The organism is Citrobacter sp. Ce129 (assembly GCF_030334545.1).
Lineage (GTDB): Bacteria > Pseudomonadota > Gammaproteobacteria > Enterobacterales > Enterobacteriaceae > Citrobacter > Citrobacter europaeus.
In genome coordinates this window covers 115,343-170,030 of the sequence record NZ_JAOWDS010000075.1, presented here as the reverse complement: position 1 = coordinate 170,030, position 54,688 = coordinate 115,343, and the positions used below count along the sequence as shown (strand labels likewise).

Below are 54,688 nucleotides of genomic sequence, written 5' to 3'. Positions count from 1 at the left end.
GGTGGAGCGGTAGTTCAGTTGGTTAGAATACCTGCCTGTCACGCAGGGGGTCGCGGGTTCGAGTCCCGTCCGTTCCGCCATTTATTAAGAGCCCTGAGCATTAGCTCAGGGCTTTTTCTTTGCCTGCATTTAATTATTGCTGAATCCGCAAAAATCCTCTGCATTTATCACTCTTTTTCTATAAAGAACTGATGGTCATAATCCTCTTAGTTAACGAACATAGTGATTAAAAAGAGGAATTCTATGACTATCCCTGCATTCGGTTTAGGTACTTTCCGCCTGAAAGACGACGTAGTTATCGCTTCCGTTAAAACGGCGCTAGAGCTGGGCTACCGTGCTGTCGACACTGCGCAAATCTATGATAATGAAGCGGCTGTTGGTCAGGCGATTGCTGAAAGCGGCGTACCGCGTAACGAGCTGTATATCACCACCAAGATCTGGATTGAAAATCTTAGCCAAGACAAATTGATCCCAAGCCTGAAAGAAAGCCTGAAGAAACTGCGTACAGATTATGTCGATCTGACGCTGATCCACTGGCCATCTCCGGGCGATGCGGTATCTGTTGAGGAGTTCATGCAGGCGCTGCTTGAAGCCAAACACCAGGGGTTGACTCGTGAAATTGGTATCTCAAACTTCACCATTCCGTTGATGGAAAAAGCCATTGCCGCAGTAGGCGCAGACAATATCGCGACCAACCAGATTGAGCTGTCTCCGTATCTGCAGAGCCGTAATGTGGTCGACTGGGCGAAGGCGCACGGTATCCACATCACCTCTTACATGACGCTGGCTTACGGTAAGGCACTGAAAGATGAAGTGATTGCGCGCATTGCCGCTAAACATAACGCAACCCCGGCGCAGGTTATTCTGGCATGGGCAATGGATGAAGGTTACTCCGTTATCCCTTCTTCTACCAGGCGTGAAAATCTGGCAAGCAACCTGCTGGCGCAGGACCTGCATCTGGATGCCGAAGATAAAAAAGCGATCGCGGTACTGGATTGCAACGATCGCCTGGTTAGCCCGGAAGGCCTCGCTCCTGCCTGGGATTAATTGCCCAATCCTTTGTACTCTTTAACCCTCTTTCACAGCTCCTTCGGGAGCTGTTCTTATATATTCACTTAAAAAATCTATAAATGCCCTAATACGTGTACTGACCGCACGATCGCTGTAGTAAACGGCGCTGAAAGGCATTTCTACTGGCAGACGCTTATCCGCCAGCAGTTCCACCAGTTCTCCCTGCGCGATCTCTTTATCAATCATATAATCTGAAAGACATGCGATACCGTTACCACTCAGACAAAGCTGTTTTAACGTTTCCCCACTGTTGGAAGAAATCCCACACTCGACCTCATGGAGCTGTCCGTCACTACAGGCAATCGGCCAGGTATTGAGTGAAACGGGTTCAGAAAATCCCAGACACAGATGCTGTTTTAACTGTTCGACGGTCTCTGGCTTGCCAAAACGGGCAATATAGTCCGGTGAAGCGATAATCTTACGATAGCTGGTAAATAACGGACGTGCACGCAGACTCGAGTCAGTCAGCGTACCTGCTCGTATCGCGACATCCACTTTTCGTTCAATAAGATTGATGAACGTTTCTGAGGAGACAAGAGACAATGTCATCTCGGGATACCGCTCACGGAACGGTTTGATCAACGGCATCAGGAAATGCAGCATTACCGGCGTTGCCGCATCAATACGCAGCAGACCGCGCGGGGTATTGCGTGACTCCATGATTTCTGTTTCTGCTGCTGCCATCTCTTGCAGTATCTGCTGCACACGCCTGAAGTAACGCTCTCCTTCTTCAGTGAGGCTCAGTTGTCGGGTCGTGCGATTAAGCAGACTTACGCCCAGCTTCATCTCCAGCTTTTTTACCGCCCGACTGACCGCGGAATTAGCCTGACCGAGCTGTTCTGCCGCCCGACTGAAGCTGCCGCTTTCCACAACGGCCACAAAAATCGCAAGTTCTTCTGAGGTTGCCTTCATTTTTGCACCTGACGCAAAATTATATTGAGATTTTGAATATTTTTGTTATTAAAGCATCCCGGCATACTGCGTGTCATCTGATTACTGATGTTACGGAGTTATTTATGCCTCTCGCTTTATTTGCACTAACAATAAGTGCCTTCGCTATAGGCACGACTGAGTTTGTGATTGTTGGCCTGGTGCCGACCATCGCTCAACAACTGGCGATCTCGTTACCTTCCGCCGGGATGCTGGTTTCAATCTATGCGCTGGGTGTGGCGATTGGTGCACCGGTACTGACCGCTCTGACTGGCAGCCTGCCACGTAAACAGTTGCTGGTTGCGCTGATGGTTCTGTTTACGGCGGGGAATTTGCTGGCATGGCAGGCACCCGGGTATATGACACTCATTGTCGCTCGTCTGCTGACTGGGCTGGCACACGGCGTATTCTTCTCGATTGGCTCTACTATCGCGACAAGTCTGGTGCCAAAAGAGAAAGCGGCTTCCGCCATCGCCATTATGTTCGGCGGCTTAACGGTGGCGCTGGTAACCGGCGTACCGCTTGGTACGTTTATCGGTCAGCACTTTGGCTGGCGTGAGACTTTCCTGGCAGTATCAATGTTAGGCGTGATTGCGCTGATTAGTAGCCAGCTACTGATCCCGGCTAACATTCCCGGTCGGGCTGCCGCCAGCATTCGCGACCAGGTGAAGGTGCTGACTCATCCTCGTCTGTTGCTGATTTACGCCGTTACGGCGCTGGGCTACGGCGGCGTGTTTACTGCATTTACCTTTCTGGCACCGATGATGCAGGATCTGGCCGGATTCTCCCCGGCAGCAGTAAGCTGGATCTTACTGGGTTACGGTGTATCAGTCGCTATCGGCAATATCTGGGGCGGTAAGTTGGCGGATAAGCATGGTGCGGTTCCGGCGTTGAAATTCATTTTCGCCGCGCTGTTTGTTCTATTGATGGTCTTTCAGGTGACAGCCTCCACGCAGTACGCCGCGCTGGCTACCATTCTGGTTATGGGGATCTTTGCCTTTGGTAACGTACCAGGGCTACAGGTCTACGTGGTACAGAAAGCGGAACAATTTACGCCTAATGCTGTTGATGTGGCCTCAGGGCTGAACATTGCGGCGTTTAACATCGGTATTGCACTGGGGTCAGTGATTGGCGGACAAACGGTCGAGCATTATGGTTTGGCGCAGACACCGTGGATTGGTGCACTCATTGTTCTGGTGGCTTTCCTGCTGATGGGGCTCAGTGGTCGTCTTGATAAGCCCACGCGCGTTGCTCTGGGGTAAATCACTGATGTAAGCGCCCACTTACAAAACAAACTGCAATTGTTCGTTGAAAGTGAGTGCTAAAATCCCTATAACAGAAGAACCAGTCCGGCTGCGGACTGGTTGACGTTACAGAGGTTTGAAAGTCTAAAGTGCGAAAAAACACCTATGCCATGCGTTATGTTGCCGGACAACCCGCCGAGCGGATTTTACCGCCGGGGTCGTTTGCGCATATTGGCCAGGCATTACCTGCAGGCGTACCGTTAAGCAGTGAAGATCGCATTCGCGTGCTGGTATGGAATATTTTTAAACAGCAGCGCGCAGAATGGCAGTCGGTGCTGAAGAATTTTGGCAAAGACGCGCATCTGGTGTTATTGCAGGAAGCACAAACCACGCCTGAACTGGTGCAGTTTGCGACCGCTAACTATCTTGCTGCCGACCAGGTTCCCGCCTTTGTGTTGCCTCAGCATCCCTCTGGCGTCATGACGCTCTCTGCTGCCCATCCTGTTTACTGTTGTCCATTGCGCGAGCGTGAACCTATTTTGCGGCTGGCGAAATCGGCTCTGGTAACGGTGTATCCGCTGCCTGACTCTCGGTTATTAATGGTGGTGAATATTCACGCGGTTAACTTTAGCCTTGGCGTTGATGTTTATAGTAAGCAGTTACTTCCCATTGGCGATCAGATTGCTCATCACAGCGGTCCGGTGATCATGGCCGGTGATTTTAATGCCTGGAGCCGCCGACGGATGAATGCGCTGTACCGCTTTGCGCGTGAAATGTCGCTGCGCCAGGTGCGCTTTACCGACGATCAGCGCCGCCGCGCGTTTGGTCGTCCTCTCGATTTTGTGTTCTATCGCGGTCTGAACGTGAGTGAAGCCTCTGTGCTGGTCACCCGCGCCTCCGACCACAACCCGCTACTCGTTGAATTCAGTCCCGGCAAACCTGAACAATAACGGTGTGTCAGGTCTGCCGTAGGGCAGGCCTGTGATGGTTGCCCTTCCTATTTCACAACAACCGAAGGACAACACAATGACAACACGCTCTCACCATGACAATGTCGAAAAACAGTTTGGCTCTCAGGCGAATGCCTACTTAACCAGTGCGGTGCACGCCTCTGGCCGTGACTTGCAACGTCTGGGGGAAAGGTTGTCGGCATTTCCGCGAGCCCACGTTTTGGATATGGGATGCGGAGCGGGGCATGCCAGCTTTGTGGCCGCGCAACACGTAAAGCAGGTGGTGGCGTATGATTTATCCTCGCAAATGCTTGAGGTGGTCGCTGAGGCGGCAAAAGGCAGAGGTCTGGATAATATCGCCACGCGGCAGGGATATGCTGAAAGTCTGCCATTTGAAGATAACGAATTTGACGTGGTGATTAGCCGTTATTCTGCGCATCACTGGCATGATGTCGGTCGCGCCCTGCGGGAAGTGAACCGCATTCTGAAGCCCGGCGGTGTGCTGATTGTGATGGATGTGATGTCGCCGGGCCATCCTGTGCTCGATATCTGGTTGCAAACTGTAGAAGCGTTACGCGATACCTCACACGTACGCAACTATTCCAGCGGAGAGTGGCTGTCGTTAATCAACGACGCTAACCTGATTGCCGATACTGTGTTAACCGATCGTCTGGCGCTGGAGTACAGTTCGTGGGTGGCGCGGATGCGCACGCCTGCAGCGTTGAGCGACGCGATTCGCGTATATCAACAAAGTGCTTCTGCACAAGTGAAAGCCTACTTTGCGTTACAGGAGGATGGCTCATTTACCAGCGACACGATAATGGTTGAGGCACATAAAGCGGGATAAATAAAAAAGGCACTGGGGGGAAACCAGTGCCTTCATTTCTACAATGCGATCAGGAGTCCGGCATGTCGTTGTTTTTCACAAACAACGTTAGCTGATCGCCAGGCTGTAGATTATTCGTATCGCTGTTCCAGCGCATCACATCCTTGATGTTAACCCCGTGGCGTTTGGCAATGCTCGAGAGCGAGTCGCCTTTACGCACACGATAGGTGATGCTATCGCTGTTGTTCGCCAGACGCTGTGCGCTGGTACCTGCGCCCACGGTCAGATTCTGGCCCACTTTCAGCGACGACCCGCGCAGATTATTCCACTGCTTAAGGTCATTGGTGCTCACGCCAAGACGTGAAGCGACGCCAGAAAGCGTATCGCCAGAGCGAACTTTGTAGCTACGGCTGTTCAGCGGCGTGCTATCCGCAACCAGCGTTGACTGCACGGCTGCAATTTCGCCTGAAGCCAGAGACTCACGCAGCTTCTCTGCATGTTTCTTTGGCACCATCACATATTGCGGGCCGCTGGCACCCAACGTGGAGCCTTTCACGCCGGCATTGAAGGTCTTCAGCTTGCTGACGGAAATCCCCGCCATATCCGCAACCTGAGCCATTTCAACCGGGCTACTCAGGCGAACACGCGCCAACGCGCGGCTTTCGTCTGTTGTTGGCAGACGCACGCCATAGCGTTTGCTGTTTTTGAGTATATCGCTCAATGCCAGCATTTTGGGCACGTATAGCTTCGTTTCCTGAGGCAATGGCAACGACCAGAAGTCAGTGGGTTTTCCACGGGCTTTGTTCGTTTTAATTGCCTTCATGACACGACCTTCACCGCTATTATAAGCAGCAACGGTCAGCAGCCAGTCGCCATCAAACATCTTGTTCAGACGCTGCATCATGTCCAGTGCGGCGGTGGTGGAAGCCACAACGTCGCGACGTGCATCATAATTGCGGGTCTGTTTTAAACCATAATTGCGCCCCGTGCTCGGAATGATCTGCCAAATACCTGCGGCATTGGCGCCAGACGTTGCGTGAGGATCAAAAGCGCTCTCCACTATGGGTAGTAGTACCAGTTCCATTGGCATGTTACGTTTCTTAACCTGCCCGGCTATCCAGTACATATACGGCTCTGCCCGTAAAGTTACATCGTGGAGATAGCTCTTATTGCGTAAATACTTCTGTTTCTGTTCGCGAATCCGGTTGTTTTCCGGAATTCCCATCTTTAGCTCGTCACCAATGAAAGCCCACAAATCTTGATCAGCAGCGATAGATGTTCCGTCGTCCATCCATCGCGCCTGACTTGTAAACTTTCCTGCTTCCCCTTGACCAGCTGCAGAAAGGCTCTGTGCGTGTTGTTGGACGTTACCAGTATTCTGGCACCCAACAAGCAGGACAGAGGCGAGTAATATCGCTTTTGCCTTCATGTGTGTGTCAATAGTTGCTTAAAAGACGACCGATCATAACGGCGAAGTTTTCAAAAGGCAACCCGGAATTGTCAGAACGTATCTTTCTTTGACCTTAACCAGGCAAAACGCTCTTCAGGTTGTTGCAATATTGTTTCTTTGTTGATTTCATCAATTAAATCAACATCTTCTGTTCTCAAAAAAAGATTAATTCGTCGCTCATTTTTCAGAATTACGGGTAGTGTCATTTGTTTTTTTACGCGTAACTCATTAACTTTACGATAATATTCATTTATGAACGAATCGTGCGGCAGAATGCTTAAAGCAAACTTCATATTTGCTAATGTGTATTCATGTGCGCAACAAATCAATGTGTCGTCAGGAAGTGAGTTTAGTTTTTTAAGTGATTGATACATTTGGGATGGTGTGCCTTCAAAAAGCCGGCCGCAGCCTCCAGAAAAGAGCGTGTCGCCACAAAACAGATAAGGCTGACTAAAGTAACAGATATGTCCTAAAGTGTGACCCGGAGTGGCAATTACCGTAAATTCATGCCCCAAAACGAGTGCAATATCGCCATCTTCGACTATATGCGTCGTTCCCTTATCTTGCGTTTCAGCCGGTCCGTATACCACTATGTGTGGGAAATGTTGCAGTAGCTCTTTTACGCCGCCCACGTGATCCTGATGATGGTGGGTCAGCAGAATGGCTTCGGGAACCCAGTTATGTTCTGCAATGGCTTTCAGCACGGGAGCTGCTTCACCCGGGTCCACAATCAGACAATGTTTGTCATTATTCGACAGGACCCAGATGTAATTGTCCTGAAATGCAGGAATACTGTTAAGATTCATAGATTACCTCTCAATGCGTAACGGAAGGTTGTGATGAAACCGGCAAGGATCCCTCAAACTGTCGTAGCGCCCGTTAGCTGGGGTGATTTACCCTGGGGCGAACACTATCGTCAGGCGCTGGAGCATCAGCTTAACCCGTGGTTTGCAAAAATGTACGGATTTCATCTGCTTAAGATTGGTAATTTAAGCGCAGAAATCGATTCTGAAGCGTGCGCGGTTTCTCATCAGGTAAATGTTTCTTTGCAAGGCTCTCCCATACAGGTAACGGCCGATCCTTTACATCTTCCCTTTGCCGATAAGTCCGTAGATGTCTGTTTGTTAGCGCATACGCTACCGTGGTGTTCCGATCCGCATCGCCTACTGCGTGAAGCCGATCGCGTGCTGATTGATGATGGTTGGTTGATTTTGAGCGGCTTTAACCCGTTAAGCCTGATGGGACTGCGTAAGCTGGTACCCATATTGCGCAAGACATCACCCTATAACAGCCGGATGTTTACCCTCATGCGCCAGTTGGACTGGCTCTCATTGCTGAACTTTGAAGTGCTGCATTACAGCCGTTTTCATGTCCTGCCCTGGAACAAGAAGGGTGGGAAAATGTTAAGCGCCCATATTCCTGCACTGGGCTGTTTGCAACTGGTGGTTGCGCGTAAGCGAACCATTCCGCTTACGCTCAATCCGATGAAACAAAATAAAAGCAAAGCGCCTATCCGCCAGGCCGTTGGCGCTACCCGGCAATACCGTAAACCGGACGCTTAAGCCTCAGCCTGATATCCAATATCATCCTGAGAGGGACGCATGGCTGCGGCGCGCGCAAGCTCATCGCAGCGTTCGTTTTCCGGATGGCCCGCATGGCCTTTAACCCATTCCCATTTGATTTGATGCGGCCCCAATGCGGCATCAAGACGTTTCCACAGATCGACGTTCTTCACCGGTTTTTTATCTGCTGTTTTCCAGCCGCGCTTCTTCCAGTTGTGGATCCACTGCGTTATGCCCTGGCGCACATACTGGCTGTCCGTGCTGAGTATCACTTCACACTGTTCTTTCAGCGCTTCCAGCGCAACGATTGCCGCCATCAGCTCCATGCGATTATTGGTGGTGAGGTTGTAGCCTTCGCTAAAGGTTTTTTCGCGCCCGCGATAACGTAAAATCGCCCCATAACCACCTGGCCCTGGATTTCCCAGGCAAGAACCATCGGTGAAAATTTCTACCTGTTTAAGCATCTCTGGTAGACTTCCTGTTTTAGCAAATCGAAATCAAACGATAAGTCTGACATAAATGACCGTTATGAGCACTGGAATTACACGACAGATCGTCCTCGATACCGAAACCACCGGTATGAACCAGATTGGCGCCCACTACGAAGGCCACAAGATCATTGAGATCGGTGCGGTTGAAGTGGTCAATCGCCGCCTGACCGGAAATAACTTCCACGTTTATCTGAAGCCGGATCGGCTGGTGGATCCGGAAGCGTTTGGCGTACACGGAATCGCAGACGAATTCCTGCTTGATAAACCTACGTTTGCCGATGTAGCCGATGAGTTTCTCGACTACATTCGCGGCGCGGAACTGGTCATCCATAACGCATCGTTCGATATCGGCTTTATGGATTACGAATTCGCTAAGCTCAGGCGGGATATTCCGAAGACGAACGAATTCTGCAAAATAACCGATAGCCTGGCGCTGGCGAGGAAAATGTTTCCTGGCAAGCGAAACAGCCTTGATGCGTTGTGCTCGCGCTATGAGATAGACAACAGTAAACGAACCCTGCACGGCGCATTGCTCGATGCCCAGATTCTGGCCGACGTTTATCTGATGATGACCGGTGGGCAGACCACGATGGCGTTTTCAATGGAAGGTGATAGCCAGCAGCAGAATGACACGGGGATCCAGCGCATTGTCAGACCGTCCAGCAAACTACGCGTTGTTTTTGCCACTGATGAAGAGTTAGCGGCTCATGAGTCACGTCTTGACCTGGTGCAGAAGAAAGGCGGAAGTTGCCTCTGGCGGGCATAGTTTGTACGTTTACCGTAGGAAAATGGCCATTCGGGCGATTTTTGCAGCAAACGATTAAAAACGTGAGAAAAAGCGTTGACGAGGTGCGAGGCAATCCGTAATATTCGCTTCGTTCCCAAGCGGAACACAACGCGGAGTGGTAGTTCAGTTGGTTAGAATACCTGCCTGTCACGCAGGGGGTCGCGGGTTCGAGTCCCGTCCATTCCGCCACTATTCAGAAAGCCTGAATCAGAAATGATTCAGGCTTTCGTCGTTTCAGTCCGCAAAAAAATTCCATTATCATGCCTTATATCGACCGCGCCTGTGCTTTCGGGCGGGCAACACATCAGGTCATCCTTAACCCGACGCATATCCAGAAGGCGATCAACCCGCGAAGTGATTCATCACGCAGGCGAAGCGGGGTGAAAAGTTATCGCCGATAAGAACCGTTTCCTCATTCAGGTGTTTTAGCATATACAGCTTGTCAGCACGTTCGTAAGCGTCGAAGAAAAGATAATCGATGGCATCCGTTGCTTCATCATCCGGGGATTTTTCGCGTCCGTCGGGGGTGAGCATAAAAACGCCGGCGGTATGGCCGAGCGGACGGGCATAGCGAAAGAATAGTTTACGGTTAACAGCAAACTCGCCGTCATCACTTTTGAGTTTCCCTTGTACTGACAATGAGAGGTGCCCGGAGTTGTAGCTGGTAATCAGCATTATTCCGTGGAGTTCCTTTTTGGTATTTTGGATGTCGAGTATCGACGTGAATTCCGAAGAACAGGAAAAACTGATTTCTTGTTTTTTCGCATTCCCGATAATAATAAAAAAAGCGATAGCCGCCAGCCCAAGAATGGCAATTACGACTGACCATAGTAAAGGAGAGTGATCGCTTTCCTGCTTCATATCATTCCTCATGGTGGCGATACTGGCTGATGCAATGGTAATAGCCGAGGTTTAGCCCGCATTCAGCGGCAAACGACCACTCAACCAGATTATGGTTGCTCGCCCAGGTATTAAGGTACAGATCTTTTGGGTGCGAACAGTCGGGGTTGATACCTACGGACTTGAAAATATCCAGCGCTTTTTTTTCGGTTATGGTGTCAGTGAGAGCGTTTCCTAATATATGTACACGGCATTGCTCGTAGTCAATTGTTCGCAGGATCGCCGCGTCCGTCATGGCAATTTCATTGGGTATCCATGTTAACCACGCTGTCGCTACTACGGCGATGCCGGTAATTAACGCTGTTATCGCGACAGGCCACCGGTTTCGTTTCTTTTTGCTGGGCGTCGATGCAACATGGGCAATTCTGGTAGGCGCTTGTGCTTCTTCCAGTAGCTGAATATTGATATTGGCGTCGCCCATCCGAAATCCCATACGCGGAATGGTGACGATGAGTTCTGCAGGATGGCCCGTAGACGTTATTGCTTTGCGCAGAAATGAAATGTGCTGGTTGAGATTCGCATCCGTCGCTCTGGCGCCATTATGCTGGAAAACATTCAGCAGAATTTCATCGCGTGAGGATATCTCTTTACCATTTTGCAACAGATAGAGCAGTAATTGTGTTGCCGCATTGTTCAATGTGGCCATTTCACCAGATGCCAGGTCTTTTAGGGTATTTTTATGTGGTCTGAAAACTAAGCCATCACCAATAATTACGGATTTAATTTTGTTTATTGGTATATGAGAAATCACTGATGTCTCCTTTAAAGCAGGATATCTCGCATTCGAGTGGGGGAAGCAATAGCATAACATAATTCATTTATAAAAAATGGTTGTACCATAGATCGCTTTATTAATATTTATATAACAATCCTTTAATATCTCTTATAGACACCGCCAATCTCCTTCCCCTCATTCACTATCTTATTGTCATTACTCGCTTTTGATATCCAATTTCATTTTTACAAAACTTTCATAAATACATTTTGCCCATTATTTGGCATAAATAAAAAAATATTTGATAGATAAAAACTCTATAAAAACTATTAATAATAGATATTAACACTGACTTTTGCGTATTTTATGGCGATTTTTTAGGTAAACGATCGGTCCTCAGACAGTGTTACAACACGATTCCCTGAGTTTGATTAATACCGGATTTTTGCATTGTGTCATTTTTTCGTCGACTTAATATAAGCCCCGAAACAGCGTAAACACCTGTGGACGGTATTTCGGATGGAATACCAATGAAGTTCAAAATACGGGGTGGCTTGAGATGGATTGTTTGCAAGGATATGCACTACCGCCGCCTGCAGATCAGGGTTTCCCTTGCATAAATTGTTTGCGGAAATAGATCGTCGGAATAACCAAAAAACAGATATAAGGTTAAGTAGTAATATGAAAATGAAAAACGTGGCTGTGGCCTGTGCGCTGATGGCGGGAATGACTTTTACTGCATCTTCTGCTTTCGCTGCAAAAAATGTTGAACCGACTAACGGTAAAATTCACTTCACTGGTTCTCTGGTTAATTCCGCGTGCGGTCTGGCCCCAGAATCCAGCCCGGTGCAGGTAAATTTTGGCGAAATCCCAACTTCTCAGTTAAAAGACAACCAACGTGCTGGCGTTAAGCATGCCAAAATCGTTCTGCAGGGCTGTGATACGACCGTTGCAAAAACGGCTACCGTGACCTATACCCCGGCAACAATTGATTCCGATAACAACGCGCTGGCTGCGTTCACCTCGGGTACTGCAAAGGGCGCGGGCATTGGTATGGTTGACAGTGGCAACCAGGACGTGGAATGGGGCAAAGCGGCCTCTCAGGTCAACATTACCGATGGCGAAACCGACATTGATTTCGTCGCTTACCTGCAGGCAAACAACGCATCTGCAGCGGTAACGCCGGGTGATTTCGAATCCACCGTTAATTTCCAGATCGACTACCAGTAACGATCTGCTGCGGGCGCAATTATGCGCCTGCTTAACCCTTCCTGCGAATAACTGAAAGGAAATGCGGTGATGCCTGGATGGCGTATTTTACTGCTTTTTATCTTCATATCGCCTGCATGGGTTTTGGCTGACACCCATCGTCTTGTCAGTACGCCCGGCAAAATGCGCATGCGGGGAAATATTATTGAGGCTGCCTGTTATGTCGATCCACGCGACCGGTCGCTACTGGTTGAATTTGATGACCTCTCTGCCAGAGATATTTCCGGAAAACCTGAAAAAGTATCTGCGCATGATTTCAGCATTCATTTGCTGGGATGTTCATTAGGGGATTCTCAACACCCCGGGAATCTGTTCCAGCGCGCCAATATTACCTTTTCCGGCGCAGCGGATAATGACAATCCTGATTATCTGAGCGTGCAATCGGAAACTGAAAATTTAGCAATAGAAATATATGACGGCAAAGGACAGCAAATTCATCTGGGCAAGCCATCACCGGACTATCTGCTTAACCCAGGAAAAAACACGCTCAACTTTACGGCTTATTTGATCTCGCGCGACGGAAGAATGACATCCGGCGAATTTACTGCGGTCACGCATTTTGTTGTGAATTATCTCTGAGCTGCACTGCAATTCGGGTATCTGAAGGTTTGCGAACGAAAATGATCACGCTGAAAACAGATAAAAAACGTCTGGCGCTTTTTATTGCTCTGGTCTGTGCCTCTTCATTGGTTGAAGCGGATGAGGCCATTGAATTTAATACCGACGTGCTGGATGCCAGCGACAGGCACAATGTCGATTTGCAGCGTTTTTCCGAAGGCAACTTTGTGACTCCCGGAGAATATCTGCTGGATGTTCGTATTAACAGCCAGGAGATTCCTCAGCAGTCGATCCGTTATATCGTTGATCCTGCCAACCCGCATAAATCCATGGCGTGTCTGACGCCGCAACAACTCGAATTACTGGCGCTCAAGGAAGAGGCGCTAACCTATATTCATCCGATTAGCGCGACCTGCTATGACATTTCCCGTCTGCCGGGTGTGGTGCTGAATAATAGCGCAGGCGTGCTGGATATTACCGTGCCTCAGGCATGGATGAAATATACCGATCCTGACTGGACGCCGCCAGAACGCTGGGATAACGGCGTCGCGGGGCTGATTTTTGACTACAGCGTCTCGGGCCAGGCCACACATTACGAGCAGGGCGGGGATCGCTATCGCTCTCTGTCCGGCTATGGGCAGACAGGCTTTAACCTCGGCGCGTGGCGTTTTCGCGGCCAGTATCAGGCCAATTACGCTTCGGATGATAATCGTGGCCGTATCGACTGGGATCAGATTTATGCCTATCGCCCGTTACCGATGCAGGCTGCAAAACTAACGGTCGGCGAAATCTATCTGAATTCTCAGGTTTTTGATTCGGTGCGTTTCACCGGGGCGAACCTCGCCAGCGACGAGCGTATGCTGCCACCGAATTTGCAGGGCTACGCGCCCGAAGTGCACGGCATCGCCCGCAGTAATGCGAAGGTCACCGTCAGCCAGCAGGACCGTGTTATCTATCAAACTACCGTTCCTGCGGGGCCATTCAACATTCAGGATCTGCACGGTTCGGTACGCGGCACACTGGATGTTCGCGTCGAAGAGCAGGATGGCAGCGTACAAACCTTTCAGGTTAATACGGCTGATATACCTTACCTGACGCGCCCGGGCTATGTTCGCTACAACGCCGCGGTCGGTAAGCCATCGCGCTATAACCATGATGTTCAGGGGCCTGCGTTTTATAGCGGTGATTTCTCCTGGGGGGTCAGCAATGCGTGGTCGCTGTACGGCGGTGCGTTGCTCACTGGCGATCGTTATAACGCCTGGTCGATGGGAATTGGTCGGGATTTGAGCTGGCTGGGTGCGCTGTCGGCTGATGCGACGCAATCCGTGAGTCGTGTGAAGCATCAGGATGAACAAAAAGGGATGTCCTTTAAGCTCAGCTATGCCAAAACCTTTGATGAGTACAACAGCGCCATCACCTTTGCCGGTTACCGCTTCTCACAGCGTAACTTCCGGACTTTTTCGCAGTTCCTCGACGAGCAGTATGAAAATAACAATAGCGCTGGCAGCGAAAAAGAGATGTACACCATCACCGGCAACAAAACCTTCTTTGCCGACGATACGCATTTAGCGACCACGCTGTACCTGACCTATACCCACCAGAACTATTGGGATCGCGGTTCGCAGGATCGTTATGGGTTATCGATGGGACACAGTTTTTCGTTCGCTGGCATTCAGGGCGTCAGCGCCAACCTTGCGGCTTACCGCTCTGAGTATCAGGGCAAACGGGACGACAGCCTCTCGCTTTCAATTTCGGTGCCATGGAGCGATGGCCGCTCTATGGATTATGAATTGCAGAACAGCGGCAACCAGACCAGCCAGATGGTTTCGTATTCAGATAACCGCGACCGTAACAATCCATGGCGTTTGCGCACAGGGGTTTCCGGTGAAGGACACACGGCGTTTGATGGTTATTACAAGCACCGCAGCATGATGGCGGAACTGGAATCTAACGTCAGCTGGCAGCAATCACGCTATTTCTCCGTTGGCGGCACGATGCGCGGCGGCTTTACCGCGACGCGTCATGGCGCGGCGCTGCACAACAGCCAGGCGTCAATGAACACTGCCAGGGTGATGGTTGATACCGATGGTGTGGCGAATGTGCCGCTGAACGGCGAACAGGCGCACTCAAACCGCTTCGGTATTGCCGTGGTACCGGACGTTGTCAGTTATCACAGCTTTGATACCCGTATCGATGTGGACGCAATGGACGAGGACATTTCCGCGACCAAAGCCATCATCACCAACACCCTGACGGAGGGGGCGATTGGCTACCAGCGTTTTGCCGTGGCGCAGGGGCAAAAAATGATGGCGCTGCTGCGCCTGAAGGATGGTTCGGTACCGCCGTTTGGCGCCGAAGTGTTTAACGCCAACGGCGTCAGCGTCGCCATGGTGATGGAAAACGGCATGGCCTGGATTGCGGGTGTGAATCCGGCCGAGCGTCTTTCTGTTGCCTGGGCTGGCCGTGCGCAGTGTCACTTACAGGTGCCGCAACAAATCAACCCGGAAGGTAACGTGCTGTTGCCTTGTGAATAATTTCAATAACCTGAATGAATTTTGTCATGAATAATCAAGCTTTTTACTCCGTGCAGCGTTGGCTGAAACCCGTGGCCTGCGGCCTGCTTTTTATTGCAGAGATCAACGCCTCATGGGCAGGTATCGCGCTCGACCGTACCCGCATGATCATCACCGGTGATGCGCGATCTGTCAGTGCGAACTTAACCAATACCAGTCCGAGCATTCCATTCCTGGCCCAGTCGTGGGTGGAAGACGCCACCGGAACAAAAATTACCTCGCCGCTGATGGTCTTACCGCCGCTGCAACGAATTAACGGCGGGCAAAAGGGGATTGCCCGGGTGACGAAAACCAGCGGGATTAACGCTCTGCCCCAGGATCGCGAGAGCCTGTTCTACCTGAACGTTCGTGAAATTCCGCCAAAGCCGGATAAGCCGAATGTGCTGCAACTGGCGATGCAGTCGCGCATCAAATTGTTCTACCGTCCGACTGCTATCGTGCCGGAAACACCTGGCGCCGTGTGGCAAAACCAACTGGTCTTTCACAAACAGGGCCAGCGCTGGAGTGTGGACAACCCAACGCCTTATTTTGTCACCTTAATCGGCTTAAGCCGCAAGCCAGAAACGCAGGGCGGCGGCAGATTGACCGACTTCCCAGGCGTTATGGTTTCACCAAAATCCTCTCTCGATTTCAGCGTGAACGACGGCAGCGTCAGTCAGTTCAGCATGATGTACGTGAACGATTTTGGCGGCCATCCCGAACTGAAATTCAGCTGCACAGGCAATGTGTGTAAAGCATTGCCGATGGAGCAGCAGCCCCGGTAACAGGAATCGTAAATGAAAAAGATGCTTTGCGCCCTGCTGATGGCGGGTATGGCCTGCCAGGCTCAGGCTACCAGTGGTCGCCAGGATATGAGCAACGTGTCCGGCGAGTATGGCAACGTCCGCTTTCATGGCCGGGTCTACGTTTCGCCGTGCGTGCTGGATATGGCTTCACGCGATCAGACCATCAATCTTGGTGATATTTCCGCCAGTCGGTTTCGCCAGGGCGGCGATCGCAGCGAGCCGGTGCTGGTTACGCTGTATCTGAACGGCTGCTTAAAAGGTTCCGGCCACACCTTAAGGGATTTCCCCGGACAGACCAGCGAAATGCCTGAGCTGGCGCACAGCACGGTGGAACGCGGCGTTTCGATGACGCTGATGGCTGAAGGCGCACCGGAAAACAGCGATCTGGGTCGTATTCGCGGTGATGTGCGCGGCGCGGGCATTCGGTTACTGACCGAACGCAACCAGTTGCTTCACCTGAACCAACCGCAACGCATGTGGATCCTCAAACCGGGCGATAACGCGATCCACTTTCTGGCCGCGCTGGAATCTTTTGGTCCAGAGGTGACCGCCGGAGAATTTAACGGCCTGGTCAGACTTAAGCTGGAGTATCTATGAGCATATTGCGCAACACGCTACTGTGGACGGCCCTGGCTGGTTGTCCGCTGGCCGGGCAGGCATTCACACAGGGGGAAGGTGAGCCGCAGGGAGGATCGCCGCATCAGTACGATATTGAACTGAACTCGCTGGATGTCAGCAAAAACCACGTGGGCGGCAGAACGGAGCCGTTCCCGTGGAATCTGGGCAGTTGGTATGTAGTGGATTTTCACTGCGAACAGGCTGACATCTCCCGACAACCGATTTACTACACCACCACGACCACGATGCCGCCTTCCAATCAGGGGGCGAACCGTTTTCGTTTAAACGAGTATCTGGATGTGGAAGTACAGGTGTGGGTCGCCGGGCGTTATAACAACTACGTTCAGGCGCCTTTTACCAATTTTTCAAATCGTTACAACGATCATAGCTGCAAAAAGCGCAAAGGCTACGAACGGGCTACCAACATAGAAAGTGGTTCAAAAGGGAAAGTGACGTTTATTGTCACTAAACCCATTATTAATGGCATCAATATTACCTCCCAGTCGCTGGTGGAGGTTGCCGGGCGTCTGGGGGATGCTGGCCCTACGCCGACAACGCCTATTTCCCGCGTGGTGATTAAATCCGGGCTGATTACCGTACCGGACAAATGCACCTTCAATCGGGGAGACAAAATCAGCATTGAGTTTGGCGATCTGCCTGGATCCGCTACAAAGCTCAACGGCACCAACTACAGCAAGCCAATCCCTATACATGTGGTGTGTGAAGGCGGCAGCTTCGATCAGGGCGCGCTGAATATCAATCTTGGCGTGCAAACGACCACGGCCTCAGGCACGGCGGGATTTAACGGTAATCTCCTCGGCACGTTAAGCGGCGGACAAAAACGCGACGATCTCGGCATTATGCTTAAAGACGAGAGCGGCGGCGCCGTCGTGCCCAATCAATTCTACAACGTGAAGGGGTTTTACCAGAATCAGGGCGACTGGAATCTCACCGCCGCACCGGTGGCTAAGCCGGGCGTGGGAAGCGTTAAGGAAGGTGAGTTTGAAGCCTCAGCCACCGTTGTTGCGCAGTTTCAGTAGGGGGATGCCATGAGATTTACGGCGTTAATCGCGACCGGAGTGCTACTGCTTGGCGGCACGGCGCAGGCCGATACCAAACTGGTCGGCGGCGATATGTATTTTCACGGCACCATCAGAGCGCTGGCCTGCAGCCTGGTCCCCGGTGGCGACAAAATCGAGGTCGATTTCAAGCAAATCGCGACGCAGGATCTCTATCTCTCGGGGCGCAGTAAGCCAGAAAAATTCAGTATCCAGTTACGCGACTGCAACCCTGAGGTTTTTCGCGGGATCTCGGTTACCTTCAGCGGTCGTGAGGATGCGGAGCTGGCCGATCATCTGGCGCTGGATAGCAGTGAACAAGGCGGCGCGTCAGGGATCGGTATTGGGATGAGCGAAGAGGACGGCACGGCAATCCGCCTTGATGAGAGCACGTCAGTCAAAGAGATAACGGAAGGCTCGATGACGCTGAATTTTTTGGCGTGGGTCGCGGCGGAGCCATCGGCGATAAAAAATCAGTCTCTCGAATACGGTCCGTTCAGCGCCAGCGGGACCTGGATACTGAACTACCAGTAGCATGATGAACGCACTGAATCGTATTGCGCCGCTGCCTGCGCAAAAATTATTGCTCGGTATTAGTCTGTTTTTCTGGTGCGGGGCAATGCATCTCTACTGGCCGAATAACGGCGGCAGCGGTCTGTCGTTACCGCTTAATATCACGAGCTGGATCTACGCCGTTGTGCTGGTTGCATGCGCATCAGTGCTGGTGCCTCATCAACGCTGGCGCATCACTGTACCTGCCACGGGGTTTACGATGGGGGCGCTCATTCTGACGCTGCTATGCCTGCTGACGCCTGATGTCTGGCAGTCCGAGGCCCTGCTGGTCGCGGGAGCCTTACTGGGAGGCGTTCTCGTCTATTTGGTGACGGTGCAAATTCCGCTTGCGGCACGATCTCTGACGACACTGCTGGCCTTGCTCTGGGGGGCGTGCGTCATCGAATGTCTGGCGTTTATGTATCAGTACTGGCATTGGCTGGGCGTTGATTACTGGGAGTTTGCCTGGCGGCGCAGCACGCGGCCCTACGGTATTTTTCAGCAGGTTAATCTGATGGCCAGCTTCACGGCCTGTGGCGTACTGCTGTCAGCCACGCTCTTTTTACGCCTGCGCGACGGGTATCGAATTGTCATCGGGGTTGGCCTGGTGATGATGGGATTTGTGCTGCATGAATCCCAGTCGCAAACCGGTTACCTCTCTGTGGCGGTTGGTGAAGCGCTGCTGCTGATGGTTTTCCCGACGCAGCGCCGTCCGTTGTTGCTACTCCTGTTGCCGCTGGCGTCAGGCATGGCGGCGGGGTCGCTCGCCCGCCATTTTTTGTCCGTCGCTACGGTCGATCACTTCACCACTTCCCAGGTGCGCTGGACGGTGCTCAAAACGTCGCTGGCATTATTTGCCGAACGCCCGTGGACGGGGTGGGGCGTGGGCAGCTTTGCTTCTGTGTTTCTCGAACGCGCGGGGCCATTGGGGCTGAGCAGTATCTCGCATCCGCACAACGAACTGGTGTTATGGCTGGTGGAGGGCGGTCTGGTTGGGCTGGTGGGCGCGCTGTGTTTTATTGCGAGTGGTTTCTGGCTCTGGAAGCATGGGAATCGTTGGCGTCGCGCCTGTCTGGTGGCGGCGCTGCCGGTGGTGATTCATATGCTGACGGAATACCCCGTCAGGCAGTCAACGCCACACTGGTTACTGCTGATCCTGCTGCTTCGTTGCGCAGACCTCCCGTTAAAAGGGGCTCGCCTGACGCTTACGTCAACGTCGTTGTTGCGCGGACTGGCACTGATCTCGTTTTTGGCCTTCACACCATTGTTGCTTCTCTCGCTGCGCACGCAACAGCAATTGACGCTGGCGGAGCGGCAGTCAGCGCAGTGGCGTCTGGCTGAGTCGCTCCCTGTGGGAGGCTGGCTCCTTGCCACTCGCTACCGGTTTGATGTCCAGATGGGATATCTGCAACGCTATCAGCGCTCCCGGGATGCTCACTGGCTGGAAGCGGTCCGCCGCTGGGCGCCTGACTATGTGCGTGTTCACCCCGATCCGAACGTCTCTTTCACGCAAATCTTACTGGCGTTGCAGCAACGCGACCTGGTCGAGGCGCATCGTCTGGCGAGGCGCTTTTACCTGACGTATCCGAACGATCGCCGTATCCCGTGGCTGCAGGATGCACGACGTCCTTTTAATCAAAAAATGGAATGATATGAACAGACTCAGCGAACAGGCCCGCTATGTACCAGAGCTTCCCCGCAACGCCGAACTGCTGCGGATCACCGGGATCCGTTTGCAACGCATTCATTTTTTTGATGATCCATCGCTGGATGTCTGCGAAGTGTTAAGCCAGGTACGTACGCCGCTACCACTGGATCTTTTTTTCAAGCATCTTTCCATCACGGCAAAACAGCAGCTATTCCTGTGGCAAATGCGGCGGGTGTTGGCACTCTCAGGAAGCTTTTCGCTGAATTTATCCGTCAGGATGTTGACCTGCCTGCCATGGATTGCGCAGCTCGCCCGGCAGGCGCATCAGGGGCGGATTGTTATCGAGATTCAGGATCCAGGCACCATGATGCGCCTGGAAAAGGCAGAACAGCAGACCGTATGCATGGCCGTAAAAACCCTGATACGCCATGGTTTTCGCATGTGGCTGGATGACGTTTCACCCGAGCTATTTTTTGTCTGGCGGCTGTCTGGCATCCGTTTCGATGCCATCAAAATTGAAAGCGAAATGTTTCATCAGTTCAGGACATCGGAGTGGCAGTTGAGGGTACTGGTCAATCAATTTCGCGGGCTGGGAGACCGGGTTGTTGTCGAGGGAGTGGAAACGCCGCAGGATTATGCCATTTGCCGCATGAGCGGCGCAGACGCGGTGCAGGGATTTCTGTTTGAGCAGGAAGTCTTACCGAAAAGCCTGAACCATTGCTGATTCAGGCCCTGGTCATTACTCGCTCAGCGTCTGTGCGATATCTTTTTGCACCTGCTGGCGCTGTGCTGGGGTCAGCACTTTGTTCAGATCAAAATAGTATTTCACGCGATAATAACGTGCCTGTTGTTCGATGTTGCTGAACGCAGAAAGCTGTTTCTTGACGGCAGCTTCATCCCATTTCCCGGACTTGATGACGTCAATCAACGCGCCGTCTTTAACATCTTTCACCGAAATCTGGCTAACGTTGGTTTCAAGCTGCTGGTGCAGTTTTTTAATTTGCGCAACCTGGTCGGTGCTTAACTTAAGGTGCTGAACTATCGGATCCTGGGCGGGAGTCGGAACATTAGATGTCGTTGCTGCAAGCGTGCTAAAAGAAGCGCCAGCCACGGTAACTGCCAGCAAAGTCATGCGTATGAAGTTCTTCATTATTGAAATCCTGATAAGGGAATTATCGACATTGTCTGCCACTCGCTGGTTACGAGTGATTATCCTTTGCAGAATACGATGCCCGCCGCATGTCGCCACGCGAATTTGTTTTGCGGTTGGTTACGGAGTGAAACAATCCCGCCACGGAAAATGTTGTGCAGCGGGAGTGAAGGCGAGAGTTATAGCGTGAACGGGTCGGCGTCTTGCCAGGCGGGAAACTTCTCGCGATACTCGCGCAGCGCCGAGAGTGACAGTTCTGCGTCAATACGTGTGGCCTGATGCGGCTCGGCGGTGGCAATAATCTCACCCTGCGGATTAATCACCCGGCTGTCACCGCGATAATGATGGCCGTTCCCGTCAGTGCCCACGCGGTTACATCCTGCTACATAAGCCTGGTTCTCAATCGCCCGTGCTGTGAGCAGAACCTGCCAGTGCAGCGAACGCGGCGCCGGCCAATTGGCGACATACAATGCCAGGTCGTAATCGTTGCGGTTGCGCGACCACACTGGAAAACGCAGGTCATAACAGACCAACGGTAGAATACGCCAGCCGCGCCATTCAAAAATAACCCGCGCGTCACCTGCCTGGTAATACTGATGCTCATCCGCCATGCGGAACAGATGGCGCTTATCATAGAAATGGACATGACCTTCGGGTTCGACCAGTAAAAAGCGGTTGACCGGGCCGCGTTCAGACTGGAGAGCGGCGCTGCCTGCAATGAGGGCGTTGGTCTGCTGCGCCTTAGCGCGCATCCAGCTTACAACCTCTTCCTGCGCCAGCGATTTACTTGCCGCTTCCATGGCAAATCCACTGGTAAACATCTCGGGCAACACAATGACATCACGTCCTGTGACGGTTTCCAGTTGACGGTCGAAATGGCGCAGGTTGGCCGGGCCATCCATCCAGATCAGCGGTTGTTGCAGCAGAGTAATTTTCAAACCAGGCACGATCGAGGCTCCTCGTTGAACAACATTTTGACACTGTAACATGAGCTTTAACGAAAATGTGGCAATAAAAAGCCCCGCATTAAGCGGGGCCCGGCATTGTGCGTATGTCGTTATGCGGCTTCGACTTTACGCACCTTCTCTGGCAACTTTACCGGCTGAGTTGCCAGCTCCTCGGGTTCAAAGTCATCCACGTTGATGCTGCGCAGACGGCTCGCCTCGGCTTTCACCAGAATCGCGGCTTCGTCTTTATCAATCAGTCCTTTAGCCAGCGCATTGTGCGCCAGTTCATCCAGGCGGGTAAACGGCAGGTTCTTACCCAGCTCTTTGCAGATCCGCTGGTGGATAGGGTCAGCTGCAATCACATCCAGCAGAGCCTCTTCCAGCAAACCAACCGGGTTATGCTCGCTTGGCGTCAGGTATTGACCACGACCAAGACGAGAACGGGTGGCGCTTGGAACCTGCAAAATCTTCGCGACTTTATGATCCAATTTGTCTGACGGTGCATGGTAGTGGCGACCGGTAGGGAAGATAACCACATTCAGCAAGCCAGCGACCAGACGGTTCGGGAAGTTAATCAGCAGGTCGTCCATCGCCTGTTCCGCTTTGTACAACGCATCCTGAACGCCCCAGTGAACCAACGGCAGGTCGGCTTCATTACGGCCTTCATCGTCATAACGTTTCAGTACCGCGGAGGCCAGATACAGCTGACTTAACACATCGCCCAGACGCGCGGAGATACGTTCACGGCGCTTCAGGCTACCGCCCAGTACGGCCATGGATACATCTGAAAGCAGTGCCAGGTTGGCGCTCAGACGGTTCAGGTGCTGGTAGTAACGTTTGGTCGCATCGCCGGTTGGCGTGCTGCTGGTTAAGCCACGCGTCAGGCCAAGCCAGAAGCTGCGTACTTTGTTACTGCCGACGTGACCGATGTGTTTGAACAGCAGCTTATCGAACGCATTCACATCGTTACTCTGTGCCGCAGCCATCTCTTCCAGTACATACGGATGGCAGCGAATTGCACCCTGACCGAAGATCATCATGCTACGGGTCAGGATGTTAGCGCCTTCAACGGTAATGGCGATAGGCGCGCCCTGATAAGCACGGGCGAGGAAGTTGCTTTCGCCAAGCATAATGCCTTTACCGCCAGTGATATCCATGGCATCGATGATTGACTGCTGCCCACGGTGGGTACAGTGATACTTCACGATAGCCGACAGCACCGCCGGTTTTTCACCCAGCATAATACCGTAGGTAATCAGCGACGCCGCAGCATCCATCACGTAGGCGTTACCCGCAATACGCGCCAACGGCTCTTCAATACCTTCCATCTTGCCGATAGAGATTTTGAACTGGCGACGAATATGCGCATACGCGCCGGTTGCCATCGCGACGGATTTCACGCCGCCCGTCGAGTTAGACGGCAGGGTAATACCGCGTCCCACGGACAGACATTCCACCAGCATGCGCCAGCCCTGACCGGCCATTTTCGGACCACCGATGATGTAATCAATCGGTACGAACACATCTTTACCGAGGGTCGGACCGTTCTGGAACGGTACGTTCAGCGGGAAGTGGCGACGCCCAATTTGTACGCCCGGCGTTGAGGTTGGGATCAGCGCACAGGTAATACCGAGATCTTCTTCACCACCCAGCAGTTTTTCCGGGTCGGAAAGTTTAAATGCCAGACCCAGTACGGTAGCGATAGGGGCCAGCGTAATATAACGTTTGTTCCAGGTCAGGCGCATACCCAGCACCTGCTGGCCCTGCCAGTCGCCCATACAAACTACGCCGGTATCAGGGATAGCACCTGCGTCGGAGCCTGCTTCTGGGCTGGTCAGAGCAAAGCATGGGATCTCCTGACCACGAGCCAGGCGCGGCAGGTAATGATTTTTCTGCTCTTCGGTGCCGTAATGCTGCAGCAGTTCGCCTGGGCCTAACGAGTTAGGTACGCCAACGGTGATCGCCAGGATCCCGGATACGCCGGAGAGTTTCTGCAGAACGCGTGCCTGAGCATAGGCGGAGAATTCCAGCCCGCCGTACTCTTTCTTAATGATCATCGCGAAGAAGCGGTGTTCTTTCAGATACGCCCACAGTTCCGGGGGCAGATCCGCGAGTTCATGGGTTATCTGGAAGTCGTTCGCCATGCGACACGCTTCTTCCACCGGGCCGTCAATAAACGCTTGCTCTTCAGCAGTCAGATGCGGCTGAGGGTAGTTATGCAGTTTTTTCCAGTCTGGCTTGCCCTGGAACAGGTCGCCTTCCCACCAGGTCGTACCGGCATCAATCGCTTCTTTCTCGGTGCGCGACATCGGCGGCATGACTTTACGGAAACCGCGGAACACCGGCGCAGAGATCATGGATTTGCGCATCGGCGTAAAGTTAAACGGTACGAGGATAATGGCCAGAGGAACCAGCAGCCAGACTGACCACAGGCCAGCCACGCCAAGCGCAGCCGTCCAGGCGAGCAAAATTAAGCTGCTGAGGAATAAGCTCACGCGGTGATAAAACAGAACGCTGAGCAGAACAACCGTAGCGATAATACTCAAAATCATCATAACGAAAAGCTCCCTTGCTTGTAGGAGGTCTGACCACTTGTGATGATATGGTTGTAGTGGATGTAAATTCTTTTAGCAATGTGTTTACAAAATAATTACAACAAAGCTCACATTGTTGCCGTTTTAACCGGCACAAAAAATCAAAAGCCGTAGCCATTCCTGTGGCTTGTACTTCTCGCTGGTAGCGCTATCCGGTACACTGCATCTTGTCATTTACATTCATGCTGAAGGATATCCTCATGTACCAGGATCTTATTCGTAACGAACTGAGCGAAGCGGCGGAAACGCTGGCTAATTTTCTTAAAGATGACGCCAATATTCACGCCATTCAGCGCGCGGCGGTCCTGTTGGCAGACAGCTTTAAAGCCGGTGGTAAGGTACTTTCTTGCGGTAACGGCGGTTCCCATTGCGACGCAATGCACTTCGCCGAAGAGCTGACTGGACGCTATCGTGAAAACCGCCCTGGCTATCCGGCGATCGCTATCTCTGACGTCAGCCATATCTCCTGCGTTAGCAACGATTTTGGTTACGATTATGTGTTCTCGCGCTACGTTGAAGCCGTGGGCCGCGCGGGCGATGTCCTGTTAGGCATCTCTACTTCGGGTAACTCCGGTAACGTAATTAAAGCGATTGCCGCAGCGCGCGAGAAAGGGATGAAAGTGATCACCCTGACCGGGAAAGATGGCGGCAAAATGGCGGGCAGCGCAGATATCGAAATTCGCGTGCCGCACTTTGGCTACGCTGACCGTATTCAGGAAATTCATATCAAAGTGATCCATATCCTGATTCAGCTGATCGAAAAAGAGATGGTTAAATAAGCCGATAATTTTTGCCGGTCTTATCGGGCCAGGAACTTGTAGGCCCGATAAGCGAAGCGCCATCGGGCATTGTGCCGGATGGCGACGCAAGCGTCTTATCCGGCCTACAAGCTGTGCTTTGCCGGTCTTGGCAGGCAATTAACCGTTTTAAGGTAGGTGATGTATGTGCGAACTGCTCGGGATGAGCGCCAATGTGCCAACCGATATCTGCTTTAGCTTCACCGGGCTGGTCCAGCGCGGCGGAGGCACCGGGCCGCACAAAGACGGCTGGGGTATTACGTTTTATGAAGGTAAGGGCTGCCGTACGTTTAAAGATCCGCAACCCAGCTTTAACTCGCCTATCGCCAAACTGGTACAAGACTATCCCATCAAATCCTGTTCCGTGATTGCCCATATTCGTCAGGCGAATCGCGGTGAAGTAGCACTGGAAAATACCCATCCCTTCACGCGCGAGCTGTGGGGACGTAACTGGACGTACGCCCATAACGGACAGCTCAGCGGCTATAAATCGCTGGAAACCGGTAATTTCCGCCCGGTTGGGGAAACCGACAGCGAAAAAGCCTTCTGCTGGCTGCTCCACAAGCTGACAGAGCGTTATCCGCGCACGCCTGGCAATATGACGGCAGTGTTTAAGTATATTGCGATGCTGGCAGGAGAATTGCGGGAGAAGGGCGTCTTCAACATGCTGTTGTCTGACGGGCGTTATGTGATGGCCTTCTGCTCGACCAATTTGTTTTGGATCACGCGCCGTGCGCCGTTTGGCGTAGCGACGCTGTTGGATCAGGATGTGGAAATCGATTTTAGCTCAGAGACCACACCCAACGATGTGGTCACCGTGATTGCCACTCAGCCGCTAACCGGCAATGAAACCTGGCAAAAGATTATGCCAGGCGAGTGGGCATTATTTTGTCTCGGGGAGCGTGTAGTTTGATGCCAGCTGAGGCTGAACCACTTCGTGACTCAACGGCTTGCTGATAACGTAACGGCCATCGACGACGGAAACGGTCGGTGGCTTACGCGTCTGTTCAAAGTAATCGTATCCCGGCTTTAGCTGCGACCAGAACTCTTTGTAATACGAGAACTTATGGCGCTGCATGTTGGCGTCGGTCATGCGGAACGGATAAATGCTAACCTGGACGCTGGACTGTCCAAACACCAGCGCGCCGGTGACAAACTGGAAAATCTCATCAATGCCGTTGTCGGTCATCGCGTAGCAGCCGACGGAAACACAGGCGCCGTGGATCATCAGGTATTTACCTTCATAACCGTGGGCGCGGTCGTAGGCGTTAGGAAAACCAATGTTAATCGCTTTATAGAAGCGGCTATCCGGTTTCAGCTGTCCACGCTGTACGCTGTAAAATCCTTCCGGACTTTTGAAATCACCCTGACGCTGTTTCGGCCCTAAGCCGCCGGAATAATTGCAGATCTTATAGCTGTCGAGCAATTGATACTGTTCGCCCATCTTGACGTACAGATCCAGCGTGCGCTCTTCTTTGAAGATCTGGATATAGACGGGGGAGCCCATTAATTGCTGCTTATATTCTTTGCTGACAGGCGTAGTCGGGCTGCTGCTGCTCAGCAAACCGGCAAATGAAATGCACGGCAATAAAAGCATCGCAAGAAAAAATGCGATTTTACGCATACTGCTTATTCCTTGATAAAACGATTACACACGCCAGGACGGCAAAAAGAGTCCCCAAATCGGATAAATCTGGATCTGGAGCGCTCACATTATCACCCAGAGAGTTTTTCGCAAGTCTCTCGTGCGGCGTTTACACTTTAGATTTTCTTTATACGGAAAATTGTACTTAAAGGCAGTCAGACAGCGGCGTATTTTGCGCGTGAGCGCACTTCATTTAGTCTTATGAGTGCAGAATTCCTAATGTATTGAATTTAAAAAATTAATAATTTAATAATCGAATATTAAAATGGAATACCCGGCAACAGCGGTAGACTGCGCCGAACGTGTTTAATTAGGTATTTTTGTTTTCATGTCTTTTGTCTCTGCACCCCGACGCTTTTTGCCGGGTCTGCTGTCTTTGTGTGTTGTGTTGTCCTCACCGTCTGTCGCCAAAGTTCAGCCCCTCTTATCTGACGCCCATTTAAGCTATGCGGCGCAAATGCGCATGCGTAACCGCGCCCGGCTGCTTAAGCAGTACCACGCGCAGGTAAAAAAGCAGGCAAGTTATGTGGTGGAAGGAAATGCGCAAAGTAAAAGCGCGCTGCGACAGCAGAACAGGACGCTGATTAAACAGCACCCGGAGTGGTTCCCGGGGCCGCTGAAAGCGAGCGATCATCGCTGGAAAGAGCTGGCTGAGAATGACCATTTTCTCAGTAGCGATCATCTGCATAACATGACCGAAGTGGCAATCCACCGTCTCGAGCAGCAGCTGGGTAAACCTTATTTGTGGGGCGGGACCAGCCCGGATCAGGGCTTTGACTGCAGCGGGCTGATTTTTTATGCCTACAACAAAATCCTGGCGGCAAAATTGCCGCGTACGGCGAATGAAATGTATCACTATCGGCGGGCGACCATCGTCGCCAATCGCGACCTTCGTCGTGGGGATTTATTGTTCTTTCATATTCACAGTCGGGATATTGCCGATCATATGGGCGTCTATTTGGGGCAGGGACAATTTATTGAATCGCCGCGTACGGGAGAAACCATTCGGGTGAGTAATTTATCCGATGACTTCTGGCAGGATCATTACCTCGGCGCCCGTCGTATTCTTACGGAAAATACCATTCTGTAATCAACAAGGCGGTGCAAATGACACCGCCTCGTCAGGGGTTAACTCAACGCCCCCATGATCTTTAACTCCAGCTCGTCCGGAACTTCGTTATAAGACAACACCTGCAAACCCGGAGCGAACAGGCGCGCATAGCGCGCGAGCAGAGGACGTAGCTGCGGTGCGACCAGCAGGACCGGCTCTTTACCCGCGGCTTTCATCTGTTCTTTAATCTGCGGCATATTGGTCTGGAATTGATTGAGCATATTCGGATCGACCGGTACGCTATCGAGCACCACTTTGCCGCTTTGCTGCGCCTGATTCACCACATTTGCCAGCAGATTCTCCAGCTCATTATTCAGGGTGTACACCGCCAGCTCATCTTTGCGTACAAACGGATGGGTAATGCTGCGACGAAGCGCCAGACGCACATCTGCCGTTAACAAAATATGATCTTTGGTGACGGCGCTACTGGCGACCAGAACGGTAGCAATAGTGACGATATCGCGCAGCGGCACACCTTCGACCAGCAGTGCCCGGTAAACCTTCAGGAGCTGGCTGTAATTCAGCGCCGCGCTCAGATCCTCCGCCAGACGGGGCGCCATCGAAGAGAGGCGGTTATGCAGTTGCGTAATATCGTCGTAGTTAAACAGGTCGGGAATATAGTTGCGAATGATCTTATTCACGTGCGTTGCAATAACGCTGGCGCTATCAATGACCTGATACCCCATATTTAGCGCTTTGGCTTTTTGCGCCGGGACAATCCACGTGACCGGCATACCGTAGGCCGGATCGTGACCTAAAACACCATCGATCTCACCGTAGGTTTCACTGGAAGGCAGCGCCATCAGCTTATCTGAGGGAATATCGGCCTCATCAGCCTTGATCCCGTTGATAAAAATGGCGTACTGGGTCGGTTTTAGACGGAAGTTTTCGCGAATGCGAATTTCCGGTAGCAACACGCCGTTCGTGTCTGAGATAACCTGCCGCACACCGCGAATACGTTGGGTGAGCGGATTCCCTTTAGATTTGTCCACCAGCGACACCAGCTTGTAGCCCAGGCTCAGGCTGATTGGCTCAATCAAGGGGATCGTTTCCCAACTGACCTGTTGCTCGGTGGTTTCAACGATAGTTTTGGTCAGCGTCTCAAGGTTTTTCTCTTCGGTCTCAGCCACCTTCGGGCGCTTGCTCATACGCCAGGCGGTGAACCCCAGCAGGGCGCTGAACACCAGGAATGGGAAATGCGGCATTCCCGGCACCACCGCCAGTACAAACATAATGCTGGTGGCGGTATAGAGCACGGAGGGGCTGGCCAGCAGCTGGCTTCGCACGTCAGTGGCAATATCGCCGCTGTCGCTCACGCGAGTAACGATAATCGCCGCCGCCGTTGACAGCAGCAGAGACGGGATCTGGGCGACCAGACCGTCACCGATGGTCATCAGTACGTATTGCTGGAATGCAGCTTCGGCGCTTAAATCGTATTTGAAAATACCGATACAGACGCCGCCGATCAGGTTAATGGCCAGGATCATCATCCCGGCGATGGCATCACCGCGCACGAACTTCGACGCACCGTCCATTGCGCCATAGAAATCCGCTTCGCCCGCCACGTCTTTACGTCGCGCCTGCGCCTGGGCCTGATTAATCAACCCTGCGTTCAGATCGGCGTCGATCGCCATCTGCTTACCGGGCATGGCGTCGAGGGTAAAGCGGGCCGAAACTTCGGAGATACGCTCGGCGCCCTTGGTCACCACGATAAAGTTGATGATCATCAGGATGATGAACACCACAAAACCGACGACAAAGTTACCGCCGATCACCACCTGACCGAAGGACTCGATCACTTTACCGGCAGCGCCTGCGCCCATATGACCGTGCAGTAACACCACGCGCGTTGACGCCACGTTCAGCGTCAAGCGCATCAGGGTGGTGATCAGCAAAATGGTCGGGAACAGGCTGAATTCGAGCGGGCGTTTCGCGGAAACGGCCACCAACAGCACCATCACCGCCAGCACGATGTTAAAGGTGAACAGAATATCCAGCAGGGCCGGTGGTAACGGCAGGATCACCATCGCCAGAATACACAGTATTACCAGCGGAATGCCGATGTTACCGTTGCGCAGCAGCGCGAGTAATTGTTTAGTTATTTTCGGCATCCAGTTTAAGAACCTCTTTTGGAATGGAAATATGTCTGTTCAGCGAAGGGCGTGCCTGTGAACCGTCACGCCAGTGTTTCATTTGCAGTACATAGGTCAGGACGTGTGCAATCGCCCGATAAAGTTGAAATGGGATCTGTTGATTGACCTGGGTGGTGTAATAAACCGAGCGCGCCAGCTTAGGAAATTCAACAATCTCAATGTTGCTTTCTGCCGCGACCTGACGGATATACAGCGCAATTTCATCGGTGCCTTTGGCGACAACAAAAGGCGCGGCGGCGCGCGACTGGTCATACTGCAGCGCCACGGCATAGTGGGTTGGGTTGGTGATCACCACATCGGCTTTCGGCACGACCTTGCGGATTTGCCCCATCGCCATTTGCCGTTGCAGACGACGGATCCTGGCCCGTACTTCTGGTTTACCTTCCTGATTTTTATACTCTTCTTTCACTTCCTGTTTGGTCATCTTCAACCCTTTGGTGAACATTTTCTTCGCCAGAGGAACATCGATCACCGCGAAAAAGACAAACAGGATGACAAAGTTGCGCATGATGCTGCTGTACAGCGCCAGGCCATCGCTGACGGCCTGCTTGAAATACAGCTCCTGCAGCCCCAGGAAGGCGGCAACATTGTTGCGCACGCTAATCCACAGCATCACCAGCAGCACAATCGCTTTGAGCGTCATCTTGCCGGTGTCCACCAGATGGTCGGTGGAAAACAGACGGCCAATTCCTTTGAGCGGGCTTAATTTGCTAAAGTCCGGCAAAATTTTCTTTGGCAGGAATAACCAGCCTCCGGGAATCAGCGAGGCAAACAGCGCGGCGACCGGCATGGGTAACAGCGTCAGGATGAACTTGGCTAAAATCAGCAGATGGTGCTCGAGGAACTGGCCGATGATGTCCGGGTCATTAATGTTCTGCGCATACTGATGCACGCTAATGAAGCTTTCGCGGACAAAATCCTCATACCAGGGGAAGCTGCTGGAAATCACCATAAACGCGGCAAACAGACTGGCGGCAAGCCCCATATCTTTTGAGCGCGGAATTTGCCCCTCTTGCCTGGCTTTGCGAAGTTTTTGCGCCGAGGGTTTTTCTGTTTTTTCTTCGCTGCTGCTATCCGCCATAGTGCCCCTTGAGCGCGTCAAGCTGCTGCAAGACGAAATTCGCCAGGTGCAGATAGTGGTCGGGCAGGTTGTAAAGCAGAGTCGCAAAGCAGATAAGACCTGCCAGCATGTTGATCGGAAAACCTAACGAGTACAGGTTGAGCGGAGGTGCAATGCGGTTAAGCAAACCAAAGCAGCCCTGGACAATCAGCATGATAAAGGTTGTCGGCAGCGCCAGCAGCGTGGCCGCGGCAAACACCCAGCCCAGCGCCAGGGAAATGGTGCGCAGAGATTGCGGATGCAGCGCATTGCCAATCGGCCAGTAGGTAAAGCCTTTGAATAAAATGCTTACCAGCAACAAGTGTCCATCCATCGCAAAGAACAGTATCACCGCGTAGATGTTGATCATCTCCGCCAGTACCGTCGTTGACGCGCCGCTGCTGGGGTCGTTCATCACCGCCATGCTCATCCCCATATTGAATGAGAGGATCTGGCCCGCCAGCTGCAGCGCCAAAAATAAAAACTGCAGCATCAGGCCGAAAAGCATGCCCCACAAAAACTGCTCTGCGGTCAAAATAATGCTGTTGATCGACAGCAGGCTGTCAGGAACCGGATGGGGGATAAGCGGCGTAATGATAAAGGCCAGCGCCAGAGACAAAATAATGCGTATCCGCACCGTGAGCGCCGCGTTGTCCAGCACCGGCGCGTAGTGAATAAACGCCATAATGCGCACGAATGGAAACCACATGCCCAGTATCAGGTTACTTAACTGTGTAACGTCTGTTTCGCGCATGTCAGTGCACCAGAATGGCGGCCTGAGTGAACAGATGCACGCAGAGATCGCTCAGCTGGACGATCATCCATTTTCCGCAAATTCCCAATACGGCGAGAGTGACGATAAGCCTGGGCAAAAAGCTGAGCGTTTGTTCGTTAATCTGCGTCACGGCCTGAAAAATGCTGACCAGCATCCCTACCAGCAGGCTGGGAACGACCAACACGCAGACTAAAATGATCACGACTTTTATGCCGCTGGCGACGATATCTGCGGCTACATCAATGGTTAACATATCCGATCTCCGTTAGCCCAGTCCCAGACCGCGAATGCTGGAGGTCAGCGTGCCGACGGTTAGCGCCCAACCGTCAATAAGTACAAACAGCATCAGCTTAAAAGGCAGCGAAACGATCAGCGGCGACAGCATCATCATCCCCATCGCCATTAGCACGCTGGCGACGATCAGGTCGATCACCAGGAACGGGATGTAAATCATGAAGCCTATCTGGAAGGCGGTTTTCAGTTCGCTCAGCACGTACGCCGGTACGATAATGGAGAGATCCTGATCGGCTGCATTCCCTTTCGCGCTGGCGATAGTCATTATCTGCGCAATCGCTTTTTTGTTGGTCTGCGCCAGCATAAAGCGCTTCAATGGCGAGGCAGCGGTGCTCAGGGCGTCAGGGAGCGTGATCTGATCGTTTTCAAAAGGCACAACCGCGTGGTCGTAAATGTTGATCCAGACTGGACGCATCACCAGCATGGTTAACGACAGCGCAATGCCTATCAGTATGCGGTTAGGCGGCGTTTGCTGCAGCCCTAACGCCTGGCGCAGCAGGGAAAGCACAATAATAAATCGTGTAAAGCAGGTCATCATCAACACCAGCGTAGGCAGGATGCCCACCAGGGTCATCAGGATCAGGACCTGGATTTTTACGCTGTATTCCTGGCTATTACCGTGCGAAATCACATTCAGCAACGGGATATCTCCCCCTTGCGCGCAGGCAAAGGGAGAAAGGATGAGTAACGAGATACCCAGTATGAGTGTGAGTGTTGGTGCGCGTTTCATGGTGCCAGGTCGTTGATTTCATGCGTGTTGAATTCAAGAACGCGCAGGCCATATTTTTCATTGACCACCACCACTTCAGCCTTGCCTAGCAGGATGTTATTGACCTTAATATCCAGCGGTTCACCGGCGAGTTTGTCCATCTCAATGACGGTGTCGTCATCAATGTTCAGTAGATCGGACAGCATCACTTCCACGGATGACACTTCCAGCGTTAGCGTGACCGGAATACGTTTCAGCAATGACATCGACTCGGAAAAACGGTCTTCTAAACGCGCTACCAGCGTCTCTGTTACCGACGGTGCGGCCGGCGTGGTTGTTTCGGGTGCTAACTCGAAACCTTGCTCTAAAATATCTTCTGGCTTACTCATAGGATTTCTCCGTCTTGCTCGTTAATTCGGACAAAAACAGTTTGTCTTTGTCCTCTACGATCAGGGCATTAAATAATTCGGATTTCCCGATATAAACAGGGAAAGTATCAGGCATGGCGATAGGTAAAATATCCCCTGGCTTAATTGTCGTCAGGTCGGCGACATTAAGGGGGATTTCTGCAATTTTGACGTTCATGGTCAGTGGCAGCGTATGAATAATTTCTTTGATCAGCGTTTTTTTACGCGTCTCAATGCTGGCTTTATCAACCTGCTTTTTCTTCTCGCCGTGTTCGCTGCGGCGGATTAAATTCAGAATGTAATCAGTATGGGAATCGTCCAGTAAGATGCGGAAACTGCAATTTTCCTCATCACCTAAAACGAATGTAAGCTGATATGCCCAATGTGTTTGTACGGTACTGCTGTCTGGTTTTAGCGTCAGCGGAATACCCGATATATTTTTATTAAAAATAATATTGCTAATATCCAGCGCCAGCCTGCTTCGCAGTCGGGTTTCTGTTTTGGTCGGTAAATCATCTTCTGACTTTTCGTCTGCAAGCGATGATGTCAGACCATAAAAGTTGCCCAGCAACATTAACAATAGCGCGCGATCGATATCAAAAGCCAAATGCCCAACCTGCGAGACTAATAACTCGGCGCTTTTATTGATAACATCCATCTCGCATTGTATTTTTCTGAGTGTTATATTTGTGCGATGTTTTTTCAGGAAATAGTTTCCGAGATGTGATTCAATTGTATCAAAATTACCCGTAAACATAGTCGGCAGACGATGATAAGGACGCCCAAGCCGGTTTCCTTCAAGTTTAAAGATTCCGGGCGTTTGACTATATTTCAGCATGGTACGCTTTCTCAGCTGTAATTTCTGGGGCGGATGAGTTGATATCAAATCCCGCGGTTATCAAAGAAAAAACAAATCCATTTAATTTATGGTTCATCCTTGACGCTATTCTCATATTGTTGAAGTCCATTAGATATGAAATGCAGTACCTACTCTCGTCTCTGATGTAGGGCTGGATATTAGATATTTTACCTCTCTCCTCTGCAAGTTATTAATGGCGTCAGGCTATAATTAAAAAATAATTAATTACGTATACGTGATGCTCGCCGCTAATCCGCTCACCCACTTAAGGTATGTCTTATGTGGCTGGTTTTTGTGCTGCTATCAGTGTAAGTCATTGTTTTTGAATGAATAATATTTTTATTATCTTTTAATTTAAGATTGTTAATGGCTCCGGTGTTAGTATTTTTTTAGGAAAAACCCTATTTGAAAATAGTCTTCGATAGGGCTGCCCCTTGAAGGGGCGGTAAAACATGAGCAAGGATGGGATTAAGACATGGCACGGGCGATATCTATTATTCGATGATTGTGCTTTGGAATGATTTGTATATTTCTCGTAACGGATGTTAACTTTACTTCTAAGTGTAAAATAATCATGTTTGAACTTATTGCCGAAGCAGCCTCCAGTATCAATGTGTTTTCAATGGCAAGGCGTATTGCTGCGTTTAATGTACCAGTCCTTATCCATGGTGAAACCGGTACTGGTAAAGAATGTGTCGCCAAATTTATCCATTCAATTGCGTTTGCGCAGGAGCCTCAGGCACCTTATATCGGGGTGAACTGTGCCGCTATCCCTGAAAATATGCTCGAAGCCACGTTGTTTGGCTATGATAAAGGTGCATTCACCGGGGCAGTGGCTACCGTGCCGGGGAAAATGGAATTAGCCAATAACGGCACATTACTGCTGGATGAGATTGGCGATATGCCTTTAGCGCTACAGGCTAAAATATTGCGTGTATTGCAGGAGCAACAGGTTGAGCGCTTAGGTAGTAACCGTTTAATCAAACTGAACTTCCGTTTAATTGCCTGTACCAATAAGAATCTTGAAGAAGAGGTGGCCGCAGGACGCTTCAGAGAAGATCTCTATTATCGGTTATCAGTTATTCCGTTGACCATGCCGCCGCTGCGCGAGCGCATGGAAGACATTATTCCGCTGGCGGAGTCCTTTATCAAAAAATACTCCACGGTGCTGGTTAAAAATATCAAGCTTTCTGAATCATCGCGCCGGGCATTACTGAGCTACGAATGGCCGGGTAACGTGCGTCAACTGGAGAACGCTATACAACGGGGAATGATCCTGAATCGTGATGGCGTCATTTACCCCGATACCTTAGGTCTGCCATCCATTGAGTCTGATTCCTGGAGCGAGCCGCAATGGCAGCCAAAGCCCAGTATGCCAATAACGACCAGCGATAATCTGGGTCAGCATGGTCGTAGCGCGCAGTATCAATATATCGCTGACCTGATGCGTAAATATCAGGGCAATAAAACCAAAATTGCTGATTTATTAGGCATTACCCCACGTGCGCTTCGTTATCGTCTGGCGTCAATGCGAAAACAGGGAATTGAGATCTTTTCCTGAATCAGTCTGTGGTACCGAGAACGCTTTTTTAATTTTAAGAGTAGGTCATGAGCATAAATACGATAGCCCCAGCCAGTACGATGCAGACGCAAATGATGCAGGATATGCAGCAGATGAAAGCGGTCGCGCAGGCGCCCGTCCTTTCGCCGATGCAGATTAACGCCGTGGGCACCCAACTGGCATCTTCTCCGGTTTCGTTCGACCGCGTCATGCAGGGCGCGTTGAATCATGTTGATCAATTCCAGCAGGTCGCGGAGCAAAAACAAACGGCCATTGAGATGGGAAAAAGTGACGATCTGGCGGGGGCCATGATTGCCAGTCAGCAGGCATCGTTATCGTTTTCTGCGCTGGTACAGGTCAGAAATAAAGTCGCTTCCGGATTCAATGACCTGATGAGCATGTCAGTCTAACGCTATGAATGAATTAATAAAAAAACTCACTCAGTTTTTACCCTCGTTCTCTTTCAGACTGGATGGTAATAAACGCCTGATGCTGGTGGCGGCTGCGGCGCTTGCGGCTACCGCCATAATTGTCAGCGTGCTGTGGAACGGTAACCATGGCTATGTTTCGCTGTACGGTAGCCAGGAAAACCTCCCGGTTTCACAGATTGTCACCGTGCTGGACGGCGAAAAGCTGGAATACCGTATTGACCCTCAGAGCGGGCAAATTCTGGTTCCGGAAGACGCGCTGTCGAAAACGCGGATGACGCTGGCGGCGAAAGGCGTGCAGGCCATGCTGCCCAGCGGCTACGAGCTGATGGATAAAGACGAAGTGCTGGGCGCCAGTCAGTTTGTGCAAAACGTCCGTTACAAGCGGAGTCTGGAAGGCGAACTGGCGCAGAGCATTATGACGCTGGACGCCGTCGAGAGCGCCCGCGTGCATCTGGCGCTGAATGAAGAGAGCTCATTTGTCGTCAGCGATGAGCCGCAAAACAGCGCCTCGGTCGTGGTGCGTCTGCATTACGGCAGCAAGCTGGATATGGACCAGGTCAATGCCATTGTGCATCTGGTGTCCGGCAGCGTGCCCAATCTGAATGCGTCGAAGGTTAGCGTTGTCGATCAGGCGGGGAATTTACTGTCCGACGGTATTGGCGCGGGAGAGGCCGTTTCTGCGGCGACGCGTAAGCGCGACCAGATCCTCAAGGATATTCAGGATAAGACCCGTGCCAGTCTTGCAAATGTCCTCGACTCGCTGGTCGGCACTGGCAACTACCGGGTGAGCGTGATGCCGGATCTCGATCTGAGCAATATCGACGAAACCCAGGAGCATTACGGCGATACGCCGAAGGTAAATCGTGAAGAAACGGTACTCGATAGCGATACCAACCAAATCGCCATGGGGATCCCTGGCTCGCTAAGTAACCGTCCTCCGTTGGCGGCAAACCAGGTAGGAAACGGCGCCGCCGGAACAACGCCAGAAGAATCTCGCCAGCCAGCCGCGCTGTCAAAACATAGCGAGAACAAACGCGACTACTCCTGGGACCGTAGCGTTGAGCATATCCAGCATCCAGGATTCGACATCAAACGTTTAAATGTGGCCGTCGTGCTCAATCAGAGCGCGCCTGCATTAAAGAACTGGAAACCGGAACAAACCACCCAGTTGACGGCGCTGTTGAATAACGCCGCCGGGATTGATGCTAAGCGTGGCGACAATCTGTCCTTATCGCTGCTTAATTTTGTGCCGCAGTCGATCCCCGTCGAGCCGAAACTGCCTTTATGGAAGGATGACAGCATTCTGGCCTGGGTTCGCTTAATTGGCTGCGGCCTGCTGGCTTTACTGCTGTTGCTGTTTGTCGTGCGCCCGGTGATGAAACGATTGACCGCCGAGCGCCGCAGGACCTCTTCGCCTGAACTGGCGCTGGATGCTGTACCAATCGCAATTCCAGCGGACAAACCCCATTTTGCGGCCGCAGAAGATGAACGCAAAAATATCGAACTGCCTTCTTTCCCTGGTGACGACAGCCTGCCTTCGCAGAGCTCCGGTCTGGAAGTGAAGCTGGAGTTCCTGCAAAAACTGGCGATGAGCGACACCGATCGCGTAGCTGAAGTTCTCAGACAATGGATTACCAGCAATGAGCGAATTGACAATAAATAACGGCAGTAACAACAGCTACCTCGAGCAGGCCGCAATTTTATTGCTGTGTCTGGGCGAGGAGGCGGCAGCCACGGTGATGCAAAAGCTCAGCCGCGAAGAGGTGGTTCGTCTCAGCGAAAACATGGCGCGTCTGTCTGGCGTAAAAACCAGCATGGCGAAAAAAGTGATCAATAACTTTTTTGATGAGTTCCGCGAGCAGAGCGGCATTAACGGCGCCTCGCGGTCCATGCTGCAAGGGATCCTCAATAAAGCGCTGGGAACGGAAATCGCCAGCAGCGTGATCAACGGTATTTACGGTGATGAGATCCGCTCACGGATGGCGCGTTTGCAATGGGTAGAACCGCGCCAGCTGGCGATACTGATTTCAGAAGAGCATTTGCAATTGCAGGCCGTCTTCCTTGCCTTCTTGACGCCGGAGATCTCAGCCACGGTATTGTCTTACATGAGTGAGTCGGTACAAAACGAGATCCTCTATCGGGTTGCCAAGCTCAACGATGTGAATCGCGACGTGGTGGATGAGCTGGATCGCTTGATCGAACGTGGGCTGTCGGTGCTGTCCGAACATGGTTCGAAAGTGAAAGGGATCAAGCAGGCCGCAGATATCGTGAACCGCTTCCAGGGGAACCAACAGGTGATCCTCGATCAGCTGCGCGAACGCGATGAAGATGTCCTCGAACAGTTGCAGGACGAAATGTACGACTTCTTCATTCTGAGCCGCCAAAGCGACGAAGTGCGCCGTCGCCTGCTCGACGAAGTACCGATGGAAGACTGGGCGGTCGCGTTGAAAGGTACCGAAGCGCTGTTGCGCCGCTCGATTTATGCCGTGATGCCTAAGCGTCAGGTACAACAGCTGGAGGCGATAACGTCGCGCCTGGGTCCGGTTCCGGTGAGTCGTATTGAGCAGATCCGCCGTGAGATCATGGGGATTGCCCGCGAGCTTGAGGAAGCGGGTGAAATTCAGCTTCAGCTGTTTGCTGAACAGACGGCGGAGTAACGCATGGCGATTGAAACCATTCGTGGTCGTTACCGACTGCACCGCTTTCCTCCTCGCCAGCGCCATTTGCAGGCTGAACAGCTCACGCCGGGGATCACGCCGGCGGATTATCAGCGCCAACTGATGGACGGCTTCCAGGAAGGTCTGCAAAAAGGCTTTGAGCAAGGGATGACCGAAGGCCAGGAGCAGGGCTTTCAGGAAGGCCATCAGAAAGGACACGATGAAGGCCGTCGTCAGGGATACACTGAAGGCAGCCTGGCCGGGCAGCAGGAAGGGCGTAAACAGTTTGAGCGGGCAGCGCAGCCGCTGGAAGCTATCTCGGGCAAAGTGAACGATTACCTGGCGCACATTCAGCGTAAACAGCGGGAAGACCTGCTGCAACTGGTTGAAAAGGTTACGCGTCAGGTGATTCGTTGCGAGCTGGCGCTGCAACCGACGCAGTTGCTATCGCTGGTTGAAGAGGCGATTTCGGCCTTTCCGGCGATGCCTGAGTCGTTACAGGTTCTGCTGAGTAATGAAGAATTTAACCGTATCAAAGATGCTGCGCCGGAGAAGGTCGCTGAATGGGGGTTGACCCCATCTCCCGATCTACAGGCGGGCGAGTGTCGGGTGATTACCGATAAATCCGAGCTGGATATTGGCTGCGAGCATCGTCTCGACCAATGCATGTCGGCGCTCAAAGAGTCGCTGCTGCCGGAGCCGACGGGTGAGTGACCTATCCTGCTTTGACAACGCGCTGCGCTCCATTGAGTCGATCCCTTTAGCCCGGGTTGCCGGGCGACTGGTGCGCGTGAACGGCATTTTGCTGGAGAGCGTGGGCTGTCCGCTGGTGACTGGCCAGCTGTGCCGCGTCGAAAGCGCCAACCATACGTTGATCGACGCGCAGGCGGTGGGGTTTAACCGCGATATCACCTACCTGATGCCCTTCAAGCACCCCGTCGGGCTGATGGCGGGCGCACGCGTTTTCCCCGAAGAAAAAGCGCAGGAGATCCTGATAAGCGAAAGCTGGCTGGGGCGGGTGGTTAATGGTCTGGGCGAACCGCTGGATGCCAAAGGGCGTCTCACGGGCAATGACGTGCTGCCGCCCCAGGCACCTTCCATTAACCCCCTCACGCGCCGGTCGGTGAATCAACCGCTGGATGTTGGCGTAAAAGCAATCAACGGTCTGCTCACTATCGGTAAAGGCCAGCGCGTGGGATTAATGGCCGGCAGCGGTGTGGGTAAAAGCGTGCTGCTGGGGATGATCACCCGTCAGACCAAGGCCGACATCGTGGTGGTGGGGTTGATTGGCGAGCGTGGTCGCGAGGTGAAGGAGTTTATCGATCACTCGCTGGGCGCGGAAGGGTTGGCAAAATCTATTATTGTGGCGGCGCCGGCGGATGAGTCGCCGTTAATGCGCTTGAAAGCCACCGAGCTTTGCCATTCTATCGCCGCCTGGTTTCGCGATCGCGGACATCACGTTTTACTGCTGGTGGATTCGTTAACCCGTTATGCCATGGCGCAGCGTGAAATTGCGCTGTCACTGGGGGAACCTCCGGCGACGAAAGGCTACCCACCTTCAGCGTTCGGCATGATCCCAAAGCTTGTGGAAAGCGCCGGCAACAGTGAAAGCGAAGGGTCGATGACCGCCATTTACACGGTGCTGGCTGAAGGGGACGATCAGCAGGATCCGATCGTCGACTGCGCGCGTGCGGTGCTGGACGGGCATATCGTGCTGACGCGTAAACTGGCGGAGGCCGGACACTATCCAGCCATTGATATTGGGCAGTCGATCAGTCGATGTATGACCCAGGTTACGCCCCACGCTCACCAACAGTCGGCTCGTCTGCTGAAACAAAACTATGCCGCCTATATGGAAATTAAGCCGCTGATCCCGCTGGGCGGATATGTTGCAGGGGCCGACCCCAGCGTGGATAAGGCTGTCAAAGTGTTCCCCGCCATCGAGCGTTTTCTGCGCCAGGAAGTCAGTGAACCGGCCTCTCTGGAGCTGGTGCAAAGCCGCTTACAGGCCCTGTTTCCGCTGGCGAAGAAAACGGAAGGTAAATAATCATGCGGCAAATTATCGATACCCTGGCGCAGTTACAGCGCCTGCGGGATAAATCGGTCAAAGACATGACGGTACAACTGGCTAAACAGCAGCAGGTTTGCACTGGTTTTGACAATAACATTAAAGCGCTGGGCTACTTGATCCAAAAAACCGGCACTGGCGTTGAGGCGCCTTCCGTTGAATCGCTCAAAAACGTCACCGGATACAAGGGCACGCTGCGCACGGTTATTGCCTGGCAAGAGCAGGAGAAAACGCTGGCTAAAATCAAAGAGCAGCGTATTCAAAAAAATCTGGTTGCCGCGGCCTGCGAAGAGAAAATCGTCGCCATGACGCTCGATGATAAGCGTTACGAGTTGAGCAATGAGGCGCTGATAAAAGAGCAAAAAGCCGTTGATGAGATTGCTGCACAATGCTGGCTTAGACAGAAGACGCTGGGGCTGGTATGAAAACGATCATTACTTTCGGCACGTTTGATGTTTTTCATATCGGGCATCTGCGTATTCTGCAACGCGCCGGGCAGTTGGGGGGACGACTGATCGTCGGTATCTCTTCAGATGCGCTAAATATGCAGAAAAAAGGCCGGATGCCGGTTTACAGCCAAAGCGATCGTATGGGGATTGTGGCCGGACTTAAATGCGTGGACAGCGTGTTCCTCGAAGAGTCGCTGGAGAAAAAAGCGGACTATATTCGCCAGTTTAATGCCGATACGCTGGTGATGGGCGATGACTGGGCAGGACGCTTTGATAGTTTGTCGTACCTGTGCGAAGTGGTCTATTTTCCCAGAACGCCATCAATCTCCACCACCTCGATTATTGAGGTGGTGAAAGGATACAAGTGAGGTGTCAGTGGATTCGGTTATTTTGCCGGGAGCGCCTCACTTTTATTTTTAATCCAGACATCCAGCTGTGTTTTCATGTCATGTATATGTTGCGCAATAAGCGGTACCATTTCGACTGAGAAAAAATGTTGCATATGCGGATGGATCCCGCCAGTGCGTTGTCTGTGCGCTTTCTCGAGATCAAGGTATGCTTCCCCTGAATTTTTATATTTGACTAACGGTATGATATCAAAATGATTTGCCGGGTCAGCCTTCCATAAAAACATCTTCAGATGATCATCAACTTTCATTAAATGAAAGTGCTCGGAAGTGATGGCATAGCCTTTCCTGAGCGGACTCCCGCCGTGTTGACTTTTCTGCTGGGCAAATAAATTACGGCTATAACAAAAACGGCGTTGTGGCGTTAAGGCGAAAGCGTGGCTTTCACTCTTTTTCGCCTCAGCGATATCAAGGAGGGTTAGTACCGTATTATAGATATCGACCATGCTAACCATATGATTTAAATCAGCCGATTTCATTCCAGGGCAAAAAATAAACGCCGGGGTGTGTACTAATGATGTATACGGTTCAATACCATGGGTATAGCCGCCATTAAAGCCATGTCCCCAAAAGTCATCACCATGATCGCCAAAGGCGACGATAATTGTATTATCGAGTTTTTGGGCTTCCAGCAGCATTTTAATGGTCTGTCCGACCATAAAATCCATGCTTTGGTAACCACGTTGCCAGCGTTCGAGGCTGTTAGCGCCACCTTTTTTAATGTCGTCGTAATAACAAAGATGGCTACTGAGATTCCATAAGTAGAGCGCAAAGGGTTCCGGCCAGGAAACGACCTGCTGCATTTCTGCCAGCATTATTTTCGACGTGTCATACCAGTTAAAGGTATCCGTTGCACTCCAGATAGCATCGACATTTGCCCAGTTTTTTGGGTATCCCATGCCCGCAGTGGTGTATCCGTGCTGCTTTAAAACATCGAATAGTGCCGGGCAGTGGCGATGGATGGAGATGTTTTCCTCAAGATGAGTATTATGCTCTAACGTATTGTCATCCCCATGTAAGAGGTCGCTTAACGCCATCAGTGAGGAGGTTGCACTTGAGATAAAATTATTGAATCGCAGCGACTGATTATAGATTTTATTAGTAAAAGGAAACCACTGCCGATTATTAAAAATCGTGTGGTTAAGACTTTCAAGATGCAAAAATATAATGTTTTTTTTCATGTTATTCACATATTAATAGTTCGAGCATGCTGATGTCGAAGACAGGGATGGCGGTGACAGAGGAAACTTCCTGCCTTTCACGAAAACTGTCATCGATAAATATGGCGTCGGGTTCGTGAATATAATCACTTTTTTTATCGTGTTTACCCAAGTGGGTGACGGTGTCAAATAAAGCGTTAATCCGCCGTTGCTCCAGTTCAGCGTAAATATCACCAGCATGACGCGTGAGAAGATGAATTTTTATTCCGCGATTCAGACACTGGCAGAGAAATGTGAAGACAGGCACGCAGAGTTTATCTTTTAGCACTACCGTATCATCGTAGTCGATGTACACATGCTGGTAGGTAAAATCATGCGTATAGTGATTGGCTAAGCTGCGGGTAATTTGCAGGTTTTCAGCGAGCGGGCGCAGCGAGACGTTAACGCGCATACTTTCGTACAATGTCAGCATGGCGAAATTGATGCCATTGGCGCGGTTGAGCGCCATTGTTCCAGCAATACGTGGAGCAACTTCCAGTAATGTCAACGTACCCGAGGCAGAACGCTTCAACTGAAAAAACCATGCGCCGTATAACTGTAATCGCTGTGATATCGCACGTGCGTAAGTTTCAACTTCTGGCAGGCTGACTAACGCGGAAGTCATCGCAATACCGGCTCGTATCCGCGAGCGTACGCGTGGTTGGCAAAACAATAACCCCTGCGCGCGATCGGAAAAACAGTCCACGGTGAACTCTTCACCGTTTAAGTATTCACATATGATCAGATCATTTCTCTGTGCGAGGATCGATGCCAGCCTGTCTGGGGAATCAATACGCAAAGCTCCCTGCGCACCTTGCCCGCGGTCGGGTTTGACAAATACGGGCCACTGCGCGATCGCGCTGGGATCATTGAATACGGCTGGCAGAGGGACCGCACCTTTAAGCGCCTGGTAGGTTTTACTTTTAAACCGCGTGATGCGGCATGTTTCCTGTGATGGGCAGAGTACCGTAGCGGAAAGCGCCTCCCGGTTTTCAGACAGAAAAAGAAGAGCGTCATCATGAGCCGGAAAAATATAATCAATACTTTCTTGTACAAGTAATGCCTGTAAGACAGGTAACCCATCCTGATGCGTAACATCCGGCACGACATGATATTCGCAAGCGTAATGTCGGGCATGGCTATCGTAGTCGGCACCAGCAAGAACCAGATTAATGTTTTTTTCGTTGCGAAGAGACAGGTAAATCTCACGCCCAATCTCAGTTCCCGCCGGGAATATAAGGACATTGATCATGCGGTTATCAGCTCGATAATGGTGCTGAGTTCAGCGGATGTCATATCTGGATAAATCGGCAGGCACAGCACCTGTTCGGCGATTTGGTTTGCCACAGGCAGCGTCTCTTTATTGGCGCCAGACATGTTTTTGTACATATTGAGATTAGACAGCAGGGGGTAGAAATATCGCCGCGTTAGGATGTTATGGCTTTTGAGATGATCGTATAACCCATCTCGCGACATTTTATAATCAGGACGCACGAGGATCGGGAAGTAACTGTAGTTACTCTTGTGATTCGCGTTGCCTGCCGGAATGAAAATGCCTTGCGTATTGGCTAACTGCTCACGGTAACATTTATCGATTTGTTGGCGTTTTGCTATCGCCTCATCCACATACTGTAATTGCAAGAGACCAAAAGCGGACTGGACCTCATTCATTTTTCCATTGATGCCAGGCGCCACAACGGTTAACTCGTCAGCAATACCAAAGTTCTTCAGATAATCGATTCGTTGTTTGGTTTTTTTATCGTAGCTAACGATAGCGCCGCCTTCAAAGGTGTTGAACACTTTGGTGGCATGGAAGCTCAGTACGGAAAGATCGCCATGGCGTAGAATGCTTCCGCCACAATCTTCTACAGCAAAGGCATGCGCCGCATCGTAAATAACAGGAATACCGTAATTATTGGATATTCTCTCAATTTCAGCGGTGTCGCAGGTTTGCCCGTAGACATGTACCGGCATGATCAATCCCGTTTTGCCGGTAATCGCAGATTCAATCAGGTGTGGGTTGATGTTAAAGCTGTGCGGATCAATATCAACAAATACCGGCGTTAACTGGTTCCAGAGAATACTGTGCGTAGTGGCGACAAAAGAATAGGGCGTAGTAATGACCTCGCCCTTAATTCGCAGCGTTTGCATCGCGGCGATTAAAGCGATGGTGGCATTACAAAACAGCGAGATATAGGGAACGTTCAAATAAGATGCCAGACTTTCCTCTAGCAGCTGATGCATGGCGCCGTTATTTGTTAATTGCTTACTTGACCAGATCTCTTGCAGATAAGGCATAAACTCTTCCAGCGGAGGCAGGAAGGGTTTAGTGACGGTGATAAGGTTTGGTTCTGCTTGTTTCATTGCTGAAGATCCTGAGAGAATTTTGCGCTGATTTGTTGGTATTGCCCAGGCAGTCTGCTTTTTAAGCTGGAGAGGATCGTGCTTCTTATCTTATTGTCAGTAATGCTCTTTAATGCCGCGCAATATAATTGCGGTAATATCTCCAGACGAATGTCACAATAGATGATGGCTTGCACGATATGATATTGTGCTTTATTAACATCTTTAGTGTGGATCGCCGCGATAAAGCCCTGAAAATGGAGCAAGGGGTCAGTTGGATGTTTAACTAACAGTTCATCAATATCTTCCTTGACCAGCGTATGATCGGGGTGGGCATACTGTTTCCAGCGACTGTTCATCGCTTCTACCCAGGCGTCTTCATGTTTCCATTGATTCAGGATCATCATCCTGTTTCGGTACATTAATTTGCTGTTATCTTTTCTGTACCAGGTGTTATTGTCATGTCGACGGTAGTAGGCCACTAAACGCTGCGTTGAAATAAAGTGACCCTGGCGGGAAAGTTTCAGAAACATATCCCAGTCTTCCTGGACCAGTTCTGGATCGGAACGCTCTATCTTCAGATACGCCTCGCGGCGGATTAACGATCCGATATAAAGGCTAAGATTTCCGGAAACCAGCAGATGATGAAAAACGTCACCATTAAGAAAGAGATCGCTGTAAGGAAAACGCGAGCCGTCAGGCATGATGACCTGAATGGCGCTATAGCACATTACACAGTGCGGGTTTTTCTCTAACACATTAACCTGGTGAGAGATTTTAGTGGGAACAATGAGATCATCTGAGTCGACCACGGCAATATATTTGCCCGTGGCCATGTTCATGGCTTCAATGATCGGTTTGTCGCCGGTTTTATCCTTCTGCGAGTAATAGTTGGTCTCCCGCAGTATCGTTTTGCAATTATATTTCTGCTGGTATTTTTTAATGATCTCAACGGATCGATCGGTTGAGGCATCATCGACGATAATAACCTCGGTATTTTTCCACGTCTGGTTAAAGACGCTATCCAGCGCCTCTTCAAGAAAAGCATCGTGATTATAACTGGTAACGATAATACTCACTAAAGGCGTTGGCATAGCGTAATCTCAGGGGAAAATTATTGTGTTATCAACTAAATAGCTTTTGTTGCAAACTAAACAGCAGCGTATTGCTTTGCTGCTGCGGCGAGGCATCGATGAGCTTTACGATCTCCTGCGCCGCCCGTTTCCCCGCCTGACCATCCATAAATGCATCGCAATAGTGGTGGCGAATCTCAGCCAATGGCGCTTCCAGCGCAGCCCAGTCAAACTCGCAAGAGAGTGCGTGGCGTAAGCTCTGTATATCCTGTGCCACCGGGAGAACGTCGCGGATACGCTGATCCGCGCTGTCGGGGGTTGAGAAACTTTGTTGGCCATCCAGCAACGAGGCCATCTCAGGCCAGCTCAGTAAAATGACGCGTTTATTCATATGAATGGCGTCAAAAATAAAGCCGCTGCTGTCCGTCAGGACGTAATCCGCCTGCGCAATAAGCGCCAGCAGATGCTGCTGATCGTCCAGTCTGTTCTTTAAATAGCGCTGCGCCAGTGCCAGAGAGGCTGCTTCCTCCGGCCTGTGCCGGGTGCCATGATGCAGTTTGGTGACGACATTGTATTCATGGCTTAACCGGCTGAGCTGTTCCGCCCAATGGGGGAGCGAGCTTAGCGCGCCATAGGTTGGCGCATACAGGATGGTCTGCTTTTTCGCATTCAGCTTCAGGCTGTTGGGCAGTGCGGTATCGTAAGTGTGGTTATGCCATTCATCGAAACGGGGATTCCCCACCACTTTAGCGCTACCGCCGATATCAAGTGCGCGCTGACTATAGTGGCTGTAGCACAAGATGCGGTGATAAAAGGCGTTCCACCAGGCATGATTCCACTCTTCTTTCGCCAGCCCATACAGGGTACGAACATGGGTATCCGCCAGCCCGTTCAGCAACGGCGTGTAGTAAGGGCTGACCAGGCACCGGAAGCGCTGACGCTGTTCAATGACCGCAGAAAGACGCGTTCCGCCGAGCGCAGGATCGTTAATGGTTTTAATCGTCGCGGTCATCTCATCCAGAAACGATTTGGATATTTTGTCACTGACCAGCAGCGAGCAGGTATGGCCCATCGCCTGCAGTTCGGTAATGATGGGGCGATAGACCGCGTAATGCAGCGAGGTTTCCATATAGAAGCCAATGGCATCTATCGGCGTGGATGTCGTAGCAGGCGAGTGGCTTACCAACGTATTGACGGTCTCGGGTTTCTTATTGATTTTGTTGAAGTAGTACCCGATGTTATCGGTTTCTTTTTTCTCGATATCGCTGTATCCCGCACGCTGATAGCAGATGCTTGGATAACAAGAGAGCCATTTTCCTTCACGTAGCAGCGGCTGCCATTGCCCTTCGAGCGTATCGGAGAGGTCATGTTCCATCTGCTGAGCCAGCGCCGGGTAATAGCTGCTGTTGACCAGATAGGCGCAAACCTTATTGCAGTCGCGGGCATGAATCATGCCATTGAGGCTTTTGAGTTCGCGGCCTTGTTTAATTTCCCCGCCGAGGATAACCACCTCCCACGGAAAGCCAGGCAGCGCGTTCAGAAGCGAATTGAGTACCCGGATATGCTTTTCCTGCTTCAGGATCACGCTATCGTCTTCAAGTAGCAGGTAGTTTTTCCAGTCGTTACGCTGTGCCAGCTGCAGCGCCTGCATATGAGACTGGCGGCGACCCGTCTGGCCGTTAGTGGCAACTGACGCCGCAAGGCGGGTAACCTTTTGCGTAGGGAAATTGAGAAACGCCAGCTCTTGCTGGATGTGTGCTAAACGATCCGGACGAGAGTCCAGATTCACGATCACCACCTGATCGATGTAATCCCACTGGATCGGCTGATGATGGGTGGCGTTATGCAGACTCTGATACCAGTTTTTTAGCATCGGGTCGGTAATCGCCTGGGCCAGCGAGGTGTTGAGCGGCTCGCTGCTTCCCAGCACAAAGTCTTTATCGAACGTATTTTGGCTGTGCGAGATACAAATAATGGTGCGCTCGCCCGGCAATTGCAGCGGGTTGGCGGTGAATTGGTTGGTGAATCCTTCTTCTTCGCCTAAGTTGCAGTCATCATCGTAACGGTGCTTTTTTAAATAATTGCGGTGGTAGCAAAAGGTACCGTTGAGAATGTTCTGCGGGCCAAAGCTGCGGCTTTTAAACAGGCGGTTGATATGGCTGTACCAGATGGGGATCTGATCGGAACCCGAAATCAACGCCCGGTGGCGCTGCATCATATCGATGGTGTAAGAGATCTTATCCGCCGGATAATAATCATCGTCGTCCATACAGAGAATATATTCACCTAACGCCAGCGCATTGAGCATATTGCGCTTTTTGCCCAGTGTCAGTTTTTCCGCATGGTAGATATAACGAATATTAAATTTCTCCGGGTGATTCTGCGTCAATCTGTCAATGATCGACTGATGGCTTTGCGGGGAATCATCCAGGATAACCAGCTCCCGGCGGTCGGCAGGGTAGTCCTGATAACGGAACATATACAGCAAATAGGGTAAAAAAGCGGCGCGGTTCCACGTGGGTGTAATGACGCTGACAAACGGTTTTTCGCGGCCAGTGTCGAGCGTTTTAACGATGCCGGTCAGGGCGGAACGTGCTTTGGAGGATTCAGACATGGTGATGTGTATTCGCGATTCGAAAAAGGACCGGGCATTCACCCGGCCAACAGGCACTAACGTGTTATCAGGGAGAACGCCGAGAGCAGAGGATCGCCCGGCAACATGTCCAGAATATGCTGGCGCAGCGAGCGGGCATTCTCGCTGTTGCGCCATGCTTCAAACAGCGCGAAAAGAGCGTAGATTTCGTCATGATTCAGCGGAGAATCATCCATCGTCCACAGGCAAAACAGTGTGCGCAGCATAAAGACGTCAGCCACCAGCCAGAAGAAGCGCTGCAGCACGCTTTCACTCTCGTGCTGTGGGAATGTGTCATGATACAGACGATAAATCAGATAGTTACTGAATATCCATGCGTCCTGGGCAAAGTAGCGCTCAAAGGTATTTAACCACTGAGCCTGCAACTGCTGCTGAAGCATAGCCTCACTGTTTGCATCCTGGAGCATCAGCAGGCTGACCTGCAGAGGTAAGGTCAGCTTGCGCGTACTTTCCGGCAACAGATCCCAATTGAACTCGCAGTTGCCCATTTGGGTGATCAGTTCCCGCTGCAGCTGGGGCAGGCTGGGCAGTTGCGCGAACTGCTCCTGCAGTTTTCCACTTTGCGCATGATCAGCCAGAACCTGCGGCAGCGAGGCCAGCTTCTCAAGCGTAGAATCGCTGTCGCCCGGGCATTTCTCGGAAAAAGAGAGCATGATGCCCAGCGCATACAGGCGCAGCTCCGGCGACAAACCGGGGAGCGTGATGGTATGCAGAGCAGATTGATTAAGTACCTGATCGCGTGGGGATAACGCCGGGCTATTCGCATCGGCTGCACATTGCGAGGTATGCAGCACAAAGGCGTTGGGATTGCCTAATGCCGCCTGGCAGCAGGCCGGATCGGTTAATACCAGACTCTGACGTACTTCCGTTTTCCAGCGTATGTTGGCCAGTAATGCGGAATCCGGGTGGTGGGATAAAAACAACCGGACAAAGTCAGGTTCATAACAATCAATCATACTCATAATCTGTTCTCAACAATCCCAATATTCAAATCTGGTTGTATAAATGCAATATCCATGCCTGAATTTTTATTGTATTTATATCAATTAGTTAGATTGGGCGCGGAAAGCAGGTTTCCGCGTCAGGGAAGGAAGTTTTAGCGCTGGTAAATAAAATCCGGCTCGGTGCCTAAAAAAGCCTGAATAAATTCATACTGGCGGATCAGCAGATCGCCATTTTTTTCGTTGTACACCTTGCAGCGTTTCGCTTTCTGCTCAAGGCTCTGCCACCAGCCCTCTGCGGCACTTTTCTGTACGCCCGGCAACCAGCTAAATACCTGTTCCATCCCTGCACGATCGACGCTTACGCCCAGTAATTGCAGGATTGACCGACGCTGCTGGCTGCTGTTTTGCAACTGCTCATAATGCTGTTGGATTGTGTCATTGACCGCCAGCAGCTCTTCACTGGCGCGACGGATCATGCACAGACGTTGTTGTTCCAACTGGTGTCTGAGCGCGTCATATCGCGTCCCGTCTTCCCGGATGCCCTGAAGCAGAGTTTTCACCTGCTGTAGCCTGGTACTCACAATTTTGGCCTCTTATTTCTGGAAAAAGCTGAGCATGTCGCCAGCCAACTGCTGGGTATCAACCTGCATGTCGCCTGCGGCCAGCATGGCCTGCATTTGCGCCACTTTGTCGTAATCAACGTCGCTTTGCGGATCGCTGTTCAGCGTTTGCTGCGCCGTTTGCAATCCTGCCTGAGTAATATCGTCGGCAGAAAGCGTTGCGGCGCTGGAGGTTGTGGTCTGCGCGCTGCTCTTGTCTGAACGCGTTTGCCCGGTTGTTGATGCAGGGCGATTGCCTGGCAGAGTTGGGGTAATTTTCATAGCAACCTCGTACATATTTCGTTGGGTTGGTTATCCGTTATTGGCTAAAAGCGACGGCAATAGAGGAAAACTTTAATCTCATCACAAAAAATCCCTTCACTGCTCAGCAGTGAGCGTAGTGACCACGCCGGTATCGTCCACCATCCCGCTAATGATCCGCTGGCTGCTGCTGTTGCGAATTTTTATCACATCCCCTTTACGACCGTTCTTCAATGCCACGCCCGGCATCGTGGCGGTAATCCCGGCCGTATGGGAGACGATCATCACCGGCTGGTCGCGTTTAACCAACACGGGCTGAACCAACTCGCTACGGGTAATCGGTTTACCCGGCTGCAGGGCGCGTTTGCTGGTGAGACCAATCGCCTCATCCATATTTGTCATCAATCCTTCCCGCTGGTTGCTGATATTGAATTTTTTAAGCTGCAGGTCGTCGGCCGTAATCACCGTATCTCGGGCAATCAACGACTTTGGCATCACTACCGGTACCGACACGTCGGGGCGCACAGCAACGTTATATTGCCAGCCCGCGCTGCCTGGGCAGCTCACCACAAAGTTCATTCGTGAAAGGGCCATTTCCGCAGAGGTGCTGGAGGTGACCTGAGGCGCGATTGAGCATAGCGCGCTGGTGCTGACGGCGGAGGGAATATAGATATTGAACGTGTAGCGATAGTCCTGCCACTGCTGCTTTTGTGCCAGCGCGTCAATTTCATGACCAGCCGCTGTCAGGACCAGCGCGTTGATCTGTTCCCGGGCGCTGTGCTGTATGGGATGGACGGCGGCATGTACGGGTAAGACGCAGCATAAAGCCAGCAATATTTCCGCGGCAAAGGGGAAAGAAGGCTTCCTTACACAGGAGGGTAGTTTCATAAAGTCATTTCTCATCAATCACTTAAAAGTTGGCATACATATTGCTAATAACAGCGATATCTACGCAGGAGTGATGCAAGAAATGGGAATCAGTTTTCAGCAGGCATTGGGTGTACATCCGCAGGCAGTGAAGTTACGTCTTGAGAGGACCGAGCTACTGACCGCGAATCTGGCAAACGTCGATACACCAAATTTCAAAGCTAAAGATATTGATTTTGCCGCTGAGATGCAACGGGCAAGTCGCACAAATGTGCTGCCCGAGGCTGACGTGAAATACCGTGTGCCGATGCAGCCCTCAGAAGATGGCAATACCGTAGAGCTGAATACCGAGCAGGCCCGGTTTTCACAAAATAGTATGGATTATCAAAGCAGTCTGACCTTTTTGAATCTGCAGCTTAGCGGTATCAAAGAGGCCATTGAAGGGAAATAACCATGTCGTTTACTGATATTTACCAGATTTCCGGCTCGGCGATGACGGCGCAAACCATCCGTCTGAATACCGTCGCCAGCAACATGGCGAATGCGGAATCTCCCGCCAGCAGCGAGGCGCAGGCCTATAAGGCGCGTAGCCCGGTTTTTGCCGCGGTTTACAACAATAGCCTGATAGGTGCGCATAACCGCCATGCCATTGATGGCGCCAGCGTACAGGTACAGGACGTCATGCAAAGCGGCGGGGCGGTGAAGCGTTATGAGCCGCACCACCCGATGGCGGACCAGAACGGTTTCGTCTGGTATCCGGACGTCAACGTGGTCGAGCAAATGGCCGACATGATGTCCGCCTCACGTGATTTTGAAACCGATGTTGATGTGCTGAATAACGTCAAAAGTATGCAGCAAAGCTTACTCAAACTGGGAGAAGTGTAATGAATACCCTGGCTCTGTATGCCCAATCTCAGGCGCTGGCCTCTTCTTCACAGAAGACGTCGGTGGCTGAAAATAACGTCGGCGCTACGACGCAAAGCACCAATTTGGGAGACAGCAGTTCTTCTGCCGCGTCGTCAACCACGGATACCAGCGACAGCAGCAGCACCCCGACAACCACAACATCTACTGAAACGTCGGCGGTCGACACGTTTCTGACGCTGTTTGTGGCTGAAATTGAAAACCAGGACCCGACCGATCCCACCGATCCTACGGCCTATATCGATCAGCTCTCCTCAATGGCGCAGGTTGCCATGATGGAAGAGATGAGCGTCCAGGCCAACACCAACGCCGTACTGATGAGCAACATTCAGGTGATGGCTCTGGGGAATATGGTCGGCGACGACATCATGGTGCAAACCACCTCGCTGGATATCGAAGACAACAGCCAGGAGATCCAGGGGCGCGTCACGCTGGATGACAGTTGTACCGATGTGGATCTGCACTTTACCGATGAAGCGGGTGACGACTACACCGTGTCGCTGATCCCGGAAGGTGAAACCTCCGTTGGACCAGGCCAGGTGGATTTCGATATTAATCCTGCCGATTACGGCATCCCGCCGGGTGATTACAGCGTATCTGTGGTGACCAATACCGGAGAAGAGGAAGTGCCGATTGAGGTGACGGGTAAGGTGGAAGATGTGCGTATTCCGCTCGATGGCAGCACGCCGGTACTCAACGTTGATGGCGTTGGCGAAGTGCCATTCACCATGATCACCCAGTTTGGCGTACCGGACAGCACTGATGACACCACGCCGCCTGATACTGATGACGGCAGCGACAACGCCGACAGCAATACGGTGCTCTGATTTAGTTTACATTACAGGAAGAAACAATGAGTTATGAAATTGCAGCGACGGGCCTGAACGCCGTCAACGAACAGCTTGATGGCATCAGTAACAACATCGCGAACTCCGGTACGGTCGGATATAAATCGATGACCACTCAGTTCTCCGCCATGTACGCCGGAACGCAGGCGATGGGCGTGAGCGTGGCGGGTTCTGCACAAAGCATCTCCACCGGCGGCTCAATGGTTTCAACCGGTAATGCGCTGGATTTGGCTATCAATGATGATGGTTTTTTTGTTATGTGCGACAGCGCCGGGAATATCTCCTATACCCGCGCCGGTTCCTTCGTGACGGACAAAAACGGCTATATCGTCAATGCCTCCGGCGATTACCTGCAGGGTTATCCGGTTGATGACAGCGGCACGCTGCAAACCGGTACCGTTACGGATATCCAGATTAAAACCGGCAACATCCCGGCGCAGGCCACGGACAGCATGACCTTCACGGCAAACTTTGACGCCAGCGATGAAGCGATCGATCGCGCCAGCGTACCGTTTGACGCGAATAACAGTGATACCTACACCGACAGCTACACCACCACCGTGTATGACTCGCTGGGTAATGAGCACTCGGTTAGCCAGTACTTTACTAAAACCGGGGATAACACCTGGGAAGTGCAGTACACCTTTGATGGTGAAGCGCAAAGTGGCGTACCGCCGACCACGCTGACCTTCGATCCCAATACCGGTAAGCTGACGGATCCCACCACGCCGCAAACCATTACCTTCACCACCGATGAAGCCGCACCGATTTCGATGACCATTGACTACTCTGACTGTACTCAGTACGGCTCTGATTTCTCGGTCACCACCAACTCCGCGACTGGTTATGCCTCCGCGACGCAAAACGGCGTGCAGGT

General features: G+C 51.7%; 56 protein-coding genes and 2 tRNA genes (1 of these 58 only partly in view). 32 read left to right on the top strand and 26 right to left on the bottom strand.

Going from position 1 to position 54,688, the window contains the following annotated elements; translation table 11 throughout:
- Positions 1-3 precede the first annotated feature (3 nt).
- A tRNA-Asp gene (locus OGV77_RS24690) sits at positions 4-80 on the top strand.
- Between the two features lie 163 nt (positions 81-243).
- Positions 244-1,047 carry a 2,5-didehydrogluconate reductase DkgB gene (gene dkgB, locus OGV77_RS24685; RefSeq protein WP_075145174.1) on the top strand — a complete coding sequence of 268 codons (804 nt, stop codon included), beginning with the start codon at positions 244-246 and terminating at the stop codon, positions 1,045-1,047.
- 21 nt (positions 1,048-1,068) lie between these two features.
- Here dkgB and yafC read toward each other — a convergent pair whose 3' ends face one another.
- Positions 1,069-1,983: a DNA-binding transcriptional regulator YafC gene (gene yafC, locus OGV77_RS24680; protein WP_043015219.1), complete on the bottom strand. Its 915-nt coding sequence runs from the start codon at positions 1,981-1,983 to the stop codon at positions 1,069-1,071.
- 104 nt (positions 1,984-2,087) lie between these two features.
- Between yafC and OGV77_RS24675 the strand changes: the two genes are divergently transcribed.
- The 3 genes from OGV77_RS24675 (at position 2,088) to OGV77_RS24665 (ending at position 5,042) form a co-directional block, all read left to right on the top strand.
- Positions 2,088-3,263 carry an MFS transporter gene (locus OGV77_RS24675; protein ID WP_043017844.1) on the top strand — a complete coding sequence of 392 codons (1,176 nt, stop codon included), beginning with the start codon at positions 2,088-2,090 and terminating at the stop codon, positions 3,261-3,263.
- Positions 3,264-3,394: 131 nt separating this feature from the next.
- The gene (locus OGV77_RS24670) at positions 3,395-4,195 is read left to right on the top strand and encodes an endonuclease/exonuclease/phosphatase family protein (RefSeq protein ID WP_008783770.1); all 801 of its coding nucleotides are present in this window, start codon (positions 3,395-3,397) and stop codon (positions 4,193-4,195) included.
- Between the two features lie 76 nt (positions 4,196-4,271).
- The gene (locus tag OGV77_RS24665; RefSeq protein WP_087051696.1) at positions 4,272-5,042 is read left to right on the top strand and encodes a class I SAM-dependent methyltransferase; all 771 of its coding nucleotides are present in this window, start codon (positions 4,272-4,274) and stop codon (positions 5,040-5,042) included.
- 49 nt (positions 5,043-5,091) lie between these two features.
- Here OGV77_RS24665 and mltD read toward each other — a convergent pair whose 3' ends face one another.
- Positions 5,092-6,450 carry a murein transglycosylase D gene (gene mltD / locus OGV77_RS24660; protein WP_075145171.1) on the bottom strand — a complete coding sequence of 453 codons (1,359 nt, stop codon included), beginning with the start codon at positions 6,448-6,450 and terminating at the stop codon, positions 5,092-5,094.
- A gap of 71 nt (positions 6,451-6,521) precedes the next feature.
- Positions 6,522-7,277, bottom strand: coding sequence for a hydroxyacylglutathione hydrolase (gene gloB / locus OGV77_RS24655; protein WP_043015222.1), 756 nt, complete (start codon positions 7,275-7,277; stop codon positions 6,522-6,524).
- Between the two features lie 33 nt (positions 7,278-7,310).
- Here gloB and OGV77_RS24650 point away from each other — a divergent pair, with 33 nt between their 5' ends.
- Positions 7,311-8,033, top strand: a complete 723-nt coding sequence (locus tag OGV77_RS24650; protein ID WP_043015223.1) for a class I SAM-dependent methyltransferase — start codon at positions 7,311-7,313, stop codon at positions 8,031-8,033.
- Here OGV77_RS24650 and rnhA read toward each other — a convergent pair.
- Complete coding sequence (gene rnhA, locus OGV77_RS24645; protein ID WP_043015224.1) at positions 8,030-8,497, bottom strand: ribonuclease HI; 468 nt, start codon at positions 8,495-8,497, stop codon at positions 8,030-8,032. The two genes, OGV77_RS24650 and rnhA, sit on opposite strands and share 4 nt — an antisense overlap.
- Before the next feature lie 64 nt (positions 8,498-8,561).
- On the opposite strand from rnhA, the gene dnaQ reads away from it, so the two are divergent.
- Positions 8,562-9,290 (top strand): DNA polymerase III subunit epsilon, encoded by a 729-nt coding sequence (gene dnaQ / locus OGV77_RS24640; protein ID WP_087051711.1) that lies wholly within the window; start codon positions 8,562-8,564, stop codon positions 9,288-9,290.
- Between the two features lie 133 nt (positions 9,291-9,423).
- Positions 9,424-9,500: transfer RNA gene (locus OGV77_RS24635), tRNA-Asp, on the top strand.
- 153 nt (positions 9,501-9,653) lie between these two features.
- Here the strand turns inward: OGV77_RS24635 and OGV77_RS24630 are convergent.
- Together OGV77_RS24630 and OGV77_RS24625 are read right to left on the bottom strand one after the other, a co-directional pair.
- Positions 9,654-10,172 (bottom strand): FidL-like protein, encoded by a 519-nt coding sequence (locus tag OGV77_RS24630; RefSeq protein WP_043015226.1) that lies wholly within the window; start codon positions 10,170-10,172, stop codon positions 9,654-9,656.
- A 1-nt stretch (position 10,173) separates the two neighbouring features.
- A complete protein-coding gene (locus tag OGV77_RS24625) occupies positions 10,174-10,857 on the bottom strand; it encodes a winged helix-turn-helix domain-containing protein (RefSeq protein ID WP_223306669.1) in 684 nt (227 codons plus the stop codon).
- A gap of 750 nt (positions 10,858-11,607) precedes the next feature.
- On the opposite strand from OGV77_RS24625, the gene OGV77_RS24620 reads away from it, so the two are divergent.
- The 9 genes from OGV77_RS24620 (at position 11,608) to OGV77_RS24580 (ending at position 20,711) form a co-directional block, all read left to right on the top strand.
- Positions 11,608-12,156: a fimbrial protein gene (locus OGV77_RS24620; RefSeq protein WP_006685982.1), complete on the top strand. Its 549-nt coding sequence runs from the start codon at positions 11,608-11,610 to the stop codon at positions 12,154-12,156.
- Positions 12,157-12,225: 69 nt separating this feature from the next.
- A complete protein-coding gene (locus OGV77_RS24615) occupies positions 12,226-12,774 on the top strand; it encodes a fimbrial protein (RefSeq protein WP_043015228.1) in 549 nt (182 codons plus the stop codon).
- Positions 12,775-12,815: 41 nt separating this feature from the next.
- Positions 12,816-15,287, top strand: coding sequence for a fimbria/pilus outer membrane usher protein (locus OGV77_RS24610; protein WP_087051695.1), 2,472 nt, complete (start codon positions 12,816-12,818; stop codon positions 15,285-15,287).
- 26 nt (positions 15,288-15,313) lie between these two features.
- The gene (locus OGV77_RS24605) at positions 15,314-16,090 is read left to right on the top strand and encodes a fimbrial biogenesis chaperone (protein WP_043015230.1); all 777 of its coding nucleotides are present in this window, start codon (positions 15,314-15,316) and stop codon (positions 16,088-16,090) included.
- Between the two features lie 12 nt (positions 16,091-16,102).
- Complete coding sequence (locus OGV77_RS24600; RefSeq protein WP_043015231.1) at positions 16,103-16,708, top strand: fimbrial protein; 606 nt, start codon at positions 16,103-16,105, stop codon at positions 16,706-16,708.
- Positions 16,705-17,769: a fimbrial protein gene (locus OGV77_RS24595; RefSeq protein WP_043015232.1), complete on the top strand. Its 1,065-nt coding sequence runs from the start codon at positions 16,705-16,707 to the stop codon at positions 17,767-17,769. Before OGV77_RS24600 ends, OGV77_RS24595 begins: the two co-directional genes overlap by 4 nt.
- Positions 17,770-17,778: 9 nt before the next feature.
- Entirely contained in the window at positions 17,779-18,321 is a 543-nt protein-coding gene (locus OGV77_RS24590; protein WP_075145168.1) for a fimbrial protein, read from the top strand.
- A 1-nt stretch (position 18,322) separates the two neighbouring features.
- On the top strand, positions 18,323-19,990 hold the full coding sequence (locus OGV77_RS24585) for a PglL family O-oligosaccharyltransferase (protein WP_075145167.1): 1,668 nt from the start codon (positions 18,323-18,325) through the stop codon (positions 19,988-19,990).
- A gap of 1 nt (position 19,991) precedes the next feature.
- Entirely contained in the window at positions 19,992-20,711 is a 720-nt protein-coding gene (locus tag OGV77_RS24580; protein WP_080625696.1) for an EAL domain-containing protein, read from the top strand.
- Positions 20,712-20,726: 15 nt separating this feature from the next.
- Here OGV77_RS24580 and OGV77_RS24575 read toward each other — a convergent pair whose 3' ends face one another.
- From OGV77_RS24575 to fadE, 3 genes are all read right to left on the bottom strand, one after another.
- A complete protein-coding gene (locus OGV77_RS24575) occupies positions 20,727-21,137 on the bottom strand; it encodes a Spy/CpxP family protein refolding chaperone (protein ID WP_087051694.1) in 411 nt (136 codons plus the stop codon).
- A gap of 179 nt (positions 21,138-21,316) precedes the next feature.
- Positions 21,317-22,084, bottom strand: a complete 768-nt coding sequence (locus OGV77_RS24570) for an amidohydrolase (protein WP_043015237.1) — start codon at positions 22,082-22,084, stop codon at positions 21,317-21,319.
- 110 nt (positions 22,085-22,194) lie between these two features.
- The gene (gene fadE / locus OGV77_RS24565) at positions 22,195-24,639 is read right to left on the bottom strand and encodes an acyl-CoA dehydrogenase FadE (RefSeq protein ID WP_043015238.1); all 2,445 of its coding nucleotides are present in this window, start codon (positions 24,637-24,639) and stop codon (positions 22,195-22,197) included.
- A 239-nt stretch (positions 24,640-24,878) separates the two neighbouring features.
- Here fadE and lpcA point away from each other — a divergent pair, with 239 nt between their 5' ends.
- Together lpcA and OGV77_RS24555 are read left to right on the top strand one after the other, a co-directional pair.
- A complete protein-coding gene (gene lpcA / locus OGV77_RS24560) occupies positions 24,879-25,457 on the top strand; it encodes a D-sedoheptulose 7-phosphate isomerase (RefSeq protein ID WP_043015239.1) in 579 nt (192 codons plus the stop codon).
- Between the two features lie 163 nt (positions 25,458-25,620).
- The gene (locus OGV77_RS24555; protein ID WP_003031388.1) at positions 25,621-26,388 is read left to right on the top strand and encodes a class II glutamine amidotransferase; all 768 of its coding nucleotides are present in this window, start codon (positions 25,621-25,623) and stop codon (positions 26,386-26,388) included.
- Here OGV77_RS24555 and dpaA read toward each other — a convergent pair.
- Positions 26,359-27,099: a peptidoglycan meso-diaminopimelic acid protein amidase gene (dpaA, locus tag OGV77_RS24550; protein ID WP_087051693.1), complete on the bottom strand. Its 741-nt coding sequence runs from the start codon at positions 27,097-27,099 to the stop codon at positions 26,359-26,361. The genes OGV77_RS24555 and dpaA overlap by 30 nt on opposite strands.
- 349 nt (positions 27,100-27,448) lie before the next feature.
- On the opposite strand from dpaA, the gene OGV77_RS24545 reads away from it, so the two are divergent.
- Positions 27,449-28,210: a C40 family peptidase gene (locus OGV77_RS24545; protein ID WP_043015242.1), complete on the top strand. Its 762-nt coding sequence runs from the start codon at positions 27,449-27,451 to the stop codon at positions 28,208-28,210.
- A 38-nt stretch (positions 28,211-28,248) separates the two neighbouring features.
- Here OGV77_RS24545 and OGV77_RS24540 read toward each other — a convergent pair whose 3' ends face one another.
- The 7 genes from OGV77_RS24540 to OGV77_RS24510 are packed head-to-tail and all read right to left on the bottom strand — an operon-like array spanning position 28,249 to position 34,506.
- The gene (locus tag OGV77_RS24540; RefSeq protein ID WP_043015243.1) at positions 28,249-30,342 is read right to left on the bottom strand and encodes a flagellar biosynthesis protein FlhA; all 2,094 of its coding nucleotides are present in this window, start codon (positions 30,340-30,342) and stop codon (positions 28,249-28,251) included.
- Complete coding sequence (flhB, locus tag OGV77_RS24535; protein ID WP_043015244.1) at positions 30,326-31,465, bottom strand: flagellar biosynthesis protein FlhB; 1,140 nt, start codon at positions 31,463-31,465, stop codon at positions 30,326-30,328. The genes OGV77_RS24540 and flhB overlap by 17 nt, the downstream gene beginning before the upstream one ends.
- The gene (fliR, locus tag OGV77_RS24530) at positions 31,455-32,237 is read right to left on the bottom strand and encodes a flagellar biosynthetic protein FliR (RefSeq protein ID WP_043015245.1); all 783 of its coding nucleotides are present in this window, start codon (positions 32,235-32,237) and stop codon (positions 31,455-31,457) included. Before fliR ends, flhB begins: the two co-directional genes overlap by 11 nt.
- A 1-nt stretch (position 32,238) precedes the next feature.
- Positions 32,239-32,511 carry a flagellar biosynthetic protein FliQ gene (locus tag OGV77_RS24525; protein ID WP_003838859.1) on the bottom strand — a complete coding sequence of 91 codons (273 nt, stop codon included), beginning with the start codon at positions 32,509-32,511 and terminating at the stop codon, positions 32,239-32,241.
- A gap of 12 nt (positions 32,512-32,523) precedes the next feature.
- Positions 32,524-33,282, bottom strand: a complete 759-nt coding sequence (gene fliP, locus OGV77_RS24520) for a flagellar type III secretion system pore protein FliP (RefSeq protein ID WP_043015246.1) — start codon at positions 33,280-33,282, stop codon at positions 32,524-32,526.
- On the bottom strand, positions 33,279-33,650 hold the full coding sequence (locus tag OGV77_RS24515) for a FliM/FliN family flagellar motor switch protein (RefSeq protein WP_043015247.1): 372 nt from the start codon (positions 33,648-33,650) through the stop codon (positions 33,279-33,281). The genes fliP and OGV77_RS24515 overlap by 4 nt, the downstream gene beginning before the upstream one ends.
- Entirely contained in the window at positions 33,643-34,506 is an 864-nt protein-coding gene (locus tag OGV77_RS24510; RefSeq protein WP_043015248.1) for a FliM/FliN family flagellar motor switch protein, read from the bottom strand. The genes OGV77_RS24515 and OGV77_RS24510 overlap by 8 nt, the downstream gene beginning before the upstream one ends.
- Positions 34,507-35,101: 595 nt before the next feature.
- Here OGV77_RS24510 and OGV77_RS24505 point away from each other — a divergent pair.
- Genes OGV77_RS24505 through OGV77_RS24470 form a run of 8 tightly spaced genes read left to right on the top strand, consistent with a single transcriptional unit; the run spans position 35,102 to position 42,061 of the window.
- Positions 35,102-36,088, top strand: a complete 987-nt coding sequence (locus OGV77_RS24505; protein ID WP_043015249.1) for a sigma-54 interaction domain-containing protein — start codon at positions 35,102-35,104, stop codon at positions 36,086-36,088.
- Between the two features lie 47 nt (positions 36,089-36,135).
- Positions 36,136-36,498 carry a flagellar hook-basal body complex protein FliE gene (gene fliE / locus OGV77_RS24500; protein ID WP_047406025.1) on the top strand — a complete coding sequence of 121 codons (363 nt, stop codon included), beginning with the start codon at positions 36,136-36,138 and terminating at the stop codon, positions 36,496-36,498.
- A gap of 4 nt (positions 36,499-36,502) precedes the next feature.
- Positions 36,503-38,182, top strand: a complete 1,680-nt coding sequence (fliF, locus tag OGV77_RS24495) for a flagellar basal-body MS-ring/collar protein FliF (protein WP_080625694.1) — start codon at positions 36,503-36,505, stop codon at positions 38,180-38,182.
- Complete coding sequence (locus OGV77_RS24490) at positions 38,160-39,176, top strand: flagellar motor switch protein FliG (protein WP_043015252.1); 1,017 nt, start codon at positions 38,160-38,162, stop codon at positions 39,174-39,176. The genes fliF and OGV77_RS24490 overlap by 23 nt, the downstream gene beginning before the upstream one ends.
- A gap of 3 nt (positions 39,177-39,179) precedes the next feature.
- Complete coding sequence (gene fliH / locus OGV77_RS24485; RefSeq protein ID WP_043015253.1) at positions 39,180-39,890, top strand: flagellar assembly protein FliH; 711 nt, start codon at positions 39,180-39,182, stop codon at positions 39,888-39,890.
- The gene (gene fliI, locus OGV77_RS24480) at positions 39,883-41,223 is read left to right on the top strand and encodes a flagellar protein export ATPase FliI (RefSeq protein WP_043015254.1); all 1,341 of its coding nucleotides are present in this window, start codon (positions 39,883-39,885) and stop codon (positions 41,221-41,223) included. Before fliH ends, fliI begins: the two co-directional genes overlap by 8 nt.
- 2 nt (positions 41,224-41,225) lie before the next feature.
- Entirely contained in the window at positions 41,226-41,669 is a 444-nt protein-coding gene (fliJ, locus tag OGV77_RS24475; RefSeq protein WP_043015255.1) for a flagellar export protein FliJ, read from the top strand.
- Positions 41,666-42,061, top strand: coding sequence for an FAD synthase family protein (locus OGV77_RS24470; RefSeq protein ID WP_043015256.1), 396 nt, complete (start codon positions 41,666-41,668; stop codon positions 42,059-42,061). The genes fliJ and OGV77_RS24470 overlap by 4 nt, the downstream gene beginning before the upstream one ends.
- 17 nt (positions 42,062-42,078) lie before the next feature.
- Here the strand turns inward: OGV77_RS24470 and OGV77_RS24465 are convergent, their stop codons facing one another.
- The 9 genes from OGV77_RS24465 to flgA all read right to left on the bottom strand — a co-directional run bounded on the left by OGV77_RS24465 (position 42,079) and on the right by flgA (position 52,060).
- Complete coding sequence (locus OGV77_RS24465; RefSeq protein WP_087051692.1) at positions 42,079-43,281, bottom strand: sulfatase-like hydrolase/transferase; 1,203 nt, start codon at positions 43,279-43,281, stop codon at positions 42,079-42,081.
- Between the two features lies 1 nt (position 43,282).
- A complete protein-coding gene (locus OGV77_RS24460) occupies positions 43,283-44,551 on the bottom strand; it encodes an ATP-grasp domain-containing protein (protein WP_043015258.1) in 1,269 nt (422 codons plus the stop codon).
- A complete protein-coding gene (locus OGV77_RS24455; protein WP_043015259.1) occupies positions 44,548-45,663 on the bottom strand; it encodes a DegT/DnrJ/EryC1/StrS family aminotransferase in 1,116 nt (371 codons plus the stop codon). Before OGV77_RS24455 ends, OGV77_RS24460 begins: the two co-directional genes overlap by 4 nt.
- Positions 45,660-46,736: a glycosyltransferase family 2 protein gene (locus OGV77_RS24450; protein ID WP_043015260.1), complete on the bottom strand. Its 1,077-nt coding sequence runs from the start codon at positions 46,734-46,736 to the stop codon at positions 45,660-45,662. Before OGV77_RS24450 ends, OGV77_RS24455 begins: the two co-directional genes overlap by 4 nt.
- Before the next feature lie 31 nt (positions 46,737-46,767).
- Positions 46,768-49,329, bottom strand: coding sequence for a glycosyltransferase (locus tag OGV77_RS24445; protein WP_087051691.1), 2,562 nt, complete (start codon positions 49,327-49,329; stop codon positions 46,768-46,770).
- Between the two features lie 56 nt (positions 49,330-49,385).
- Positions 49,386-50,330: a hypothetical protein gene (locus OGV77_RS24440; protein ID WP_047406004.1), complete on the bottom strand. Its 945-nt coding sequence runs from the start codon at positions 50,328-50,330 to the stop codon at positions 49,386-49,388.
- Positions 50,331-50,464: 134 nt separating this feature from the next.
- Positions 50,465-50,893 (bottom strand): flagellar protein FlgN, encoded by a 429-nt coding sequence (flgN, locus tag OGV77_RS24435; protein ID WP_043015263.1) that lies wholly within the window; start codon positions 50,891-50,893, stop codon positions 50,465-50,467.
- Between the two features lie 12 nt (positions 50,894-50,905).
- Positions 50,906-51,193: a flagellar biosynthesis anti-sigma factor FlgM gene (gene flgM, locus OGV77_RS24430; protein ID WP_043017845.1), complete on the bottom strand. Its 288-nt coding sequence runs from the start codon at positions 51,191-51,193 to the stop codon at positions 50,906-50,908.
- Positions 51,194-51,289: 96 nt separating this feature from the next.
- Positions 51,290-52,060 (bottom strand): flagellar basal body P-ring formation chaperone FlgA, encoded by a 771-nt coding sequence (gene flgA, locus OGV77_RS24425; protein WP_051642620.1) that lies wholly within the window; start codon positions 52,058-52,060, stop codon positions 51,290-51,292.
- An 82-nt stretch (positions 52,061-52,142) separates the two neighbouring features.
- Here flgA and flgB point away from each other — a divergent pair, with 82 nt between their 5' ends.
- The 4 genes in view from flgB to flgE are tightly spaced (at most 26 nt apart) and all read left to right on the top strand, a layout consistent with a single transcriptional unit that may run on beyond the window.
- Positions 52,143-52,490, top strand: a complete 348-nt coding sequence (gene flgB, locus OGV77_RS24420; RefSeq protein WP_016151840.1) for a flagellar basal body rod protein FlgB — start codon at positions 52,143-52,145, stop codon at positions 52,488-52,490.
- Between the two features lie 2 nt (positions 52,491-52,492).
- Positions 52,493-52,924: a flagellar basal body rod protein FlgC gene (flgC, locus tag OGV77_RS24415; RefSeq protein ID WP_043015264.1), complete on the top strand. Its 432-nt coding sequence runs from the start codon at positions 52,493-52,495 to the stop codon at positions 52,922-52,924.
- Positions 52,924-53,790, top strand: a complete 867-nt coding sequence (locus OGV77_RS24410) for a flagellar hook capping FlgD N-terminal domain-containing protein (protein ID WP_047405991.1) — start codon at positions 52,924-52,926, stop codon at positions 53,788-53,790. Before flgC ends, OGV77_RS24410 begins: the two co-directional genes overlap by 1 nt.
- 26 nt (positions 53,791-53,816) lie before the next feature.
- Positions 53,817-54,688, top strand: partial view of a flagellar hook protein FlgE gene (flgE, locus tag OGV77_RS24405; protein WP_043015266.1) — the 5' portion only. The gene runs 331 nt beyond the window's last position; the window shows 872 of its 1,203 coding nt (coding positions 1-872); it begins with the start codon at positions 53,817-53,819; the stop codon falls past the right edge of the window.

What these genes read in the sequence shown, in the direction of transcription:
- OGV77_RS24410 (WP_047405991.1), top strand. Translation starts at nt 52,924, where the DNA reads ATGAATACCCTGGCTCTGTATGCCCAATCTCAGGCGCTGGCCTCTTCT.
- fliJ (WP_043015255.1), top strand. Translation starts at nt 41,226, where the DNA reads ATGCGGCAAATTATCGATACCCTGGCGCAGTTACAGCGCCTGCGGGAT.
- fliR (WP_043015245.1), bottom strand. Translation starts at nt 32,237, where the DNA reads ATGCGCGAAACAGACGTTACACAGTTAAGTAACCTGATACTGGGCATG.
- OGV77_RS24610 (WP_087051695.1), top strand. Translation starts at nt 12,816, where the DNA reads ATGATCACGCTGAAAACAGATAAAAAACGTCTGGCGCTTTTTATTGCT.
- OGV77_RS24625 (WP_223306669.1), bottom strand. Translation starts at nt 10,857, where the DNA reads ATGGCCACATTGAACAATGCGGCAACACAATTACTGCTCTATCTGTTG.
- OGV77_RS24620 (WP_006685982.1), top strand. Translation starts at nt 11,608, where the DNA reads ATGAAAATGAAAAACGTGGCTGTGGCCTGTGCGCTGATGGCGGGAATG.
- flgA (WP_051642620.1), bottom strand. Translation starts at nt 52,060, where the DNA reads ATGAAACTACCCTCCTGTGTAAGGAAGCCTTCTTTCCCCTTTGCCGCG.
- yafC (WP_043015219.1), bottom strand. Translation starts at nt 1,983, where the DNA reads ATGAAGGCAACCTCAGAAGAACTTGCGATTTTTGTGGCCGTTGTGGAA.
- dkgB (WP_075145174.1), top strand. Translation starts at nt 244, where the DNA reads ATGACTATCCCTGCATTCGGTTTAGGTACTTTCCGCCTGAAAGACGAC.
- gloB (WP_043015222.1), bottom strand. Translation starts at nt 7,277, where the DNA reads ATGAATCTTAACAGTATTCCTGCATTTCAGGACAATTACATCTGGGTC.
- OGV77_RS24450 (WP_043015260.1), bottom strand. Translation starts at nt 46,736, where the DNA reads ATGCCAACGCCTTTAGTGAGTATTATCGTTACCAGTTATAATCACGAT.
- lpcA (WP_043015239.1), top strand. Translation starts at nt 24,879, where the DNA reads ATGTACCAGGATCTTATTCGTAACGAACTGAGCGAAGCGGCGGAAACG.
- dnaQ (WP_087051711.1), top strand. Translation starts at nt 8,562, where the DNA reads ATGAGCACTGGAATTACACGACAGATCGTCCTCGATACCGAAACCACC.
- mltD (WP_075145171.1), bottom strand. Translation starts at nt 6,450, where the DNA reads ATGAAGGCAAAAGCGATATTACTCGCCTCTGTCCTGCTTGTTGGGTGC.
- fliE (WP_047406025.1), top strand. Translation starts at nt 36,136, where the DNA reads ATGAGCATAAATACGATAGCCCCAGCCAGTACGATGCAGACGCAAATG.
- OGV77_RS24650 (WP_043015223.1), top strand. Translation starts at nt 7,311, where the DNA reads ATGAAACCGGCAAGGATCCCTCAAACTGTCGTAGCGCCCGTTAGCTGG.
- OGV77_RS24585 (WP_075145167.1), top strand. Translation starts at nt 18,323, where the DNA reads ATGATGAACGCACTGAATCGTATTGCGCCGCTGCCTGCGCAAAAATTA.
- OGV77_RS24490 (WP_043015252.1), top strand. Translation starts at nt 38,160, where the DNA reads ATGAGCGAATTGACAATAAATAACGGCAGTAACAACAGCTACCTCGAG.
- OGV77_RS24590 (WP_075145168.1), top strand. Translation starts at nt 17,779, where the DNA reads ATGAGATTTACGGCGTTAATCGCGACCGGAGTGCTACTGCTTGGCGGC.
- fliH (WP_043015253.1), top strand. Translation starts at nt 39,180, where the DNA reads ATGGCGATTGAAACCATTCGTGGTCGTTACCGACTGCACCGCTTTCCT.
- fliP (WP_043015246.1), bottom strand. Translation starts at nt 33,282, where the DNA reads ATGAAACGCGCACCAACACTCACACTCATACTGGGTATCTCGTTACTC.
- flhB (WP_043015244.1), bottom strand. Translation starts at nt 31,465, where the DNA reads ATGGCGGATAGCAGCAGCGAAGAAAAAACAGAAAAACCCTCGGCGCAA.
- fliF (WP_080625694.1), top strand. Translation starts at nt 36,503, where the DNA reads ATGAATGAATTAATAAAAAAACTCACTCAGTTTTTACCCTCGTTCTCT.
- OGV77_RS24600 (WP_043015231.1), top strand. Translation starts at nt 16,103, where the DNA reads ATGAAAAAGATGCTTTGCGCCCTGCTGATGGCGGGTATGGCCTGCCAG.
- OGV77_RS24615 (WP_043015228.1), top strand. Translation starts at nt 12,226, where the DNA reads ATGCCTGGATGGCGTATTTTACTGCTTTTTATCTTCATATCGCCTGCA.
- OGV77_RS24505 (WP_043015249.1), top strand. Translation starts at nt 35,102, where the DNA reads ATGTTTGAACTTATTGCCGAAGCAGCCTCCAGTATCAATGTGTTTTCA.
- OGV77_RS24510 (WP_043015248.1), bottom strand. Translation starts at nt 34,506, where the DNA reads ATGCTGAAATATAGTCAAACGCCCGGAATCTTTAAACTTGAAGGAAAC.
- OGV77_RS24440 (WP_047406004.1), bottom strand. Translation starts at nt 50,330, where the DNA reads ATGAGTATGATTGATTGTTATGAACCTGACTTTGTCCGGTTGTTTTTA.
- OGV77_RS24445 (WP_087051691.1), bottom strand. Translation starts at nt 49,329, where the DNA reads ATGTCTGAATCCTCCAAAGCACGTTCCGCCCTGACCGGCATCGTTAAA.
- flgM (WP_043017845.1), bottom strand. Translation starts at nt 51,193, where the DNA reads ATGAAAATTACCCCAACTCTGCCAGGCAATCGCCCTGCATCAACAACC.
- flgC (WP_043015264.1), top strand. Translation starts at nt 52,493, where the DNA reads ATGTCGTTTACTGATATTTACCAGATTTCCGGCTCGGCGATGACGGCG.
- OGV77_RS24605 (WP_043015230.1), top strand. Translation starts at nt 15,314, where the DNA reads ATGAATAATCAAGCTTTTTACTCCGTGCAGCGTTGGCTGAAACCCGTG.
- OGV77_RS24460 (WP_043015258.1), bottom strand. Translation starts at nt 44,551, where the DNA reads ATGATCAATGTCCTTATATTCCCGGCGGGAACTGAGATTGGGCGTGAG.
- fadE (WP_043015238.1), bottom strand. Translation starts at nt 24,639, where the DNA reads ATGATGATTTTGAGTATTATCGCTACGGTTGTTCTGCTCAGCGTTCTG.
- OGV77_RS24540 (WP_043015243.1), bottom strand. Translation starts at nt 30,342, where the DNA reads ATGCCGAAAATAACTAAACAATTACTCGCGCTGCTGCGCAACGGTAAC.
- OGV77_RS24455 (WP_043015259.1), bottom strand. Translation starts at nt 45,663, where the DNA reads ATGAAACAAGCAGAACCAAACCTTATCACCGTCACTAAACCCTTCCTG.
- dpaA (WP_087051693.1), bottom strand. Translation starts at nt 27,099, where the DNA reads ATGCGTAAAATCGCATTTTTTCTTGCGATGCTTTTATTGCCGTGCATT.
- OGV77_RS24465 (WP_087051692.1), bottom strand. Translation starts at nt 43,281, where the DNA reads ATGAAAAAAAACATTATATTTTTGCATCTTGAAAGTCTTAACCACACG.
- OGV77_RS24580 (WP_080625696.1), top strand. Translation starts at nt 19,992, where the DNA reads ATGAACAGACTCAGCGAACAGGCCCGCTATGTACCAGAGCTTCCCCGC.
- OGV77_RS24470 (WP_043015256.1), top strand. Translation starts at nt 41,666, where the DNA reads ATGAAAACGATCATTACTTTCGGCACGTTTGATGTTTTTCATATCGGG.
- flgB (WP_016151840.1), top strand. Translation starts at nt 52,143, where the DNA reads ATGGGAATCAGTTTTCAGCAGGCATTGGGTGTACATCCGCAGGCAGTG.
- OGV77_RS24525 (WP_003838859.1), bottom strand. Translation starts at nt 32,511, where the DNA reads ATGTTAACCATTGATGTAGCCGCAGATATCGTCGCCAGCGGCATAAAA.
- OGV77_RS24555 (WP_003031388.1), top strand. Translation starts at nt 25,621, where the DNA reads ATGTGCGAACTGCTCGGGATGAGCGCCAATGTGCCAACCGATATCTGC.
- OGV77_RS24545 (WP_043015242.1), top strand. Translation starts at nt 27,449, where the DNA reads ATGTCTTTTGTCTCTGCACCCCGACGCTTTTTGCCGGGTCTGCTGTCT.
- OGV77_RS24575 (WP_087051694.1), bottom strand. Translation starts at nt 21,137, where the DNA reads ATGAAGAACTTCATACGCATGACTTTGCTGGCAGTTACCGTGGCTGGC.
- OGV77_RS24515 (WP_043015247.1), bottom strand. Translation starts at nt 33,650, where the DNA reads ATGAGTAAGCCAGAAGATATTTTAGAGCAAGGTTTCGAGTTAGCACCC.
- rnhA (WP_043015224.1), bottom strand. Translation starts at nt 8,497, where the DNA reads ATGCTTAAACAGGTAGAAATTTTCACCGATGGTTCTTGCCTGGGAAAT.
- OGV77_RS24675 (WP_043017844.1), top strand. Translation starts at nt 2,088, where the DNA reads ATGCCTCTCGCTTTATTTGCACTAACAATAAGTGCCTTCGCTATAGGC.
- OGV77_RS24630 (WP_043015226.1), bottom strand. Translation starts at nt 10,172, where the DNA reads ATGAAGCAGGAAAGCGATCACTCTCCTTTACTATGGTCAGTCGTAATT.
- OGV77_RS24665 (WP_087051696.1), top strand. Translation starts at nt 4,272, where the DNA reads ATGACAACACGCTCTCACCATGACAATGTCGAAAAACAGTTTGGCTCT.
- OGV77_RS24595 (WP_043015232.1), top strand. Translation starts at nt 16,705, where the DNA reads ATGAGCATATTGCGCAACACGCTACTGTGGACGGCCCTGGCTGGTTGT.